The sequence below is a fragment of the Streptomyces sp. H27-D2 genome, from assembly GCF_035828615.1.
GTDB lineage: Bacteria > Actinomycetota > Actinomycetes > Streptomycetales > Streptomycetaceae > Streptomyces.
Genome location: NZ_JAYMZR010000062.1, coordinates 1 through 47,253 on the forward strand (window position 1 = coordinate 1; position 47,253 = coordinate 47,253).

At 67.0% G+C, this 47,253-nt stretch carries 54 protein-coding genes and 3 tRNA genes; 4 read left to right on the top strand and 53 right to left on the bottom strand.

All coding sequences use genetic code 11. The features are described 5' to 3' along the window. Positions 1-258: 258 nt before the first annotated feature. The 32 genes from truA to rpsJ all read right to left on the bottom strand — a co-directional run bounded on the left by truA (position 259) and on the right by rpsJ (position 18,586). Positions 259-1,110, bottom strand: a complete 852-nt coding sequence (gene truA / locus QMK28_RS22345; protein ID WP_326440759.1) for a tRNA pseudouridine(38-40) synthase TruA — start codon at positions 1,108-1,110, stop codon at positions 259-261. Between the two features lie 170 nt (positions 1,111-1,280). Further along, positions 1,281-1,793 (bottom strand): 50S ribosomal protein L17, encoded by a 513-nt coding sequence (gene rplQ / locus QMK28_RS22350; protein ID WP_326440761.1) that lies wholly within the window; start codon positions 1,791-1,793, stop codon positions 1,281-1,283. 93 nt (positions 1,794-1,886) lie between these two features. Further along, positions 1,887-2,909 carry a DNA-directed RNA polymerase subunit alpha gene (locus QMK28_RS22355; RefSeq protein WP_010473911.1) on the bottom strand — a complete coding sequence of 341 codons (1,023 nt, stop codon included), beginning with the start codon at positions 2,907-2,909 and terminating at the stop codon, positions 1,887-1,889. A gap of 120 nt (positions 2,910-3,029) precedes the next feature. Then, the gene (rpsD, locus tag QMK28_RS22360) at positions 3,030-3,656 is read right to left on the bottom strand and encodes a 30S ribosomal protein S4 (protein ID WP_326440765.1); all 627 of its coding nucleotides are present in this window, start codon (positions 3,654-3,656) and stop codon (positions 3,030-3,032) included. Between the two features lie 26 nt (positions 3,657-3,682). Next, a complete protein-coding gene (gene rpsK, locus QMK28_RS22365) occupies positions 3,683-4,087 on the bottom strand; it encodes a 30S ribosomal protein S11 (RefSeq protein WP_009715860.1) in 405 nt (134 codons plus the stop codon). 67 nt (positions 4,088-4,154) lie between these two features. After that, on the bottom strand, positions 4,155-4,535 hold the full coding sequence (gene rpsM, locus QMK28_RS22370; protein ID WP_326440768.1) for a 30S ribosomal protein S13: 381 nt from the start codon (positions 4,533-4,535) through the stop codon (positions 4,155-4,157). A 205-nt stretch (positions 4,536-4,740) separates the two neighbouring features. After that, positions 4,741-4,854, bottom strand: coding sequence for a 50S ribosomal protein L36 (gene rpmJ, locus QMK28_RS22375; protein WP_326440770.1), 114 nt, complete (start codon positions 4,852-4,854; stop codon positions 4,741-4,743). A 54-nt stretch (positions 4,855-4,908) separates the two neighbouring features. Further along, positions 4,909-5,130 (bottom strand): translation initiation factor IF-1, encoded by a 222-nt coding sequence (infA, locus tag QMK28_RS22380; RefSeq protein WP_014047798.1) that lies wholly within the window; start codon positions 5,128-5,130, stop codon positions 4,909-4,911. 131 nt (positions 5,131-5,261) lie between these two features. After that, the gene (gene map, locus QMK28_RS22385; RefSeq protein WP_326440774.1) at positions 5,262-6,098 is read right to left on the bottom strand and encodes a type I methionyl aminopeptidase; all 837 of its coding nucleotides are present in this window, start codon (positions 6,096-6,098) and stop codon (positions 5,262-5,264) included. 189 nt (positions 6,099-6,287) lie between these two features. After that, entirely contained in the window at positions 6,288-6,944 is a 657-nt protein-coding gene (locus QMK28_RS22390; protein WP_326440776.1) for an adenylate kinase, read from the bottom strand. Then, on the bottom strand, positions 6,944-8,257 hold the full coding sequence (gene secY, locus QMK28_RS22395; protein WP_326440778.1) for a preprotein translocase subunit SecY: 1,314 nt from the start codon (positions 8,255-8,257) through the stop codon (positions 6,944-6,946). The genes QMK28_RS22390 and secY overlap by 1 nt, the downstream gene beginning before the upstream one ends. 566 nt (positions 8,258-8,823) lie before the next feature. Then, positions 8,824-9,279 carry a 50S ribosomal protein L15 gene (gene rplO, locus QMK28_RS22400; protein WP_326440780.1) on the bottom strand — a complete coding sequence of 152 codons (456 nt, stop codon included), beginning with the start codon at positions 9,277-9,279 and terminating at the stop codon, positions 8,824-8,826. A gap of 1 nt (position 9,280) precedes the next feature. Continuing rightward, complete coding sequence (gene rpmD / locus QMK28_RS22405) at positions 9,281-9,463, bottom strand: 50S ribosomal protein L30 (RefSeq protein ID WP_326440782.1); 183 nt, start codon at positions 9,461-9,463, stop codon at positions 9,281-9,283. Then, positions 9,463-10,065: a 30S ribosomal protein S5 gene (gene rpsE / locus QMK28_RS22410; protein ID WP_326440784.1), complete on the bottom strand. Its 603-nt coding sequence runs from the start codon at positions 10,063-10,065 to the stop codon at positions 9,463-9,465. The genes rpmD and rpsE overlap by 1 nt, the downstream gene beginning before the upstream one ends. 47 nt (positions 10,066-10,112) lie before the next feature. Continuing rightward, a complete protein-coding gene (rplR, locus tag QMK28_RS22415; RefSeq protein ID WP_326440786.1) occupies positions 10,113-10,496 on the bottom strand; it encodes a 50S ribosomal protein L18 in 384 nt (127 codons plus the stop codon). 3 nt (positions 10,497-10,499) lie between these two features. Continuing rightward, positions 10,500-11,039 carry a 50S ribosomal protein L6 gene (gene rplF / locus QMK28_RS22420; protein WP_326440788.1) on the bottom strand — a complete coding sequence of 180 codons (540 nt, stop codon included), beginning with the start codon at positions 11,037-11,039 and terminating at the stop codon, positions 10,500-10,502. A 22-nt stretch (positions 11,040-11,061) separates the two neighbouring features. After that, the gene (gene rpsH / locus QMK28_RS22425; RefSeq protein WP_326440789.1) at positions 11,062-11,460 is read right to left on the bottom strand and encodes a 30S ribosomal protein S8; all 399 of its coding nucleotides are present in this window, start codon (positions 11,458-11,460) and stop codon (positions 11,062-11,064) included. A 273-nt stretch (positions 11,461-11,733) separates the two neighbouring features. Then, positions 11,734-11,919, bottom strand: a complete 186-nt coding sequence (locus QMK28_RS22430; RefSeq protein WP_003948630.1) for a type Z 30S ribosomal protein S14 — start codon at positions 11,917-11,919, stop codon at positions 11,734-11,736. Between the two features lie 2 nt (positions 11,920-11,921). Then, positions 11,922-12,479: a 50S ribosomal protein L5 gene (gene rplE, locus QMK28_RS22435; protein WP_326440792.1), complete on the bottom strand. Its 558-nt coding sequence runs from the start codon at positions 12,477-12,479 to the stop codon at positions 11,922-11,924. Further along, the gene (rplX, locus tag QMK28_RS22440) at positions 12,479-12,802 is read right to left on the bottom strand and encodes a 50S ribosomal protein L24 (RefSeq protein WP_326440794.1); all 324 of its coding nucleotides are present in this window, start codon (positions 12,800-12,802) and stop codon (positions 12,479-12,481) included. Before rplX ends, rplE begins: the two co-directional genes overlap by 1 nt. Before the next feature lie 3 nt (positions 12,803-12,805). After that, complete coding sequence (gene rplN / locus QMK28_RS22445) at positions 12,806-13,174, bottom strand: 50S ribosomal protein L14 (protein WP_030368406.1); 369 nt, start codon at positions 13,172-13,174, stop codon at positions 12,806-12,808. 91 nt (positions 13,175-13,265) lie between these two features. Then, on the bottom strand, positions 13,266-13,547 hold the full coding sequence (gene rpsQ, locus QMK28_RS22450; RefSeq protein ID WP_326440798.1) for a 30S ribosomal protein S17: 282 nt from the start codon (positions 13,545-13,547) through the stop codon (positions 13,266-13,268). Further along, positions 13,547-13,771, bottom strand: coding sequence for a 50S ribosomal protein L29 (rpmC, locus tag QMK28_RS22455; protein ID WP_326440800.1), 225 nt, complete (start codon positions 13,769-13,771; stop codon positions 13,547-13,549). The genes rpsQ and rpmC overlap by 1 nt, the downstream gene beginning before the upstream one ends. Next, complete coding sequence (gene rplP, locus QMK28_RS22460) at positions 13,771-14,190, bottom strand: 50S ribosomal protein L16 (RefSeq protein WP_326440802.1); 420 nt, start codon at positions 14,188-14,190, stop codon at positions 13,771-13,773. Before rplP ends, rpmC begins: the two co-directional genes overlap by 1 nt. Positions 14,191-14,195: 5 nt before the next feature. Next, positions 14,196-15,041 carry a 30S ribosomal protein S3 gene (rpsC, locus tag QMK28_RS22465; protein ID WP_326440804.1) on the bottom strand — a complete coding sequence of 282 codons (846 nt, stop codon included), beginning with the start codon at positions 15,039-15,041 and terminating at the stop codon, positions 14,196-14,198. Beyond that, positions 15,041-15,388 (bottom strand): 50S ribosomal protein L22, encoded by a 348-nt coding sequence (gene rplV / locus QMK28_RS22470; protein WP_326440861.1) that lies wholly within the window; start codon positions 15,386-15,388, stop codon positions 15,041-15,043. Before rplV ends, rpsC begins: the two co-directional genes overlap by 1 nt. A gap of 43 nt (positions 15,389-15,431) precedes the next feature. Next, positions 15,432-15,713 carry a 30S ribosomal protein S19 gene (gene rpsS, locus QMK28_RS22475; RefSeq protein WP_326440806.1) on the bottom strand — a complete coding sequence of 94 codons (282 nt, stop codon included), beginning with the start codon at positions 15,711-15,713 and terminating at the stop codon, positions 15,432-15,434. 12 nt (positions 15,714-15,725) lie between these two features. Next, positions 15,726-16,562, bottom strand: coding sequence for a 50S ribosomal protein L2 (gene rplB / locus QMK28_RS22480; protein ID WP_326440808.1), 837 nt, complete (start codon positions 16,560-16,562; stop codon positions 15,726-15,728). 39 nt (positions 16,563-16,601) lie between these two features. Continuing rightward, positions 16,602-16,934, bottom strand: a complete 333-nt coding sequence (gene rplW / locus QMK28_RS22485; protein ID WP_326440810.1) for a 50S ribosomal protein L23 — start codon at positions 16,932-16,934, stop codon at positions 16,602-16,604. After that, positions 16,934-17,611, bottom strand: coding sequence for a 50S ribosomal protein L4 (gene rplD / locus QMK28_RS22490; protein ID WP_326440812.1), 678 nt, complete (start codon positions 17,609-17,611; stop codon positions 16,934-16,936). Before rplD ends, rplW begins: the two co-directional genes overlap by 1 nt. A 7-nt stretch (positions 17,612-17,618) precedes the next feature. Next, positions 17,619-18,263 carry a 50S ribosomal protein L3 gene (gene rplC, locus QMK28_RS22495; RefSeq protein ID WP_326440814.1) on the bottom strand — a complete coding sequence of 215 codons (645 nt, stop codon included), beginning with the start codon at positions 18,261-18,263 and terminating at the stop codon, positions 17,619-17,621. A gap of 14 nt (positions 18,264-18,277) precedes the next feature. Next, a complete protein-coding gene (gene rpsJ, locus QMK28_RS22500) occupies positions 18,278-18,586 on the bottom strand; it encodes a 30S ribosomal protein S10 (RefSeq protein ID WP_014054162.1) in 309 nt (102 codons plus the stop codon). 563 nt (positions 18,587-19,149) lie between these two features. Here rpsJ and QMK28_RS22505 point away from each other — a divergent pair. Beyond that, positions 19,150-19,596: a hypothetical protein gene (locus tag QMK28_RS22505; protein ID WP_326440817.1), complete on the top strand. Its 447-nt coding sequence runs from the start codon at positions 19,150-19,152 to the stop codon at positions 19,594-19,596. A 37-nt stretch (positions 19,597-19,633) separates the two neighbouring features. Here the strand turns inward: QMK28_RS22505 and tuf are convergent, their stop codons facing one another. The 13 genes from tuf to QMK28_RS22570 all read right to left on the bottom strand — a co-directional run bounded on the left by tuf (position 19,634) and on the right by QMK28_RS22570 (position 37,492). Beyond that, positions 19,634-20,827: an elongation factor Tu gene (gene tuf, locus QMK28_RS22510; RefSeq protein WP_326440819.1), complete on the bottom strand. Its 1,194-nt coding sequence runs from the start codon at positions 20,825-20,827 to the stop codon at positions 19,634-19,636. A gap of 214 nt (positions 20,828-21,041) precedes the next feature. Next, positions 21,042-23,177: an elongation factor G gene (gene fusA / locus QMK28_RS22515; protein ID WP_326440821.1), complete on the bottom strand. Its 2,136-nt coding sequence runs from the start codon at positions 23,175-23,177 to the stop codon at positions 21,042-21,044. Between the two features lie 38 nt (positions 23,178-23,215). After that, positions 23,216-23,686 carry a 30S ribosomal protein S7 gene (gene rpsG / locus QMK28_RS22520; RefSeq protein WP_326440823.1) on the bottom strand — a complete coding sequence of 157 codons (471 nt, stop codon included), beginning with the start codon at positions 23,684-23,686 and terminating at the stop codon, positions 23,216-23,218. Next, positions 23,687-24,058 (bottom strand): 30S ribosomal protein S12, encoded by a 372-nt coding sequence (gene rpsL / locus QMK28_RS22525; protein ID WP_326440825.1) that lies wholly within the window; start codon positions 24,056-24,058, stop codon positions 23,687-23,689. It lies immediately after the preceding gene. A gap of 730 nt (positions 24,059-24,788) precedes the next feature. Further along, a complete protein-coding gene (locus QMK28_RS22530) occupies positions 24,789-28,688 on the bottom strand; it encodes a DNA-directed RNA polymerase subunit beta' (RefSeq protein ID WP_326440827.1) in 3,900 nt (1,299 codons plus the stop codon). A 168-nt stretch (positions 28,689-28,856) separates the two neighbouring features. Further along, positions 28,857-32,339 carry a DNA-directed RNA polymerase subunit beta gene (gene rpoB / locus QMK28_RS22535; protein ID WP_326440830.1) on the bottom strand — a complete coding sequence of 1,161 codons (3,483 nt, stop codon included), beginning with the start codon at positions 32,337-32,339 and terminating at the stop codon, positions 28,857-28,859. A gap of 565 nt (positions 32,340-32,904) precedes the next feature. Continuing rightward, entirely contained in the window at positions 32,905-33,282 is a 378-nt protein-coding gene (gene rplL / locus QMK28_RS22540) for a 50S ribosomal protein L7/L12 (RefSeq protein ID WP_326440832.1), read from the bottom strand. Positions 33,283-33,386: 104 nt separating this feature from the next. Beyond that, entirely contained in the window at positions 33,387-33,947 is a 561-nt protein-coding gene (gene rplJ, locus QMK28_RS22545; RefSeq protein WP_326440835.1) for a 50S ribosomal protein L10, read from the bottom strand. Between the two features lie 543 nt (positions 33,948-34,490). Then, positions 34,491-35,207 (bottom strand): 50S ribosomal protein L1, encoded by a 717-nt coding sequence (gene rplA / locus QMK28_RS22550; protein ID WP_326440837.1) that lies wholly within the window; start codon positions 35,205-35,207, stop codon positions 34,491-34,493. A 76-nt stretch (positions 35,208-35,283) separates the two neighbouring features. After that, positions 35,284-35,721, bottom strand: coding sequence for a 50S ribosomal protein L11 (rplK, locus tag QMK28_RS22555; protein ID WP_326440839.1), 438 nt, complete (start codon positions 35,719-35,721; stop codon positions 35,284-35,286). 186 nt (positions 35,722-35,907) lie between these two features. Further along, entirely contained in the window at positions 35,908-36,933 is a 1,026-nt protein-coding gene (nusG, locus tag QMK28_RS22560; protein ID WP_326440841.1) for a transcription termination/antitermination protein NusG, read from the bottom strand. Between the two features lie 76 nt (positions 36,934-37,009). Further along, positions 37,010-37,312: a preprotein translocase subunit SecE gene (secE, locus tag QMK28_RS22565; protein ID WP_326440843.1), complete on the bottom strand. Its 303-nt coding sequence runs from the start codon at positions 37,310-37,312 to the stop codon at positions 37,010-37,012. A gap of 107 nt (positions 37,313-37,419) precedes the next feature. Further along, a tRNA-Trp gene (locus QMK28_RS22570) sits at positions 37,420-37,492 on the bottom strand. A gap of 182 nt (positions 37,493-37,674) precedes the next feature. On the opposite strand from QMK28_RS22570, the gene QMK28_RS22575 reads away from it, so the two are divergent. Then, on the top strand, positions 37,675-38,913 hold the full coding sequence (locus QMK28_RS22575) for a pyridoxal phosphate-dependent aminotransferase (protein ID WP_326440845.1): 1,239 nt from the start codon (positions 37,675-37,677) through the stop codon (positions 38,911-38,913). Positions 38,914-39,136: 223 nt separating this feature from the next. Next, positions 39,137-40,264, top strand: coding sequence for an adenosine deaminase (locus QMK28_RS22580; RefSeq protein ID WP_326440847.1), 1,128 nt, complete (start codon positions 39,137-39,139; stop codon positions 40,262-40,264). Positions 40,265-40,331: 67 nt separating this feature from the next. Here QMK28_RS22580 and QMK28_RS22585 read toward each other — a convergent pair whose 3' ends face one another. From QMK28_RS22585 to QMK28_RS22620, 8 genes are all read right to left on the bottom strand, one after another. Further along, the gene (locus tag QMK28_RS22585; RefSeq protein WP_326440849.1) at positions 40,332-41,387 is read right to left on the bottom strand and encodes a UDP-N-acetylmuramate dehydrogenase; all 1,056 of its coding nucleotides are present in this window, start codon (positions 41,385-41,387) and stop codon (positions 40,332-40,334) included. Between the two features lie 297 nt (positions 41,388-41,684). After that, on the bottom strand, positions 41,685-43,118 hold the full coding sequence (locus QMK28_RS22590; protein WP_326440851.1) for a DHA2 family efflux MFS transporter permease subunit: 1,434 nt from the start codon (positions 43,116-43,118) through the stop codon (positions 41,685-41,687). A 245-nt stretch (positions 43,119-43,363) separates the two neighbouring features. After that, a complete protein-coding gene (locus QMK28_RS22595; RefSeq protein ID WP_326440853.1) occupies positions 43,364-43,921 on the bottom strand; it encodes a TetR/AcrR family transcriptional regulator in 558 nt (185 codons plus the stop codon). A 166-nt stretch (positions 43,922-44,087) separates the two neighbouring features. Beyond that, on the bottom strand, positions 44,088-44,522 hold the full coding sequence (locus tag QMK28_RS22600; protein WP_326440855.1) for a MaoC family dehydratase: 435 nt from the start codon (positions 44,520-44,522) through the stop codon (positions 44,088-44,090). Between the two features lies 1 nt (position 44,523). Next, a complete protein-coding gene (locus tag QMK28_RS22605) occupies positions 44,524-44,976 on the bottom strand; it encodes a MaoC family dehydratase N-terminal domain-containing protein (protein WP_326440857.1) in 453 nt (150 codons plus the stop codon). Between the two features lie 192 nt (positions 44,977-45,168). Further along, on the bottom strand, positions 45,169-45,333 hold the full coding sequence (rpmG, locus tag QMK28_RS22610) for a 50S ribosomal protein L33 (protein ID WP_004571794.1): 165 nt from the start codon (positions 45,331-45,333) through the stop codon (positions 45,169-45,171). 85 nt (positions 45,334-45,418) lie between these two features. Beyond that, positions 45,419-45,491: transfer RNA gene (locus QMK28_RS22615), tRNA-Met, on the bottom strand. 46 nt (positions 45,492-45,537) lie between these two features. Further along, positions 45,538-45,610: transfer RNA gene (locus QMK28_RS22620), tRNA-Thr, on the bottom strand. Between the two features lie 332 nt (positions 45,611-45,942). On the opposite strand from QMK28_RS22620, the gene QMK28_RS22625 reads away from it, so the two are divergent. Further along, positions 45,943-47,253, top strand: a 1,311-nt coding sequence (locus QMK28_RS22625; RefSeq protein WP_326440859.1) for an amidohydrolase family protein, incomplete at its 3' end; no start/stop codon positions are given.

The window sequence follows — 47,253 nt, forward strand, 5'->3', positions numbered from 1 at the left end:
TCCAGCGGCCGCTTGCGGGGCCTTGTTTCGCGCCTTCCGGCGTGATCACTACTTTAGCGGATTCCCCCGGCGACTCATAATCGAGTCATCCGAGTCAATCGATTTGCATTCCGGCATGCCGAAATACATCCCGATCAGGGGTCCTGCACAAATAGTGTGCCGCCGGTGCGGCGAGAGTGGCCGCCGCAGAACCTTGCGGGCTCTGTGGCAACTCGGTGAACACTACACGACAGGGCACCCCCGCGCGGCCCGCCCCCCTCAACAACATCCGCTGCCCGGCAGCGTCCGCACATTGCGGGCCTCGCGGCTGCGTGCGGCCAGCAACTCGTCGGCCGGGTACCCGACTTCCTCCAGTGTGAGGCCGTGCGGCTTCACCACGTTCACCGCCGAGTGGCGCACCCCGCCGGCCAGCACTTCGGCCGGGAAGCAGACCGGCCGCCGGCCGTCGCCGACCACCAGCATCGCGCCGACGAGCGCCCGCACCATGTTGTGGCAGAAGGCGTCGGCCCGCACGGTCGCGACGGCCAGGCCGTCCGGCGTCCGCTCCCAGTGCAGCTGCTGCAAGGTCCTGATGGTCGTCGCGCCCTCGCGCTTCTTGCAGTAGGCCGCGAAGTCGTGCTCGCCGAGCATCTTCTCGGCGGCCAGGTTCATCAGATCCACGTCCAACGGCCAGTCCGCCCACAGCACATGGCCCCGCAGCAGCGGGTCGACGCCGCCGGGGTTGTCGCACACCCGGTACGCGTAGCGCCGCCAGACCGCCGCGAAGCGCGCGTTGAACCCGGCGGGGGCCGGCGCGACCTTCCAGACGCGTACGTCCTTCGGCAGCCGCCCCGCGAGCCGCCGCATCAGCTTCTCCTGGTGCTCTGCCCACAGCTCCTCCGGCAGATCGACGTGCGCGACCTGCCCGCGCGCGTGCACCCCGGAGTCGGTGCGCCCCGCCACCGTGAGGGACGGCGCCGCCGGCAGCCGCAGCACCGTCTGTAGCGCGCTCTCCAACTCGCCCTGCACCGTGCGCTGTTCGCGCTGGCGCGCCCAGCCCGAGAAGTCCTTGCCGTCGTACGACAGGTCCAGCCGCAGCCGTACGGCGCCGGCCGCTACGTCGTCACTCACCAGAAATTCCTTTCCTGCTCATCCACACATCGCTCAGCAACACATCCGCACACATCCATACGCGTCAACGCCCACGGACATCAAACGCGAACGGGCCCGCCCCCAATTCAGGGAGCGGGCCCGTTCATATCAGCCGGCGCAAATCCAGCTGATGAAAGTCGTCAGACGCTTCAGGCGTCCTTGGACTCCTCGGCCGGGGCCTCGTCGGACTTGGCCTCAACGGCCTCGTCCTTCTTGAGGTCCGCGACGGCCTCGTCGCCGACAGCGTCCTTGGCGGAACGCTTGGTGGCGGCCTCGGCCTCGCCCACGGCGTTCTGCTTGACGGTCAGCGCCTCGACCAGCTCGATGACTGCCATCGGCGCGTTGTCGCCGCGACGGCCACCGATCTTGGTGATACGGGTGTAGCCACCGGGACGGTTCTCGTACCGCGGGCCGATCTCCGTGAAGAGCGTGTGCACGATGCTCTTGTCGGTGATGGACTGCAGCACCTGGCGACGGTTGTGAATGTCGCCCTTCTTCGCCTTGGTGATGAAACGCTCCGCGACCGGACGCAGACGACGCGCCTTCGCCTCGGTCGTGGTGATGCGGCCGTGCTCGAACAGCTGCTTGGCGAGGTTCGCCAGCAGGTGCCGCTCGTGCGCAGCGCTGCCGCCCAGACGGGCGCCCTTGGCGGGCTTCGGCATGTGTTTCTCCTTGTGTCTGCACCGGCCGTATCAGGTACCGGTGTCAGGTCAGTGGGGCGGTCGCCCCACCGAGGTTCAGGTGAGTCCGGGGACTCAGTACTGCTCGGTCTCCACGAAGCCGGCGTCCGCGTCGTCGTCGGCGCCGAAGGCGTCGGCGGCGGCGGTCGGGTCGAATCCAGGCGGGCTGTCCTTGAGCGCGAGGCCCATGCCGGCCAGCTTCGCCTTGACCTCGTCGATCGACTTCGCACCGAAGTTGCGGATGTCGAGCAGGTCGGCCTCGGAGCGGGCCACGAGCTCGCCCACCGAGTGGATGCCTTCGCGCTTGAGGCAGTTGTACGACCGAACGGTGAGCTCGAGCTCCTCGATCGGCAGCGCCAGATCGGCGGCCAGGGCGGCGTCCGTGGGGGACGGGCCCATGTCGATGCCTTCGGCGTCGATGTTGAGCTCGCGCGCCAGACCGAACAGCTCGACCAGGGTCTTACCGGCCGACGCCATGGCGTCACGGGGACGCATGGCCTGCTTGGTCTCGACGTCGACGATCAGCTTGTCGAAGTCGGTGCGCTGCTCGACACGGGTCGCCTCGACCTTGTACGTGACCTTGAGCACCGGGGAGTAGATGGAGTCGACCGGAATGCGGCCGATCTCCTGGCCCAGCTGCTTGTTCTGGACCGCGGAGACGTAGCCGCGACCGCGCTCGACGGTCAGCTCCATCTCCAGCTTGCCCTTGCCGTTCAGCGTGGCGAGGACCAGGTCCGGGTTGTGCACCTCGACACCGGCCGGCGGAGCGATGTCCGCGGCGGTGACCAGGCCCGGGCCCTGCTTGCGCAGGTACATCACGACGGGCTCGTCGTGCTCCGAGGAGACGACGAGCTGCTTGATGTTGAGGATGAGGTCGGTGACGTCTTCCTTGACGCCCGGCACGGTGGTGAACTCGTGCAGGACGCCGTCGATCCGGATGCTGGTGACAGCGGCACCGGGGATCGAGGAGAGAAGCGTGCGACGCAGAGAGTTGCCGAGGGTGTAGCCGAAGCCCGGCTCCAGCGGCTCGATGACGAACCTGGAGCGGTACTCGTCGACGACCTCTTCGGTCAGCGAGGGGCGCTGAGCGATCAGCATGGGGTTTCTCCTTCTGTCTTCGGCACCCACTATTTGATGCCGACAAAAACAAGGATACGGGCGACCGGGAGCAGATACCTAGCTGCTCGGGGTCGCCCGTTCCTCAGAGAGTCGAAGCTGCTACTTGGAGTAGAGCTCGACGATCAGCTGCTCTTGCACCTGGGTGTCGATGACCTGGCGCTCGGGCAGGGAGTGCACGAGAATCCGGAGCTTCGACGGGTTCGACTCGAGCCACGCGGGCACGGTCTTCTCGCCGGCCTCGGCACGAGCGACCACGAAGGGCGTCATCTCGCGCGAGGACTCGCGGACCTCGATGATGTCGTTCGCGGCGACGCGAGCCGACGGGATGTCCGTCTTGCGGCCGTTCACGGTGATGTGACCGTGGCAGACCAGCTGACGGGCGTGGTCACGGGACTTGGCGAAGCCGGCCCGGTAGACCACATTGTCGAGGCGGGTCTCGAGGATGCGGAGCAGGTTTTCGCCGGTCTTGCCGGACTTCCTGTTCGCCTCCACGAAGTAACCGCGGAACTGCTTCTCGAGCACGCCGTAGATGCGAGCGCACTTCTGCTTCTCGCGCTTCTGCAGCAGGAACTCGCTGTCCTTCGTGCGCCCGCGACCGTGCTCACCCGGGGGGTAAGGACGGATCTCAATCGGGCACTTTGCGCTTTCGCACTTGCTGCCCTTGAGGAACAGCTTCTGCTTCTCCCGACGGCATCGCTTGCAGTCGGCCCCGGTATAACGCGCCATAGTTCTGTGTCTCCTACTTCAGCTGGTCAGACGCGGCGGCGCTTGGGCGGGCGGCAGCCGTTGTGCGGCGTGGGGGTGACGTCCTGGATCGAACCCACTTCCAGGCCGGTGGCCTGGAGCGAGCGGATCGCGGTCTCACGGCCGGAGCCGGGACCCTTCACAAAGACGTCGACCTTGCGCATGCCGTGCTCCTGTGCGCGACGAGCGGCCGACTCAGCGGCCATCTGCGCGGCGAACGGGGTCGACTTGCGCGAGCCCTTGAAGCCGACATGGCCGGCCGAGGCCCAAGAGATCACATTGCCGGTCGGGTCAGTGATCGAGACGATGGTGTTGTTGAACGTGCTCTTGATGTGAGCGTGCCCGTGGGCAACGTTCTTCTTCTCCTTGCGGCGCACCTTCTTGGCGCCCGCCGTACGGCTCTTCGGAGGCATATGTGAAAACTCCTGTGGAGGTGGTCGGTCCTACTGCACGGACCGCTGTTCAGCGTCCGGAATAGGACTACTTCTTGCCCGGCTTCTTCTTGCCGGCGATCGCGCGACGCGGGCCCTTACGGGTGCGGGCGTTGGTGCTCGTGCGCTGGCCGTGGACGGGAAGTCCACGACGGTGACGCAGGCCCTGGTAGCAGCCGATCTCGACCTTGCGGCGAATGTCGGCCTGAATCTCGCGACGGAGGTCACCCTCGGTCTTGAGATTGGCGTCCACGTACTCGCGCAGCTTGATCAGGTCTTCTTCGGCCAGGTCACGAACACGGGTGTCCGGGTGGACACCGGTGCTCTTCAGGGCCTCCTGGGCACGGGTGCGACCGATGCCGAAGACGTAAGTGAGGGCAACCTCCACGCGCTTTTCGCGCGGGAGATCAACGCCGGAGAGGCGTGCCATTTGATGTGGCTCCAGGTGATTGTCGGAGGTCTACCGCAGCACCGTTCCCGGGTGTTCCCGTCCATTGGAGGGAGCTCGGGTCCCCGGCCTCCGGCCGGGGGTATCGTCCCCACGACGGTGATCACTCACCGCTGGGGGGTCGGGTTGCTGCGTATTTACGTTTTGCTCGGCGTCGCGCGAAAACTGCGGAAATGCCGGTCGTGCTTCAGCCCTGGCGCTGCTTGTGGCGCAGGTTGTCGCAGATGACCATGACCACGCCGTGACGGCGGATCACCTTGCACTTGTCGCAGATCTTCTTGACGCTCGGCTTGACCTTCATGGGAGGTTCTCCGGGTCAGGCCCACACCCCACCGAAGGGGGATGCCGGCAAGATCTACTTGTAGCGGTAGACGATCCGTCCGCGCGTAAGGTCGTAGGGAGACAGCTCCACTACGACCCGGTCGTCAGGAAGGATACGGATGTAGTGCATCCGCATCTTTCCGCTGATGTGCGCGAGGACCTTGTGACCGTTCTGGAGTTCTACCCGGAACATCGCGTTCGGGAGAGACTCGATCACGGTGCCCTCGATCTCGATGGCACCTTGCTTCTTGGCCACGCTTCGCCTTTCGAATCGGCTACCTGGATCGGCTCTCGACGTGCACGCAGGCAAGCGGGAGCCGACGCGTTAGTCTACGTCAGCCCACTGGGAAAGACGAATCCTGTAGGTGTGCCCACCTGCGAAGATCGTTAAGCTAGAGGGTCGGGCGCGATCTGTACGCCGTACTCGGCCAGTTTCGCCTTGCCGCCGTCCACCGCGGTCAGCACCAGCGGACCTTGTTCGGTCAGCGCGATGGAGTGCTCCCAGTGGCTGGACCAGGTGCCGTCGTTCGTCTTGACCGTCCAGTCGTCCTCGAGGACGTACGTCTTGGCGGTGCCCAGACTCACCATCGGCTCGATGGCGATGCAGAACCCCGGCACCAGCCTCGGCCCGCGGCCGCGCTTGCGGTCCACGTAGTTCAGCAGATGCGGGTCCATGTGCATCGCGCTGCCGATGCCGTGGCCGCCGTAGTCCTCGATGATCCCGTACTTACCGGTGGCAGGCCGGGGCTGGCGACGGATGTAGCCCTCGATCGCCTTCGAGATGTCGACGAGCCGGTTGCCCTGCTTGACCGCCGCGATGCCGGCCCACATGGACTCCTCGGTCACCCGGCTCAGCTCATGCAGCTCCGGAGCGTGACCGGTGCCGACGAAAGCCGTGAAAGCCGCGTCGCCGTGCCAGCCGTCGATGACCGCTCCGGCGTCGATCGAGATGACGTCGCCGTCCTTCAGCACGGTCACGGTGTCCGGGATGCCGTGCACCACGATGTCGTTGACCGAGGTGCAGATGCTCGCCGGGAAGCCGCCGTAGCCGAGAAAGTTCGACTTGGCGCCGTGCTCGGCGAGGACCTTGCGGGCCGCGTCGTCCAGATCCTTGGTGGTGGCCCCCGGGACGGCCACCGCGCGGGTGGCCTCGTGCACCTTCGCCACGACCAGCCCCGCCTCGCGCATCTTCGCGATCTGTTCCGGGGTCTTGAGCTCCACCATCAAATGCCTTCCGCGTTCTCGACTGCCTTACCTGGACAACAGTACGGCCGCGACGCCCATCGGACACCGCGGCCGTATTCGGGGTGCTGCACACCAGTACGGCCGCGGCGCCCATCGGACACCGCGGCCGTTACTTGAGGTACTGATCCTTGAGGTGCTGATACCCGAGGTGCCGAGTACCGTCCGCGCTCAGGCCGCCTTCGGCAGGATCGCGTCCATCGCCTTCCGGGTCACCTCGGCGACCTTGCCGAGCGCCGAGATCGTGACGACCAGGCCCTGGGCCTTGTAGTAGTCGACGATCGGCTCGGTGTCGCTGTGGTAGACCTCCAGGCGCTTGCGGACGGTGTCCTCACTGTCGTCCTCGCGTTGGTAGAGCTCGCCGCCGCAGGTGTCGCAGACACCCTCGGCCTTCGGCGGGCTGTAGATCACGTGGAAGGTGTGGCTGCTGTCCGTACGACACGTCCGCCGCCCGGCGATCCGCTTGACGACCTCTTCCTCGGGGACTTCGAGGTCGAGCACCGCGTTGAGCTTCTGGCCCTTCGACTGAAGGATCTCGTCGAGCACCTCGGCCTGCCGGAGGTTGCGCGGGAAGCCGTCCAGCAGGAAGCCGTCGGAGGTGTCCGGCTGTTCCATCCGGTCCTGTGCCATGCCGATGGTGACCTCGTCGGGCACCAGCCGGCCGGACTTCATGTACTCCTGCGCCTGCTGCCCGAGCGGAGTGCCCTGGCTGATGTTCGCGCGGAAGAGGTCGCCCGTGGAGATGTGCGGGATCGAGAGGTTCTCGGCTAGGTACGCGGCCTGCGTACCCTTGCCGGCGCCAGGCGGCCCGACGAGGACGATTCGCATCAGCGGAGGAACCCTTCGTAGTTGCGCTGCTGAAGCTGGCTCTCGATCTGCTTCACCGTTTCAAGACCGACACCCACGATGATCAGGATGCTGGTCCCGCCGAACGGGAAGTTCTGGTTGGCGCCGAAGCCCGCCAATGCGACGGTGGGCACCAGAGCGATCAGACCCAGGTAGAGCGATCCGGGCCACGTGATGCGGTTGAGCACGTAGCTCAGGTACTCCGCCGTGGGCCGACCTGCCCGGATACCCGGGACGAAGCCACCATACTTCTTCATGTTGTCGGCAACTTCTTCGGGGTTGAAGGAGATGGCGACGTAGAAGAAGGCGAAGAAAACGATCAGCAGGAAGTACGTGGCGATGTAAACCGGGTGGTCACCGGTGGTGAGGTTCTGGCTGACCCAGTTCGCCCAGCCGGCTTTCGAGCCGCTGAACTGGACGATCAGAGCCGGGATGTAGAGCAGCGAAGAGGCGAAGATCACGGGGATCACGCCCGCCTGGTTCACCTTCAGCGGGATGTACGTGGACGTACCGCCATAGGACCTGCGGCCGATCATGCGCTTCGCGTACTGCACCGGGATCCGGCGCTGCGCCTGCTCGACGAAGACGACCAGCGCGACCATCGCCAGGCCCACCGCGATGACCACGATGAACTCGACCCAGCCCTCCATGATCTTGCCCTGCTGCTTGATCGCCCAGAGCGCACCGGGGAAACCGGCCGCGATCGAGACGAACATCAGGATCGACATGCCGTTGCCGATGCCCTTGTCGGTGACCAGCTCGCCGAGCCACATCACCGCCGCGGTGCCCGCGGTCAGCGTGATCACCATCGTGGTCTGAGTGAAGATCGAATGGTTGGGCACGATCTGGTCGGCGACCGGGCAGTTCTGGAACAGCGCGCCGGTGCGCGCGGCCGCCACCACCCCTGTGCCCTGTAGTACGGCCAGCGCCACGGTCAGGTAGCGGGTGTACTGCGTGATCTTCGCCGTGCCGGACTGGCCCTCCTTCTTGAGGGCTTCGAGTCGCGGGATCACGACGGTCAGCAGCTGCAGGATGATGCTCGCCGTGATGTACGGCATGATCCCGAGCGCGAAGATCGTGACCTGCAGCAGCGCGCCGCCGCTGAACATGTTCACCAGGCCGAAGAGGCCGTTGTTGGCGTTGGCCGCCTTCATGCACGTATCGACGTTCGTGTAGCTGACTCCCGGTACCGGGACGTGCGCGCCGAGCCTGAAGAGCACGATGACGCCCAGCGTGAACAGCAGCTTTTTGCGCAGGTCGGGCGTCTTGAACGCTCGGGCGAACGCGGTGAGCACGGTGCCTCCTGCGCCCCTCACGCTTCTGCGCAGGGGGTGACGGGTCTTGAGGATCGATGGACACTAAGCAGCCAAAACCCGTGCGGGCACAGGCCGCACGGACATTAACAGTGCACGCCACCTTACCGGCGACCGCACCCCCCTTGGAACGACCGGCGAAGGTTGCCTGTGCCCACACGCCCGCTCAGATCCCAACGGGCCCTGCCGCAGGCCCTTTCGGCCGCCCAGGAGGGCCAGCCTATAGAGGGACACGCGCCGGTTGTAGAGGGCACACGACGGCCACGCGACAGTCCGTGACCGGCTGTGGCGGCCCGCAGCCGGGCCTGGAGGCCGTCAGGAGCCCCTGGAGGGACCGCAGATGCTCGCCGGAGCCGCTCGGGGCCCCGGGGCGGGCCCGCCGGGGCGCCCACCCGCCCTGCCGCCGCCGCGACCGAAACCGACGGGCGCCGAAACTGCTGGGCCGGCGAACGCGAAAAGAGCCGGAAGCCTCCCCAAAAGGGAAGCTTCCGGCTCCTTCGTACCGACATACCACCTGCTCGGATTTCTCCGGGCGGCGATGTCTCCGACTAGACGAGCTCGGTGACGGTCCCGCCGGCGGCGGTGATCTTCAGCTTGGCGGAGCCGGAGACGGCGTCAACCGAAACCTGCAGCGCCACGCCGATCTCGCCGGTGCCGAGCACCTTGACGAGCTTGTTCTTGCGCACCGCACCCTTGGCGACCAGGTCGTCAATCGTGACCTCTCCACCCGAGGGGTAGAGCGCGGTCAGCTTGTCCAGGTTCACGACCTGGAACTCGGTGCGGAACGGGTTCTTGAAGCCCTTGAGCTTCGGCAGGCGCATGTGGAGGGGCATCTGCCCGCCCTCGAAGCGCGCGGGAACCTGGTTACGAGCCTTGGTGCCCTTGGTGCCACGACCGGCGGTCTTACCCTTGGACGCCTCGCCACGGCCCACACGGGTCTTGGCGGTCTTGGCGCCTGGGGCGGGCCGGAGGTTGTGGACCTTCAGCGGGTTCTGCTCCGCCATATCAGTCGACCTCCTCTACCGTGACGAGATGCCGCACGGTCTGCACCATGCCGCGGAACTCGGGACGGTCCTCCTTGACGACTACGTCGTTCAGGCGCTTGAGCCCGAGCGAACGCAGGGTGTCGCGGTGGTTCTGCTTTGTACCGATGAACGACCGGGTCTGCGTGACCTTGAGGCGAGCCATTAGCGACCCACCCCGGCACGCGCCCGCAGCAGTGCTGCGGGGGCGACGTCTTCCAGCGGCAGACCACGACGAGCGGCGATCTCCTCGGGGCGCTGAAGCCCACGAAGAGCCGTCACCGTGGCGTGCACGATGTTGATCGGGTTCGACGAACCGAGCGACTTGCTCAGCACGTCGTGAATGCCGGCGCACTCCAGAACGGCGCGCACCGGGCCACCGGCGATCACGCCGGTACCGGGGGAAGCCGGCTTGAGCAGGACAACGCCTGCGGCCTTCTCGCCCTGGATCGGGTGCGGAATGGTGCCCTGGATACGCGGAACCTTGAAGAAGCTCTTCTTGGCCTCTTCAACGCCCTTGGCGATGGCCGCGGGAACTTCCTTGGCCTTGCCGTATCCGACACCTACGGTGCCGTCACCATCGCCCACCACGACGAGCGCGGTGAAGCTGAAACGACGGCCACCCTTGACAACCTTGGCGACGCGGTTGATCGCGACGACGCGCTCAACGTACGCGGTCTTCTCGGCAGCACCGCCACCGTCACGGCCCTTCCGGCCCGTCCGCTCGCCGCCACCGGCACCGCTTCCGCGGCGCTGGGGTCCAGCCATTGGATTTACCTCTCTCTGTTACGTCCGCTAGCTCCGGAACCGGGGCTTTAGAACTTCAGCCCGGCTTCGCGGGCGGCGTCCGCCAGAGCGGCAATGCGCCCGGCGTACTGGTTGCCACCGCGGTCGAAAACGACGGCCTCGATGCCGGCGGCCTTCGCACGTTCGGCGACAAGTGCGCCGACCTGCTGGGCCTGGGCGCTCTTGTCAGCGTCGCCGCCACGGATGGAGGTGTCGAGGGTCGACGCCGACGCGAGCGTGTGGCCCGCGATGTCGTCGATGACCTGCGCCACCATGTGACGGTTGGAACGCGTTACCACGAGGCGGGGACGCTCCGGCGTGCCGGAGATCCGCTTACGCACGCGAATGTGGCGCCGCTTGAGAGCGGCACCCCTGCGGGCGTCACCCTTCGCGATCTTCACACCATATGTCATGGCTTACTTACCAGCCTTTCCGACCTTGCGGCGGATGACTTCGCCGGCGTACTTGACACCCTTGGCCTTGTACGGGTCGGGCTTCCGCAGCTTGCGGATATTCGCGGCCACCTCGCCGACCTTCTGCTTGTCGATACCCTCGACACTCAGCTTGGTCGGAGACTCGACCTTGAAGGTGATGCCCTCCGGCGGCACGATCACAATGGGGTGGCTGTAGCCCAGGGCGAACTCCAGATTGGAGCCCTTCGCCTGGACGCGGTAACCGACACCACTGATCTCGAGTGCCTTGCTGTAGCCCGTGGTCACGCCGGTGATCATGTTCGCCACCAGCGTGCGGGACAGGCCGTGGAGGGCCTTGTTCTGACGCTCGTCGTTCGGGCGAGACACCTCGAGGATGCCGTCCTCGCCCTTTGCGACATCAATAGGCGCGGCAACAGTGTGGGAAAGGGAGCCCTTGGGACCCTTTACCGCGACCGTGCGGCCATCAATGGTGACGTCCACACCGGCGGGAACCTGGATGGGCAGCCGTCCAATTCGCGACATTGGCTATTCCTCCGTTCCCGAGTTACCAGACGTAGGCGAGGACTTCCCCACCCACGCCCTTCTTGGCAGCCTGCTGGCCGGTCAGGAGGCCCTGGGACGTGGAGATGATCGCCACGCCCAGGCCGCCGAGAACCTTCGGCAGGTTGGTGGACTTCGCGTAGACCCGCAGGCCCGGCTTGGAGATGCGCTTGATGCCGGCGATCGAACGCTCACGGTTCGGACCGAACTTCAGCTCAAGGGTGAGGTTCTTGCCGACTTCGGCGTCCTCAACCTTCCAGCCGGTGATGTAGCCCTCCTGCTGGAGGATCTCCGCAATGTGGGACTTGATCTTGCTATGCGGCATCGCGACGTCGTCGTGGTATGCCGAGTTCGCGTTTCGCAGACGCGTAAGCATGTCTGCGATCGGATCAGTCATGGTCATGAATTGGCCTTCGGCCTCTCTCGCCGGGGTTTCCTATATGCGCCATCCCTCTCCCCGATCAGAGTCGGGACGGGTGCGGTGCGGGGACCTACGGCGTAGTAAGACGGTTAGGGCGACGGACGCCCAACCCTCCAAGCCTACGGCACCATTGCTGGCGCGCGCGCCAGCGTCCTCGGAAGGACGCCGGCCGGGAGACCGGAGGGCGGGGCGACCGCCTACCAGATTCTTACCGAGAGCCCTGGAAGTCCCTGTCCCCCGAGGGGGAAGGGGTGCTTACCAGGAGCTCTTGGTCACGCCCGGGAGCTCGCCGCGGTGAGCCATCTCACGAAGGCACACACGGCAGAGGCCGAACTTGCGGTAAACGGAGTGCGGACGGCCGCAGCGCTGGCAGCGCGTGTAACCACGCACGCCGAACTTGGGCTTGCGGGCGGCCTTGGCAATAAGAGCCTTCTTCGCCACGGTCAGTTCTCCTTGAACGGGAAGCCGAGGTGACGAAGCAGGGCACGGCCCTCGTCGTCGTTGGAAGCCGTGGTGACCACGGTGATGTCCATGCCCCGGGCCCGGTCGATCTTGTCCTGGTCGATCTCGTGGAACATGACCTGCTCCGTGAGACCGAAGGTGTAGTTACCGCGGCCGTCGAACTGCTTCGGCGACAGACCACGGAAGTCGCGGATGCGGGGCAGCGCGAGCGACAGGGTCCGGTCCAGGAACTCCCACATGCGGTCACCGCGGAGGGTGACGTGGCAGCCGATGGGCTGCCCTTCGCGCAGCTTGAACTGCGCGATCGACTTGCGGGCCTTGGTGACGGACGGCTTCTGACCGGTGATCGTGGTGAGGTCCTTGATGGCGCCCTCGATCAACTTGGAGTCGCGGGCTGCGTCGCCCACACCCATGTTGACCACGATCTTGGTGAGACCGGGGATCTGCATGACGTTCTCGTAGGAGAACTCTTCACGCAGCTTGCCCGCGATCTCCTCGCGGTAGCGCGTCTTGAGACGCGGCGCAATGGTGGAAGTCATCAGATGTCCTCGCCGGTCCGCTTGGCAACGCGGATCTTGTTGCCTTCGTCGTCGAAGCGGTAAGCGACGCGCGTGACAACCTTGTTGCCGTCCTTCTCCACGACCAGCTGAACGTTGCTGACGTGAATCGGGGCCTCGGTCGTCACAATGCCGCCGGTCTTGGAACCACGGGCGGTCTGGCCGGCCTTGGTGTGCTTCTTGACCCGGTTGACACCCTCGACCAGAACACGGTCCTCAGTCGGGATGGCCTGAACGACCTTGCCCGTCTTGCCCTTGTCCTTGCCGGTGATGACCTGGACCAGGTCACCCTTCTTGATCTTCATCGGTTACAGCACCTCCGGCGCGAGCGAGACGATCTTCATGAACTTCTTCTCGCGCAGCTCTCGGCCCACCGGGCCGAAGATACGGGTGCCGCGGGGGTCGCCATCGTTCTTGAGAACAACTGCTGCGTTCTCGTCGAAACGAATGTACGAGCCATCGGGCCGCCGGCGCTCCTTCACGGTGCGCACGATGACAGCCTTGATGACATCGCCCTTCTTCACGTTGCCACCGGGGATCGCATCCTTGACGGTGGCCACGATGACGTCACCGATTCCCGCGTAGCGTCGACCGGAGCCACCGAGAACGCGGATGCACAGAATTTCCTTGGCACCCGTGTTGTCGGCGACACGCAGTCGCGACTCCTGCTGGATCACGTCTATCTCCTGATCGTCTGCCGGTTCCCGGTGGGGAGCTGACCGCCCTATATGGAGCGAGCAGGCTCCCCACCGAGCCTGACGGAACTACTTACTTGGCCTTCTCGAGGATCTCGACGATGCGCCAGCGCTTGCTCGCCGACAGCGGCCGCGTCTCCATGATGACGACACGGTCGCCGACGCCGGCAGCATTCTGCTCGTCGTGGGCCTTGAGCTTGTTCGTGCGGCGAATGACCTTGCCGTAGAGCGCGTGCTTGACACGGTCTTCGACAGCGACCACTACGGTCTTGTCCATCTTGTCGCTCACGACAAGGCCCTCACGGGTCTTGCGGAAGCCGCGCTCGTTGGTCTCAGTCACATTCTTCTCGCTCATCAGGCGCTCTCCACCGTCTCGATGCCCAGCTCGCGCTCGCGCATCAGGGTGTAGATCCGGGCGATGTCCTTGCGGACGACCTTGAGTCGGCCATGGTTCTCGAGCTGCCCGGTCGCCGCCTGGAAGCGGAGGTTGAACAGTTCTTCCTTGGCCTCGCGCAGCTTGGCGAGGAGTTCCTCGTCGCCCAGCTCACGCAAGTCGGTCGCCTTGGTACCGGCCGCCATCACGACTCACCTGCCTCGCGCCGGACAATCCGGCACTTCATCGGAAGCTTGTGGGCGGCGCGGGTAAGCGCCTCCTTAGCGACCTTCTCGTTCGGGTAGGACAGCTCGAACATCACCCGACCGGGCTTGACGTTCGCGATCCACCACTCGGGCGAACCCTTACCGGAACCCATGCGGGTCTCAGCAGGCTTCTTCGTGAGGGGGCGGTCCGGATAAATGTTGATCCAGACCTTTCCGCCACGCTTGATGTGGCGAGTGACCGCGATACGCGCCGACTCGATCTGACGGTTCGTCACGTAAGCCGGGGTAACCGCCTGGATGCCGTACTCGCCGAAAGCGAGCTCGGTTCCGCCCTTGGCCATACCCGACCGCTTCGGGTGGTGCTGCTTGCGGTGCTTGACCCTGCGAGGGATCAGCATGTCGGTCAGGCCTCCGTTCCGGTGGACTCGGCAGCCGGAGCGGCAGCGGCGGGAGCGTCGGCCTTGGGGGCCTCCGCACCGGGCTGCTGCTGCGGCTTACGGCCGCGACCGCCACGCTCGCCACCACGGGCGGCACCGCCACGGGCCGGGCGGTCGCTCGCGCCACCACCACGGGCCGGACGGTTGCCGGCACGGGCTGCGGCGTTCTCGGCGCGGACCTCGGCGATGTTCTTGACATCGCCCTTGTAGATCCAGACCTTCACACCGATGCGGCCGAAGGTGGTCTTGGCCTCGAAGAAGCCGTAGTCCACGTTCGCACGCAGGGTGTGCAGGGGCACACGGCCCTCGCGGTAGAACTCCGAGCGGGACATCTCGGCGCCGCCGAGGCGACCGCCGCACTGAATCTTGATGCCCTTGGCGCCGGCCTTCATCGTGCTCTGCATGCTCTTACGCATGGCACGACGGAAGGAGACACGCGAGGAGAGCTGCTCGGCGACGGCCTGGGCCACCAGCTGAGCGTCCACCTCGGGGTTCTTGACCTCGAGGATGTTGAGCTGAACCTGCTTGCCGGTCAGCTTCTCCAGCTCGCCGCGGATGCGGTCGGCCTCCGCACCGCGGCGGCCGATCACGATGCCCGGACGCGCGGTGTGGATGTCGACACGGACGCGGTCACGGGTGCGCTCGATCTCAACCTTCGAGATGCCGGCCCGCTCCATGCCCTTGGACATCATGCGACGAATGGCGACGTCTTCTTTGACGTAGTCCTTGTACAGCTTGTCGGCGTACCAACGGGACTTGAAGTCCGTGGTAATGCCGAGCCGGAACCCGTGGGGGTTAACCTTCTGGCCCATTACCGGGTTCCTTCCTTGCTGCTGACGACCACGGTGATGTGGCTGGTCCGCTTGCGGATCCGGTAGGCACGGCCCTGTGCACGCGGACGGAACCGCTTCAGGGTCGGGCCCTCGTCGACGTACGCCTCAGAAATGACGAGGCTGCCGGCGTCGGGGTGATCGTAGTTGTGCGCGGCATTGGCAATGGCACTGTCAAGCACCTTGCCGACCGGCACGCTCGCGGCCTGCGCGGCGAAACGCAGGACTGCCTGAGCATCCGTGGCGTCCATGCCACGGATAAGGTCCACCACGCGGCGGGCCTTCATGGGCGTGACGCGGATGTACCGCGCCTGGGCCCTGGCTTCCATGGTTGTCCCTTCGGTGTCTGTCATGGTCTTCACACTCCGCTGATCAGCGACGACGCGACTTGCGGTCGTCCTTCTCGTGGCCACGGAAGGTGCGGGTCGGCGCAAACTCGCCGAGCTTGTGACCGACCATCGACTCGGTGACGAACACCGGGACGTGCTTACGGCCGTCGTGCACCGCGATGGTGTGACCCAGCATGGCCGGGATGATCATCGAGCGCCGGGACCAGGTCTTGATGACGTTATGGGTACTGGCTTCGTTCTGGACGTCCACCTTCTTGATGAGGTGTCCGTCTACGAAGGGCCCCTTCTTAAGACTGCGCGGCATCTAAACCTGCTCCTAGCGCTTCTTGTTCGACTTGCGGCGGCGGATGATGTACTTGCTGCTTGCCTTCTTCGGCGAGCGAGTACGACCCTCCTTCTGACCCCACGGGGAGACCGGGTGGCGACCACCGGAGGTCTTACCCTCACCACCACCGTGCGGGTGGTCGACAGGGTTCATCGCGACACCGCGAACGGTCGGGCGAACGCCCTTCCAGCGCATACGGCCGGCCTTGCCCCAGTTGATGTTCGACTGCTCGGCGTTGCCGACCTCGCCAACAGTGGCGCGGCAGCGAACGTCGACCAGGCGGACTTCACCTGACGGCATACGAAGGGTGGCCATGGGGCCCTCCTTCGCCAGCAGCTGGACCGAAGCACCCGCGGAACGGGAGATCTTCGCGCCGCCGCCGGGACGCAGCTCGATTGCGTGGATGGTCGTACCCACCGGGATGTTGCGCAGCGGGAGGTTGTTGCCCGGCTTGATGTCGGCCGTGGGGCCGTTCTCAACCCGGTCGCCCTGGACCAGCTTGGCCGGGGCAAGGATGTAGCGCTTCTCGCCGTCTGCGTAGTGCAGCAGCGCGATGCGGGCGGTGCGGTTGGGGTCGTACTCAATGTGAGCGACCTTGGCCGGAACGCCATCCTTGTCGTGACGACGGAAGTCGATCACGCGATAGGCGCGCTTGTGGCCACCACCCTGGTGGCGAACGGTCACACGACCGGCGTTGTTACGGCCGCCCTTGCTGTGCAGAGGGCGGACCAGCGACTTCTCCGGCGTGGACCGCGTGATCTCGACAAAGTCGGCGACGCTGGAGCCACGACGGCCCGGGGTCGTCGGCTTGTACTTGCGGATACCCATTTCTCAGTCCTCGTCCGATTTCGGACGACTCGGACTCCGTTAGGAGACCTGGCCGCCGAAGATGTCGATTCGGTCGCCCTCAGCGAGGGTCACGATGGCGCGCTTGGTGTCCTTGCGCTTGCCGAAACCGGTCTTGGTGCGCTTGCGCTTACCTTGACGGTTGATCGTGTTGACCCCTGTGACCTTGACCGAGAAGACCGCTTCCACGGCCTGCTTGATCTGGGTCTTATTGGCGGTCGGGTCGACGATGAACGTGTACTTGTTCTCGTCGAGCAGCGCGTAGCTCTTCTCGGAGACCACCGGCTTGACCAGGATGTCACGGGGGTCCGTGTAGGTCTTGCTGATGGAAACCGGTGCGGTTACCGCGGTCATCAGGCTTCGCTCCCTTCGAGCTCAGCCTCGGAGGCGACAGCCTTGCCCGACGCGACCGTTCCGGCCACGAAGCGCTCGAAAGCGGCCTGCGTGAAGACCACGTCGTCAGAGACGAGCACGTCGTACGTGTTCAACTGGCCCGGCTCCAGGATGTGAACCTGGGGCAGGTTGCGTGCGGACAGCCACGCGGCCTCGTCACTGCGGTCGACGACCAGGAGCACGTGATTGCGCTCGCTGATCTTGCCCAGCAGGGACTTCGCGGCCTTGGTGGAGACTGTCGCGCCCTCGATCACGCCGGTGACGACGTGAATGCGGCTGTTGCGGGCCCGGTCCGAGAGGGCACCGCGCAGAGCGGCGACCTTCATCTTCTTCGGGGTCCGCTGCGAGTAGTCACGCGGCACTCGGCCGTGGACGACGCCACCGCCGACGAACTGCGGAGCGCGGGTCGAGCCCTGACGGGCGCGGCCGGTGCCCTTCTGGCGGTACGGCTTCTTGCCACCGCCGCGGACTTCGCCACGAGTCTTGGTCTTGTGCGTGCCCTGTCGGGCAGCGGCCAGCTGAGCGACAACGACCTGGTGGATCAGCGGAATGCTGACCTGTACGTCGAAGATCCCGGTGGGAAGCTCGACGGTCCCGGTCTTGTCACCTGCCGGCGAAAGGATGTCAATGGTGCTCATCGTTACCTCAGGCCCCCTTGGCCGCGGTACGGACCAGGACGAGGCCGCCGTTCGGACCAGGAACCGCTCCCTTGATGAGGAGCAGGCCCTTCTCCGCGTCAACGGCATGAACGGTCAGGTTCTGAGTGGTTACCCGCTCGTTGCCCATACGACCGGCCATCCGCATGCCCTTGAACACGCGGCCCGGGGTGGCACAGCCACCGATGGAGCCAGGCGAGCGGTGCTTGCGCTGGGTGCCGTGTCCGGCGCCGAGGCCCTTGAAGTTGTGACGCTTCATGACACCGGCGAAGCCCTTGCCCTTGCTCTTGCCGGTCACGTCGACCTTCACGCCGGACTCGAAAGTCGCGGCCGTGATCTCCTGGCCGAGCGTGTACTCGCTGGCGTCAGCGGTACGAAGCTCCACCAGGTGGCGACGGGGGGTGACATCGGCCTTCGCGAAGTGGCCCTTGAGGGGCTTGTTCACCTTGCGCGGGTCAATCACACCGAACGCGATCTGAACGGCTTCGTAGCCGTCAGTAGTGTTGGTGCGGACCTGCGTCACGACGCACGGACCTGCCTTGACAACTGTGACTGGGACGACACGGTTGTTCTCGTCCCAGACCTGGGTCATGCCGAGCTTCTCGCCCAGGACGCCCTTGATCTGCTTTGCCATCTTCTCCGCGCCTCTCAGAGCTTGATCTCGATGTCAACGCCGGCCGGAAGGTCCAGGCGCATCAACGAGTCAACGGTCTTGGGCGTCGGGTCGAGGATGTCGATCAGGCGCTTGTGTGTGCGCATCTCGAAATGCTCGCGCGCGTCCTTGTACTTGTGCGGCGACTTGATGACGCAGTACACGTTCTTCTCAGTGGGCAGCGGCACCGGGCCTGCGACCGACGCACCAGTGCGGGTCACCGTCTCGACGATCTTCTTCGCCGAGGAGTCGATGACCTCATGGTCGTAGGCCTTGAGCCGGATGCGGATCTTCTGTCCCGCCATGGCTACTTCGTAGTCCTGTCTCTCGTAACGCTCTGGACCTGGTGGACCGCGGCTCGTGCGAACCGCCGCCTCCTCCGACCCACGCGGTCGGGCGTGTCGCGCTCTCTCCCGAAACTTTCCGGAGGAGATTTCCCTGCGAAGGGGTGCGGCGACAAAACCGCGAACGTGCGGACTGCGATCACTCGCAGCTGGGGGAAGACACCCACCAGGAGCCTGGTGGAGCTCCGCGCTGAGCTTCCCGGAAGATTCCCGTACTTCCGCCCCCGCTCCCCTTGAGAGGAGAAACGCGGGACGACGAGTACTGCGGGACTAGCTTCCAGTCCTCCCGACGGGAGGCGCGCAGCATCGGCACTCAACCGAGCAACCTGGTCAGTGTGCCATATGGGGCGCAGTCCGCGCCAATCAGCCGGTGAGGGTACCCCACCGCACCACCCGTCACTGATTCGGCACCCGCACATCGCAACCGGAATGCCCCGCTCAAGGTCAATCTATCCGGAACGCAACATTTCGGAACGCAGTACGGGACGCCCCCGCCGCGCGTACGCGGACGGAGCGCCACCCCCTTGAGCGTCTCATCGGGCGCCGGGCCCGGCGCCCGGCCCGCCGCGGACGCCGACCCGAGCGGCCGGCTCACCGTCTTCGGGGTGCTGGGCCTGCGGGCCGTCCGCCGGCGGGAGACCACTCCCGGCAGCGGCTGCTGGGGGCCGCCGCACGACCTGGGCGGCGGCCCGCTCGCCCCGGCGCTCAGCGCGGTCCGGGACGACAGCGGCAGGCGGCTGCTGTTCGCGCTGCGCTTCTCGGCCCTCCAGGGACAGGCAGGCCCGAACACCCGCGAGATCACGCTGCTGGAGGAGCGCTCGCCGGACGGGCCGTTCGGCGGCCAGACGAGCCTGGGCAACCCCGAGGACGACGCCGACCGGGGCCGCGGGATCGGCGCGGCGAAAAGCCCGAGGGCCCCGCTCCACCGCGAACGGTGGGGCGAGGCCCTCGGGTTGGTGCGCATGCGGTGACGCAAACGCGATGGTGCGGTGCTCCGAGGAGCTCAGATCACTTGTTGATCTTGGTGACCTGGCCGGCGCCCACGGTCCGTCCACCCTCACGGATGGCGAACTTGAGGCCTTCCTCCATGGCGACGGGCTGAATCAGCTCGACCGTCATGACGGTGTTGTCGCCCGGCATGACCATCTCGGTGCCCTCGGGGAGGGTAACGACGCCGGTCACGTCCGTGGTACGGAAGTAGAACTGCGGGCGGTAGTTGTTGAAGAAGGGGGTGTGACGGCCACCCTCGTCCTTCGACAGGATGTAGGCCTGGGCCTCGAAGCTCGTGTGCGGCGTGACCGTACCCGGCTTGATGATGACCTGGCCGCGCTCGACGTCCTCGCGCTTGATGCCACGGAGGAGCAGACCGACGTTCTCGCCCGCCTGGCCCTCGTCGAGCAGCTTGCGGAACATCTCGATACCGGTGACCGTGGTGGTCGTCTTGGTCTCCTTGATGCCGACGATGTCGACAGTCTCGTTGACCTTGAGGATGCCACGCTCGATACGACCGGTGACGACGGTGCCACGACCGGTGATCGTGAAGACGTCCTCGATCGGCATGAGGAACGGCTTCTCGACGTCACGCGCCGGAGTCGGGATCGACTCGTCGACGGCGGCCATCAGGTCCAGGACCGACTGGCCCCAGACCTCGTCGCCCTCGAGCGCCTTGAGCGCCGACACCTTGATGACGGGAATGTCGTCACCCGGGTAGTCGTACTCAGTGAGCAGCTCGCGGACCTCGAGCTCGACGAGCTCCAGGATCTCCTCGTCGTCGACCATGTCGGCCTTGTTCAGCGCGACGACGACGGAAGGCACGCCTACCTGGCGGGCCAGGAGCACGTGCTCCTTGGTCTGCGGCATCGGACCGTCGGTCGCGGCGACCACGAGGATCGCACCGTCCATCTGGGCGGCACCGGTGATCATGTTCTTGATGTAGTCCGCGTGACCGGGGCAGTCGACGTGCGCGTAGTGACGCGTCTCCGTCTGGTACTCGACGTGCGCGATGGAGATGGTGATACCGCGCTGACGCTCTTCCGGCGCCTTGTCGATCTGGTCGAAGGCCGAAGCCTCGTTAAGGGTGGGGTACGCGTCGTGCAGCACCTTGGTAATCGCCGCGGTCAACGTCGTCTTACCGTGGTCAATGTGACCGATGGTGCCGATGTTGACGTGCGGCTTAGTCCGCTCGAACTTCGCCTTCGCCACTGGGGTCCTCCTGGGAGTGGTTCTGTACGCCTTGCTTCATCGGCGCCAGGTGATCTTTACCGGGTCGGTAAGGACCCCGAAGGGTCTTACGAGGTCAACCCGCGGATTAGGTGCCGGCCACCGGGGCACCCGCCGCACTCCTTACGGAACGCGAGGGTATGCCCCCGTGGCCTGCCGTCCAGCCTAAGGCCAGAGCGACGCTGCTGGAGCGCCGCTACTCGCCCTTGACCTTCGCGATGATCTCCTCGGCGACGTTCCGCGGAACCTCGGCGTAGGAGTCGAACTGCATGGAGTAGCTCGCGCGACCGGAGGTCTTGCTACGCAGGTCTCCCACGTAACCGAACATCTCCGACAGCGGGACCAGGGCGGTGACGACCCGGGCGCCGCTGCGCTCCTCCATGGACTGAATCTGTCCACGGCGGGAGTTGAGGTCGCCGATGACGTCGCCCATGTAGTCGTCGGGCGTGATGACCTCAACGGACATCATCGGCTCGAGCAGCACGGGGCTCGCCCTGCGCGCGCCTTCCTTGAACGCCTGCGAACCGGCGATCTTGAACGCCAGCTCCGAGGAGTCGACGTCGTGGTAGCCGCCGTCGAGCAGCGTCACGCGGACGCCGACCATCTCGTAGCCGGCCAGGATGCCGAACTTCATGGCTTCCTGCGCGCCCGCGTCCACCGAGGGGATGTACTCACGGGGGATGCGGCCACCGGTGACCTTGTTGACGAACTCGTACGAGGCGTCGCCGCCCGTAATCGGCTCGATCATGATCTGCACCTTGGCGAACTGGCCTGTGCCGCCAGTCTGCTTCTTGTGCGTGTAGTCGATCCGCTCGACGGTCTTGTTGATCGTCTCGCGGTAGGCGACCTGGGGCTTGCCGACGTTCGCCTCGACGCGGAACTCGCGCCTCATGCGGTCGACGAGCACCTCGAGGTGGAGCTCGCCCATACCACCGATGATGGTCTGGCCGGTCTCCTCGTCGGAGTAGACCTGGAACGAGGGGTCCTCGTCGCCGAGGCGCTGGATGGCGACAGCCAGCTTCTCCTGGTCACCCTTGGACTTGGGCTCGATGGCGACCTGAATGACCGGGGCCGGGAAGTCCATGGACTCCAGGATGACCGGCTGCTTCTCGTCGCACAGCGTCTCACCGGTGGTGGTCTGCTTCAGGCCCATGACGGCGATGATGTCGCCGGCGCCGACGCCCGGAATCTCTTCCCGCTTGTTCGCGTGCATGCGGTAGATCTTCCCGATGCGCTCCCGCTTGCCCTTGACCGAGTTCAGCACCGAAGTGCCGGTCTCGAGGCGGCCGGAGTACACCCGGACGTAGGTGAGCTTGCCGAGGTGCGGGTCGCTCGCGATCTTGAAAGCAAGACCGGAGAACGGCTCGTCCTCGGACGGCAGGCGCCTGACGACCTCTTCCGGGTCCTTGACGCTGTGGCCTTCGATGGCCTCGACGTCAAGGGGAGAGGGCAGGTAGCGCACGACCGCGTCGAGCAGGGGCTGAACGCCCTTGTTCTTGAACGCGGTGCCGCAGAACACCGGGGTGAAGGTGGGCTGACCCTTGTTCTCGGTGTGCGTCGACGCGATGGTGGCGCGGCGGATCGCGGCCATGAGCTGCTCCTGGTCGGGCTCCTGCCCCTCCAGATACAGCTCCATCATCTGGTCGTCGTGCTCAGCGATGGTCTCGAGCAGCTTGGCGCGCCACTCGTCGGCCGCCTCGGTGTGCGTGGCCGGGATGTCGACGACGTCGTACATCTCGCCCTTGGCAGCCTCGACGTTCCAGACCAGAGCCTTCATCGCCACGAGGTCGATGACGCCCTTGAAGTCGCCTTCGGCACCGATCGGCAGCTGCATGACCAGCGGCACCGCACCGAGGCGGTCGACGATCATGTCGACGCAACGGTGGAACTCGGCGCCGGTGCGGTCGAGCTTGTTGACGAAGCAGATACGCGGCACGCCGTAGCGGTCCGCCTGACGCCACACGGTCTCGGACTGCGGCTCGACACCGGCAACGCCGTCGAACACCGTGACGGCACCGTCGAGCACGCGGAGCGAACGCTCCACCTCGACCGTGAAGTCGACGTGGCCCGGGGTGTCGATGATGTTGATCGTGTGATCGACATCATTCAGCGGCCAGTGGCAGGTGGTCGCGGCCGACGTGATCGTGATGCCGCGCTCCTGCTCCTGCTCCATCCAGTCCATCGTGGCTGCGCCGTCGTGGACTTCACCGATCTTGTAGCTCACACCGGTGTAGAACAGAATCCGCTCGGTGGTCGTCGTCTTGCCCGCGTCGATGTGGGCCATGATCCCAATGTTGCGGACCTTGGCCAGGTCAAGCGAAGTGGTGGCCATAAGGCTCAGTCTTCTCTCGGTTTCGATGTGGGTAGTGACTACCAGCGGTAGTGCGCGAAGGCCTTGTTCGACTCGGCCATCTTGTGCGTGTCCTCGCGACGCTTGACGGAGGCGCCGAGACCGTTGCTGGCGTCCAGCAGCTCGTTCATCAGGCGCTCGGTCATGGTCTTCTCACGGCGGGCGCGGGAGTAACCCACGAGCCAGCGCAGCGCGAGAGTGGAGGAGCGACCGGGGCGGACCTCGATCGGCACCTGGTAGGTGGCGCCGCCGACGCGACGTGAGCGGACCTCAAGGGTCGGCTTCACGTTCTCGAGGGCACGCTTGAGCGTGATGACCGGGTCGGTGCCGGTCTTCTCGCGCACGCCTTCGAGGGCGCCGTAAACGATGCGCTCAGCGGTGGAGCGCTTGCCGTTCATCAAGACCTTGTTGATGAGCGACGTGACCAGAGGAGAAGCGTAGACCGGGTCAATGATGACCGGGCGCTTTGTTGCGGGGCCCTTACGAGGCATTTACTTCTCCTTCTTCGCGCCGTAGCGGCTACGGGCCTGCTTGCGGTTCTTGACGCCCTGGGTGTCAAGCGAGCCACGGATGATCTTGTAACGAACACCCGGCAGGTCCTTCACACGGCCACCGCGCACGAGCACGATCGAGTGCTCCTGAAGGTTGTGACCCTCGCCCGGAATGTAGGCGGTGACCTCGATACCACTGCTCAGCTTCACTCGCGCCACCTTGCGGAGCGCCGAGTTGGGCTTCTTCGGGGTGGTCGTGAAGACGCGCGTGCACGTGCCCCGACGCTGCGGAGACCCCGCCAAGGCGGGTGTCTTGTTCTTCTCGACCTTGTCCTGTCGGCCCTTTCGGACCAGCTGCTGGATCGTAGGCACCGTTTCTCCGGTTTCTGTTGTGCCGATAAAACTAACCTGGTACACCGCCGACCCACGCGGTCGGGCGTGTCGAATGCTGCAGACTCCGCCTGAGCGGGAAGGCGCAGAGTTCGATGTCTCGGACCGTTTGTCGGTCGGCCGGGCCCCCGTGCGGTCATCAAACACACGCAGGAGCCCAGGGACACCCCAGGCACAAGGTCAGAGCGTACCTACCGCATCAGCCGCGGTCAAAACAAATGCACATGCGAAGGACACGCCGGACTTCGCGACGCTCTGCCCACCGTAGTTGGCACAGCGTCCCTACGGAAGGAAGCACCGCTCCCCGAGCGGGCGCTCAGTGCTGTTCAAGCGCTGATCAACTGCTGAGCGACTGCTGAGCAAGTACTGATCATCGCACTCCAGAGGGGGTGCGGGCCGCCGCGCGGGCGGGCCGGCCGCTGCCCGGCCGGCGACCCGACCGCAGAACTCCGCGTCCCGCCGTGCGCCGCCGCCGGCCTCCCCGCCGGGCGTCGCGCGCCCTCGCGGCTCTTACGAGAGCGCTGGGCGTGCTTCCGCGGGCACTCCCGCGGCCTGCCCCGCCGGAGCCCGGAAAACGCGGGGCCCGGAAACGCGGAGCCCGGAAACGCGGAGCCCGGAAACGCGGAGCCCGGAAACGCCGCAGGGCGGCCACCCCCGATGAGGGGTGGCCGCCCTGCGGCTTCGCGAGCGGTCAGCTCACTGGTTGTTCAGCTCACTGGTTGTACGGACCGTAGTCGTAGTCCTCCAGCGGAACAGCCTGACCGGAGCCCGTCCCGAAGGGCGAGTAGTCGATGTCGTCGTAACCGACGGCCGAGTACATCGCTGCCTTCGCCTCTTCGGTCGGCTCCACCCGGATGTTGCGGTAGCGGGAGAGACCCGTACCCGCCGGGATGAGCTTGCCGATGATGACGTTCTCCTTGAGGCCGATCAGGGAGTCAGACTTGGCGTTGATCGCCGCGTCGGTCAGGACCCTGGTCGTCTCCTGGAAGGACGCCGCCGACAGCCACGACTCGGTGGCCAGCGACGCCTTGGTGATACCCATCAGCTGCGGACGGCCGGAGGCCGGGTGGCCGCCTTCCTGGACCACACGACGGTTCTCGCCCTCGAAGCGACCACGCTCGACGAGCTCGCCCGGCAGCAACTCAGCGTCGCCGGACTCGATGATCGTCACGCGGCGGAGCATCTGCCGGATGATGATCTCGATGTGCTTGTCGTGGATCGCCACGCCCTGGTTGTTGTAGACCTTCTGGACTTCGCCGACCAGGTGGATCTGCACGGCACGCTGGCCGAGGATCCGCAGCACGTCGTGCGGGTTGATGGCGCCCACGGTCAGCGACTGGCCGACCTCGACGTGGTCGCCCTCGCCCACCAGCAGACGGGTCCGCTTGGAGACGCCGAAGGCGGTCTCCTCGGAACCGTCGTCCGGGGTGACGACGAGCTTCTTGGTCTTCTCGGTCTCCTCGATGCGGATCCGGCCGGCCGCCTCGCTGATCGGGGCCACACCCTTGGGGGTACGGGCCTCGAAGAGCTCGACCACACGCGGCAGACCCAGCGTGATGTCGTCACCCGCCACACCACCGGTGTGGAAGGTACGCATCGTGAGCTGGGTGCCGGGCTCACCGATCGACTGGGCCGCGATGATGCCGACGGCCTCACCGATGTCGACCAGCTTGCCGGTGGCCAGCGAACGCCCGTAGCAGTAGGCGCAGGTGCCGACGGAGGACTCGCAGGTGAGCACCGAGCGGGTCTTGACCGCCTCGACGCCGTGCCGGACGAGCTGGTCGATGAGGACATCGCCCATGTCGACGTTGGCGGGCGCGATGACCTTGCCGTCGATGACGACGTCCTCGGCGAGCATGCGCGCGTAGACGCTGCTCTCGACGTTGTCCGTCTTACGAAGCACGCCGGAGGCGTCCTTCGTGGCGATGGCCAGCTTCAGGCCGCGCTCAGTGCCGCAGTCGAGCTCGCGGATGATCACGTCCTGCGAGACGTCCACCAGACGACGGGTGAGGTAACCCGAGTCGGCGGTACGCAGCGCGGTGTCCGCGAGGCCCTTACGGGCGCCGTGGGTGGAGATGAAGTACTCCAGCACGGTGAGACCTTCACGGAACGACGCCTTGATGGGTCGCGGGATGGTCTCGTTCTTCGCGTTCGACACCAGACCACGCATACCCGCGATCTGACGCATCTGCATCATGTTTCCGCGAGCACCGGAGTCGACCATCATGAAGATGGGGTTCGTCTTCGGGAAGTTCGCGTTCATCGCCTCGGAGACCTCGTTGGTCGCCTTGGTCCAGATGTTGATGAGCTCCTGCGTGCGCTCGTCCTTGGTGATCAGACCGCGCTCGTACTGCTTCTGGACCTTCTCGTCCTGGTCCTCGTAGCCCTTGACGATGGCCTTCTTGGCCTCGGGCACGACGATGTCGGAGACGGCCACGGTGACGCCCGAACGGGTCGCCCAGTGGAAGCCCGCCGCCTTCAGGTTGTCGAGCGTCGCCGCCACGATGACCTTCGGGTAGCGCTCGGCCAGGTCGTTGACGATCTCGGAGAGCTGCTTCTTGCCCACCGAGTAGTCGACGAACGGGTAGTCCTCGGGCAGCAGCTCATTGAAGAGCGCGCGGCCCAGGGTCGTCCGCTGGCGGAAGCTGTCGCCCTGCTGCCACTCCGGGTCGCCCTCGGCGACGACCGGGGGAACCCAGCCGCGCGGCGGAACGGTGCCGATCGGGAAGCGGATGTCGACCTTCGCCTGGAGCGAGAGCCCCTTGGCGTCGAACGCCATGATCGCCTCGGCGGTCGAGCCGAACGCCCGGCCCACACCGATGACCTTGCGCTCCGCCTCATCCGTCGTGAGGAAGAACAGGCCCAGCACCATGTCCTGGGTCGGCATGGTGACCGGCCGGCCGTCCGCCGGCTTCAGGATGTTGTTCGAGGACAGCATCAGGATGCGGGCCTCGGCCTGCGCCTCCGCCGAAAGCGGCAGGTGGACTGCCATCTGGTCGCCGTCGAAGTCCGCGTTGAACGCGGTGCAGACGAGCGGGTGGATCTGGATGGCCTTGCCCTCGACCAGCTGCGGCTCGAAGGCCTGGATGCCCAGGCGGTGCAGGGTCGGCGCACGGTTCAGCAGCACCGGGTGCTCCGCGATGACCTCTTCGAGGACGTCGTAGACCACGGTGCGGCCGCGCTCGACCATGCGCTTGGCCGACTTGATGTTCTGCGCGTGGTTCAGGTCCACCAGGCGCTTCATCACGAACGGCTTGAAGAGCTCCAGCGCCATGGCCTTCGGCAGACCGCACTGGTGCAGCTTGAGCTGCGGGCCGACGACGATGACCGAACGGGCCGAGTAGTCGACGCGCTTGCCGAGCAGGTTCTGACGGAAACGGCCCTGCTTGCCCTTGAGCATGTCGCTCAGGGACTTCAGCGGGCGGTTGCCGGGTCCGGTGACCGGGCGACCACGGCGGCCGTTGTCGAACAGTGCGTCGACGGCCTCCTGCAGCATCCGCTTCTCGTTGTTCACGATGATCTCGGGAGCACCGAGGTCAAGGAGACGCTTGAGGCGGTTGTTGCGGTTGATCACGCGGCGGTACAGGTCGTTCAGGTCGGAGGTCGCGAAGCGGCCACCGTCCAGCTGCACCATCGGACGCAGGTCCGGCGGGATGACCGGGACGCAGTCCAGGACCATGCCGGTCGGGCTGTTACGGGTCTGCAGGAACGCGGAGACGACCTTGAGCCGCTTGAGCGACCGGGTCTTCTTCTGGCCCTTGCCGGTGCGAATGATCTCGCGCAGGCGCTCGGCCTCCTGGGCCAGGTCGAACGACTCCAGGCGCTTCTGCAGAGCGGCCGCGCCCATGGCGCCCATGAAGTAGGTGCCGAAGCGGTCGCGCAGCTCGCGGTAGAGCAGCTCGTCGCCCTCCAGGTCCTGGACCTTGAGGTTCTTGAAGCGGGCCCAGACCTCGTCGAGACGGTCGATGGAGCGCTGTGCGCGGTCGCGCAACTGCTTCATCTCACGCTCGGCGCCTTCGCGCACCTTGCGGCGCACGTCGGCCTTGGCGCCCTCGGCCTCCAGCTCGGCGAGGTCGCCCTCGAGCTTCTTGGCACGGGCCTCGAGGTCGGAGTCACGCCGCTGCTCGATCTGCTGACGCTCGACGGAGACATGAGCCTCCAGCGAGGGCAGGTCGCGCGTACGGCGCTCCTCGTCCACCCACGTGATCATGTAGGCGGCGAAGTAGATGACCTTTTCGAGGTCCTTCGGCGCCAGGTCGAGCAGGTAGCCGAGGCGGGAGGGAACTCCCTTGAAGTACCAGATGTGGGTCACCGGAGCGGCGAGCTCGATGTGGCCCATCCGCTCACGGCGCACCTTGGCGCGAGTCACCTCGACGCCGCAGCGCTCACAGATGATGCCCTTGAAGCGGACACGCTTGTACTTGCCGCAGTAGCACTCCCAGTCCCGGGTAGGACCGAAGATCTTCTCGCAGAAGAGTCCGTCCTTTTCGGGCTTGAGCGTGCGGTAGTTGATGGTCTCCGGCTTCTTCACTTCGCCGTGCGACCAGGTCCGGATGTCGTCCGCGGTGGCGAGGCCGATCCGCAGCTCGTCGAAGAAGTTGACGTCGAGCACTTGTCGTCAATCCCTCTTTCGGGGGTCGAGTCTAAAACAATGGTCTGACGGTTCCCTTGCACTCCGGCTCTAGGGCCGGAGCAGGGACCCTCCTCGCCGAAGGCGGGCCAGGAGGGAGGGGTCCGGGGAGAGAGGCCGGGGAGCCTTTACGGCGCCCCGGCCAACCCGTCAGACCTCTTCGACGCTGCTCGGCTCACGCCGGGACAGGTCGATTCCGAGCTCTTCCGCTGCACGGAAGACGTCCTCATCGGTGTCTCGCATCTCGATGGACATGCCGTCCGAGGACAGCACCTCCACGTTGAGGCAGAGCGACTGCATTTCCTTGATGAGCACCTTGAAGGACTCAGGAATGCCGGGCTCGGGGATGTTCTCGCCCTTGACGATGGCCTCGTAGACCTTCACGCGGCCGGTCACGTCGTCGGACTTGATGGTCAGCAGCTCCTGGAGTGCGTACGCGGCGCCATAAGCCTCCAGCGCCCACACCTCCATCTCACCGAAGCGCTGTCCACCGAACTGAGCCTTACCACCCAGCGGCTGCTGGGTGATCATCGAGTACGGGCCGGTGGAACGAGCGTGCAGCTTGTCGTCCACCAGGTGGTGCAGCTTGAGGATGTACATGTAGCCGACCGAGACCGGCTCCGGGAACGGCTCGCCGGAGCGGCCGTCGTACATCAGCGCCTTGCCGTCGCCCTTGACCATGCGGTCGCCGTCGCGGTTCGGGATCGTGGACTCGAAGAGTCCGGTGATCTCGTCCTCGCGGGCACCGTCGAAGACCGGAGTCGCGACGTTGGTGCCGGCTGCGACGTCGTCCGCGCCGATGGTCTTCAGGCGCTTCATCCAGTCGGTGTCGCCATCGATCTTCCAGCCCTGGGAGGCGAGCCAGCCCAGGTGGATCTCCAGGACCTGTCCCGGGTTCATCCGGGACGGGACGCCCAGCGGGTTGAGGATGATGTCGACCGCGGTGCCGTCCTCAAGGAACGGCATGTCCTCGATGGGCAGGATCTTCGAGATGACGCCCTTGTTGCCGTGACGGCCGGCGAGCTTGTCACCATCGGTGATCTTGCGCTTCTGGGCCACGTAGACGCGGACCAGCTGGTTCACGCCCGGCGGCAGCTCGTCGCCCTCTTCACGGTCGAAGACGCGGACGCCGATGACCTTGCCGATCTCGCCGTGCGGAACCTTCAGCGAGGTGTCGCGCACCTCGCGCGCCTTCTCACCGAAGATCGCACGGAGCAGGCGCTCCTCCGGGGTCAGCTCGGTCTCGCCCTTGGGCGTGACCTTTCCGACCAGGATGTCGCCGGCCACGACCTCGGCACCGATACGGATGATGCCGCGCTCGTCGAGGTCCGCCAGGACCTCCTCGGAGACGTTCGGGATGTCCCGGGTGATCTCCTCCGGGCCGAGCTTCGTGTCACGGGCGTCGACCTCGTGCTCCTCGATGTGAATCGAGGAGAGGACGTCGTCCTGCACGAGACGCTGCGACAGGATGATCGCGTCTTCGTAGTTGTGGCCTTCCCACGGCATGAACGCCACGAGGAGGTTCTTGCCGAGGGCCATTTCGCCCTCTTCGGTCGAAGGACCGTCGGCGAGGACCTGGCCTGCGATGACGCGCTCGCCGTCGTCGACCACGACCTTCTGGTTGAAGGACGTGCCCTGGTTGGAGCGGTTGAACTTGGCCACGCGGTACGTGGTGTAGGTGCCGTCGTCGTTGGCGACCGTGATGTAGTCCGCGGAAACCTCCTGGACCACACCGTCCTTCTCGGCCGTGATGACGTCGCCGGCGTCGACCGCGCAGCGGTACTCCATGCCGGTGCCGACCAGCGGGGCCTCGCTCTTGATGAGCGGCACCGCCTGGCGCATCATGTTGGATCCCATGAGCGCGCGGTTGGCGTCGTCGTGCTCGAGGAAGGGGATCATGGCCGTCGCCGCCGACACCATCTGGCGCGGCGAGACGTCCATGTAGTCGACCTCGCCACCGGGGATGAGGTCGACCTCGCCACCACGGCGACGCACGAGCACTCGGCCCTCGGTGAAGGTGTTCTCGTCGTTCAGGGCCGCGTTCGCCTGGGCGATGAGGTAGCGGTCCTCCTCATCGGCTGTGAGGTAGTCCACCTCCTCGGTGACCTGGCCGTCGATGACCTTGCGGTACGGGGTCTCGATGAAGCCGAAGACGTTCACCCGGCCGTACGACGCGAGCGAGCCGATCAGGCCGATGTTCGGGCCTTCCGGGGTCTCGATCGGGCACATGCGGCCGTAGTGCGACGGGTGCACGTCACGGACGTCCAGGCCGGCCCGCTCACGCGAAAGACCACCCGGGCCGAGCGCCGACAGGCGGCGCTTGTGGGTCAGACCCGACAGCGGGTTGGTCTGGTCCATGAACTGGGACAGCTGGCTGGTGCCGAAGAACTCCTTGATGGAGGCGACGACAGGCCGGATGTTGATCAGGGTCTGCGGCGTGATCGCCTCGACGTCCTGGGTCGTCATCCGCTCGCGGACGACGCGCTCCATCCGGGCCAGGCCGGTGCGCACCTGGTTCTGGATGAGCTCGCCGACGTTGCGCAGACGACGGTTGCCGAAGTGGTCGATGTCGTCGGTCTCGACGACGATCGACCGGCCGCTGTCAGCGACCGTCTCGGTCTCTCCGGCGTGCAGCTTGACCAGGTACTTGATGGTCGCGAGCACGTCGTCGGTGGTGAGCACCCCGGCGTCGAGCGGCTGGTCGCCGCCGAGCTTCTTGTTCACCTTGTAGCGGCCGACCTTGGCGAGGTCGTAGCGCTTCGGGTTGAAGTAGAGGTTCTCGAGCAGCGTCTGCGCGGCCTCACGCGTCGGCGGCTCGCCCGGACGCAGCTTGCGGTAGATGTCGAGCAGCGCGTCGTCCTGGCCCTGGGTGTGGTCCTTTTCCAGGGTGGCGCGCATGGACTCGTACTCGCCGAACTCCTCGATGATCTGCTCGGTGGTCCACCCGAGAGCCTTGAGGAGAACGGTGACGGACTGCTTGCGCTTGCGGTCGATGCGGACACCGACCATGTCGCGCTTGTCGATCTCGAGCTCCAGCCAGGCACCGCGGGACGGGATGACCTTGGCCGAGAAGATGTCCTTGTCGGACGTCTTGTCGATGGAGCTGTCGAAGTAGACGCCCGGCGAGCGGACCAGCTGCGAGACGACGACACGCTCGGTGCCGTTGATGCAGAAGGTGCCCTTGTTCGTCATGAGCGGGAAATCGCCCATGAAGACCGTCTGGGACTTGATCTCGCCGGTCTCGTTGTTGGTGAACTCAGCAGTGACGAAGAGCGGAGCCGCGTACGTGAAGTCGCGGTCCTTGCACTCGTCAATGGAGTTCTTGGGCGGCTCGAAGCGGTGGTCGCGGAAGGTCAGTGACATCGACCCGGAGAAGTCCTCGATCGGAGAGATCTCCTCGAAGATCTCCTCCAGACCGGACTTCCTGGGGACGTCCTGACCACTTTCCAACGCGGCCTCTACGCGAGCCTTCCAGGCAGCATTGCCGAGCAGCCAATCGAAGCTCTCGGTCTGCAGCGCCAGGAGGTTCGGAACCTCGAGGGGCTCCTTGATCTTCGCAAAAGAGATGCGCAGCGGGGATGTGCTTGCGCTGTTGTTCGTATTGGCAGTCGAGGCGTTGCGCGAGGCGGCCAAGAGGGGGTCCTTCCGAGGGCTCGGACTCACTACGCGCGTACCGGTCCCGTTTCGAGCGCGCAGGTGGAAATCCCGGATCAGGGACTTTCATTCAGCAGTGCTCAAGTGCGGGCATGCCCCTGGTGACGGGCAGGAGGCAGCTAACAGGCAGCGCAAAGGGTCAGTGTAGCCACTAGGCACACTGATGTCCAGAGCAGGGTTTCGGAGACCGGCAGTGCCAATCTCTCCCTCCGGGAGGAGTCTCCCCCTCGTTGTTTCTCCAACGCTTGCGACCGCTCGCCGCAAGGCTTCCCGCTTCGCCCCGGATCCATGCCTCGGGCCGCGGATCCGTGTGACGACGCGTCCTGAGAATTGCGCGCCGCGTGCCGTTCGTCAAGGCCCCCCGGCCCCGACCGAGATCGTCACGGGGGGCTGTGGCGGGCAACGAAGATCACCATACCCGGCAGGGCCGACGAGGCAAGGCAACCGCTCCTGGAACGCCCAAGGGCGGTCACCCGGATGGGTGACCGCCCTTGAGTTGGATGAGCCGCAGGCTCTCCACGCGCCCCGGAGGGCGCGAGAGGGACTACTTGACCTCGACGGAGGCGCCGGCGCCCGCGAGGGACTCCTTGGCCTTCTCCGCGACGTCCTTCGCGACCTTCTCGAGGACCGGCTTCGGAGCGCCGTCCACGAGGTCCTTGGCTTCCTTCAGACCCAGCGAGGTGAGCTCACGCACGACCTTGATGACCTGGATCTTCTTCTCGCCGGCGCCGGTGAGGATGACGTCGAACTCGTCCTGCTCCTCGACGGCCTCGGCGGCAGCGGCGGCGGGGCCGGCCGCGGCGACCGGGGCGGCAGCCTCGACGTCGAACTTCTCTTCGAATGCCTTCACGAACTCGGAGAGCTCGATAAGGGTCATCTCACCGAAAACGTCGAGCAGCTCGTTGTTGCTGAGCTTCGCCATGTTGGCGGTCCTTCCACTAATTCGGCTGGTGCCGGGGGTTCATTACGGCGGGCGTACAGGCCCGCTGCGACCGTGGGCCGCGAGTGACTCAGGCGGGTGCCTGACTACTCGGCGGTCTCGGCCTCGACGGGAGCCGGAGTACCGGCACCGCCCTGCTCGTTCTTGCTGCGAAGCGCGTCCGCGGTGCGGACGAACTTCGTAAGCGGAGCCTGGAAGGTAGCCGCGGCCTTGACCATGGATGCCTTCATGCCGCCGGCCAGCTTGGCGAGCAGCACCTCACGGGGCTCGACGTCCGCAAGCTTCTTGAACTCATCGGCGGACAGTGCCTTACCGTCAAGGACACCGCCCTTGATGATGAGGTTGGGGTTGTCCTTGGCGAAGTCGCGCAGACCCTTCGCAGACGTCACCGGGTCACCGGAGACGAAGGCAACCGCCGTCGGACCTGTGAACAGGTCGTCGAGCGAGGTGATCCCGGCCTCGTTGGCCGCGATCTTGGTCAGCGTGTTCTTCACCACGGAGTACTGGGCGTCCTCACCGAGGGAACGACGCAGCTCCTTGAGCTGCGTCACGGTGAGACCCCGGTACTCGGTCAGCACAGCGGCTGTGGAGTTGCGGAACTTGTCCGTCAGCTCGGCAACCGCGGCAGCCTTGTCGGACCGTGCCATAAGCTCGGCCTCCTTCCGGGTGATGGTCCTCGACTGATCTCGCGATCAGTCATGTTCGCCGGACCGCCCGAATCGGGCACAAGGAAGAATGCTGCAAAAACGAAACGCCCCGGTGCGGGTGCACGGGGCGTGACTCGACCGTCCGGGCTCAGGAGCCCCACGGGAGTGTCAACCACATTCACCTGCACTGGGCCGCCCGCGATAAGCGGTTCCTTCGGCCACCGAAAACCCCGAAAGGCAAACGGTAACGACCAGCGGTCTTTGGCTACCTGAGCAGCGTACGCGAGCGGGCGGCGAGCAGGCAAATCGCCGCCTGGGGCGCGCCTGGGAGGCCGCGCGGGGCCGCGCGCGGGAAACCCTTTCAGCCGGGCCGCCCGCGCCCCGACGCCGGCTTCTCGTACCGGCTGCCGGCTGCTGCCCGCTGCCGTCAGGCGTCTCGTACCGCCCCCGACGCAAACACGGCGGGCCCCGCGCTTCCGAAGAAGTGCGGGGCCCGCCGTGGAGCTGCTCACGCAAACGCGCGGGCCGCCTGAATCACGCGATTCAGATGGCTTCGTCCTCGACGAGGAGGTTGCGGGTGCGGTTGGCGTCCAGCTGGATGCCGGGGCCCATCGTGGTGGAGAGGGTCGCGTGCTTGATGTAGCGACCCTTCGAGGCGGACGGCTTCAGACGAAGGATCTCGTCCAGCGCCGCGCCGTAGTTCTCGACCAGCTGCGTCTCATCGAACGACGACTTGCCGATGATGAAGTGCAGGTTCGAGTGCTTGTCGACGCGGAACTCGATCTTTCCGCCCTTGATCTCGGTCACGGCCTTGACCACGTCCGGCGTCACGGTGCCGGTCTTCGGGTTCGGCATCAGACCACGCGGACCGAGCACGCGGCCCAGGCGGCCGACCTTGCCCATGAGGTCCGGGGTGGCGACGACGGCGTCGAAGTCCAGGCGGCCCTTGGCGACCTCTTCGATCAGTTCGTCGGAGCCGACGATGTCGGCGCCCGCGGCTTCCGCGGCCGCTGCGCGGTCACCGGTCGCGAAGACCAGGACCCGGGCGGTCTTACCGGTGCCGTGCGGGAGGTTCACGGTGCCGCGGACCATCTGGTCGGCCTTGCGCGGGTCGACACCCAGACGCATGGCGACCTCGACGGTCGAGTCGAACTTGGTGGTGGAGGTGCCCTTGGCGATACGGACGGCCTCGAGCGGGGCGTACAGGCGCTCCGCCTCGATCTTGGCGTCCGCAGCGCGGAGGTTCTTGCTGCGCTTCACTGCTTCTCCTCAGTGTTGACGGGAGTTGTGGTGCGGACCAGCGCGTGGTCCTCCCACAGGAACTGCGAGGTGGCTGTCAGCCCTCGACCGTGACACCCATGGAACGGGCGGTGCCGGCGATGATCTTCTCGGCGGCGTCCAGGTCGTTGGCGTTCAGGTCAGGCATCTTGGTCGTGGCGATGTCACGGACCTGGTCACGGGTGATCTTCGCGACCTTGGTGGTGTGCGGCTCGCCAGAGCCCTTTTCCACACCCGCGGCCTTGAGGATCAGCTTCGCGGCCGGCGGCGTCTTGGTGACGAACGTGAAGGAACGGTCTTCGTAGACCGTGATCTCCACCGGCACGACCATGCCACGCTGCGACTCGGTCGCGACGTTGTAGGCCTTGCAGAACTCCATGATGTTGACGCCGTGCTGGCCCAGCGCGGGACCTACCGGCGGAGCCGGGTTGGCGGCGCCGGCGTTGATCTGGAGCTTGATCAGCCCCGTGACCTTCTTCTTCTTCTTGGGAGGCATTGCTCTCTCCGGGTCCTAGTGAGAGTGGTTCGCCGCCTGATTCCGGTCATCCGGATGGCGGCATACCGCACCACGATAACCGGTACCGCGGTGAGGCCTGAAACCGAGCAGGTCAGACGAGTCCCCCGCAAGCGGGAGGTACCCCCAGCGAAAGCCCATCTGACCTGGTCGGAAGTATGAAGTCGATCAGTTCTTCTGGATCTGCTCGAAGGAGAGCTCGACCGGAGTCTCGCGGCCGAAGATCTCGACGAGACCCTTGACCTTCTTCGAGTCGGCGTTGATCTCGTTGATCGTCGCCTGCAGCGTCGCGAACGGGCCGTCGGTGACGGTGACCGAGTCGCCGACCTCGAAGTCCAGCACCTGGACCTCGACCTTGCGGCCCTTGAGCGGCTCGCCGGACTCGGCTGCCGCCGCCTTGGCCGCGGCCTCCTCGGCCTCGGGGGCGAGCATCTTGACGATCTCGTCCAGGGTCAGCGGGTACGGGTCGTAGGCGTTGCCCACGAAGCCGGTGACGCCGGGGGTGTTGCGGACGACGCCCCACGACTCGTTCGTCAGGTCCATGCGCACCAGCACGTAGCCGGGGAGCTTGTTCTGCCGGACGGTGCGGCGGTCGCCGTTCTTGATCTGGACGACTTCTTCCTGCGGAACCTCGGCAGCGAAGATGAAGTCCTCGACGTTCAGCGAGACGGCACGCTGTTCGAGGTTGGTCTTCACGCGGTTCTCGTAACCCGCGTAGGTGTGGATGACGTACCACTCGCCGGGCAGGGCGCGGAGTTCCTCGCGGAGCGCGACGACGGGGTCGACTGCCTCCGGCGGCTCCTCGGCGGTGTCGTCGTCGGCCGCTTCGCCGTCTTCGCCCTCGGAAGCCTCATCGGCCTCGTCGGAGACGGCGTCGGCGGTCGCTTCGGCGGCGGGCTCGTCGTCCGTGGCGGTCGCGGTCGCGTCGTCCGGCGCGGCGGCGGCGTCCTCATCGACATCGACCTCGATCACGTCACCCTCGACGTTGACCGCGGCCTCTTCGGCGGGCTCGCCTGCGGCGGCGTCCTCGGTGGCGGGCTCGTCGAGGCCCTCGGCAGCATCAGCGCCGTCGGCGTCATCGACGATGTTCTGCGCGGTGTCATCGCCCGCTACCTCTGCCGAGGCTGTCTCGCCATCGTCGGGCTGTGCCGCCTCGACGGGCTCAACGGCGTCGTTCAGGTTCGGGTCAGACACGGTGGCTGCTTCTTCCTGGCTTCACTTCAATGGGTGGAACGCGCGAAGGGGCACCCTGAGGGCGCCCTCCGTACCATCAGCCGAAGACGTACTTGACGACTTGGCCGAATCCATAGTCAATCACGGTCACGAGCCCGATCATGATGACTACGAAGACGATCACCACAGAGGTGTACGTCGAAAGTTGGTTACGCGTAGGCCATACGACCTTACGCAGCTCCGCGACAATCTGGCGGTAGAAAAGACCGAGGCGCCCGAAAGGCCCCTTCTTTCCACGCTTGCCACCGCGGCGAGGCTTCTTCTCGGAATCGGAATCCGAGGTCTCGTTCGCGGGACGACCGCTCTCAGGCATGTCGATGGAGCCCAGGGCGTCCGTCACTCGTCCTCACCTGAATCCGGGTCGTGTCCGTGCCGCGCCCGGTTGAGCCGCACGGCGGTTCATTTCACTACCTACGCATGCACGCATCCGGTGAAAGACACGTGTAGCAGGGCCGGAGGGACTTGAACCCCCAACCGCTGGTTTTGGAGACCAGTGCTCTACCAATTGAGCTACGACCCTTTGTGGTTCCCCCAACGTACCGCATCCGTCCAGCTGCACCGAGTGCACATGGACGGCACCGCCGAAGAGGGCCAACGACGCATGAGTGTACGTGTTCCGTGGCCGGGCGTCGAACGGGTCACAGTCGCGCGCTGTGTCAAACCCCCGTGCAGGGCCTGTTGGTGGTCTGCGACGATGCAGGCATGACCGCTGCCACTCCTCCCGTCCAGTCCCCCACCGACCGTCGTGTCTCGGCTCGCATCGGTGCGATCTCCGAGTCCGCGACGCTCGCCGTCGACGCCAAGGCGAAGGCACTCAAGGCCGCCGGGCGTCCGGTGATCGGCTTCGGTGCGGGCGAGCCCGACTTCCCGACGCCCGACTACATCGTCGACGCCGCCGCCGAAGCGTGCCGCAACCCGAAGTACCACCGCTACACCCCGGCGGGCGGGCTCCCCGAGCTGAAGACCGCCATCGCGGCGAAGACGCTGCGCGACTCCGGCTACGCGGTCGAGCCCTCCCAGATCCTGGTGACCAACGGCGGCAAGCAGGCGATCTACGAAGCCTTCGCCACCATCCTGGACCCGGGCGACGAGGTCATCGTGCCGGCCCCGTACTGGACCACCTACCCGGAGTCGATCCGGCTCGCGGGCGGCGTGCCGGTCGACGTGGTCGCCGACGAGACGACCGGCTACCTGGTCTCCGTGGAGCAACTGGAAGCGGCCAGGACGGACCGGACCAAGGTCGTCCTCTTCGTCTCCCCGTCGAACCCGACCGGCGCGGTCTACCCGCGCGAGCAGGTCGAGGCGATCGGCCGCTGGGCCGCCGGGCACGGCCTCTGGGTGATGACGGACGAGATCTACGAGCACCTGGTCTACGGCGACGCCGAGTTCTCCTCGCTGCCCGTGGTCGTGCCGGAGCTGGCCGACAAGTGCATCGTGGTCAACGGCGTCGCCAAGACGTACGCGATGACCGGCTGGCGGGTGGGCTGGCTCATCGCCCCCAAGGACGTCGTCAAGGCCGCGACCAACCTCCAGTCGCACGCGACCTCGAATGTGTCCAACGTCGCCCAGGTGGCGGCCCTGGCGGCCGTCTCCGGCAACCTGGACGCGGTCGCGACGATGCGCGAGGCCTTCGACCGCCGCCGGCGCACGATCGTGCGGATGCTGAACGAGATCGACGGCGTCGAGTGCCCGGAGCCGGAGGGCGCGTTCTACGTGTACCCGTCGGTGAAGGGGCTGCTCGGCAAGGAGCTCCGCGGCAAGCGTCCGGCCGACTCCGTGGAGCTGGCCGCGCTGATCCTGGACGAGGTCGAGGTCGCGGTCGTCCCCGGCGAGGCCTTCGGCACCCCCGGCTACCTGCGGCTTTCCTACGCGCTGGGCGACGAGGACCTGATCGAGGGCGTCTCGCGGCTGCAGAAGCTGCTGGCCGAGGCTCGCGCGTGACGTCTTCGGGTTCCACTGCGTTCGATCGCGCTGCGTAGCGTCACATAGCGTTTCGGCGCATCGCTGAGTGCTTCGCTGAGTGCTTCAGCGCGTCGCACAGCGTTCGATACGGGCTCCCGGCTGCGGCCGGGGGCCCGTATCTGTATTCGGGTCCGCATCCGGGCGGGCGCTCGTTCAGGGAACCGACTACCAAAGGGGCGGGCCGGTACGGCAAGATCTTGGGATGTCGCAGTCTTCCGGTGAGCACCCCCCGCACCCCACGCACCCCCGTCAGCCCCCTCGTGACGTCCGCCTGCTGCCGAAGGCCCATCTGCATCTGCACTTCACCGGGTCGATGCGGCCCAGCACGCTGCTGGAGCTGGCCGACAAGTACGGCGTGCACCTGCCCGAGGCGCTGAGCAGCGCCGAGCCGGCCAAGCTGCGGGCGACCGACGAGCGCGGCTGGTTCCGTTTCCAGCGGCTGTACGACATCGCCCGGTCCTGCCTGCGCTCCCCCGAGGACATTCGGCGGCTGGTGCGCGAAGCCGCCGAGGAGGACGCCAGGGACGGTTCCGGCTGGCTGGAGATCCAGGTCGACCCGACCTCGTACGCGCCCCGGCTCGGTGGCCTGATCCCGACCATGGAGATCATCCTCGACGCGGTGCGCGAGGCGTCCAGGGAGACCGGGGTGGGGATGGCCGTGCTGGTCGCCGCGAACCGGATGAAGCACCCGCTCGACGCCCGCACGCTGGCCCGGCTCGCGGTACGCTACGCCGACCAGGGGGTGGTCGGCTTCGGGCTCTCCAACGACGAACGCCGGGGCTTCGCACGGGACTTCGACCGGGCCTTCGCCATCGCGCGGGAGGGCGGGCTGCTGGCCGCGCCGCACGGCGGCGAGCTCGCGGGGCCGAGCAGTGTGCGGGACTGCCTGGACGACCTGGACGCGGTCCGGATCGGCCACGGCGTACGGGCCGCCGAGGACCCCCGGCTGATGGCGAAGCTCGCCTCACGGGGGGTCACCTGCGAGGTCTGCCCGTCCTCGAATGTGGCCCTGGGCGTGTACGAGAAGCCGGAGGACGTGCCGCTGCGGACCCTCTGGGACGCCGGCGTGCCGATGGCGCTGGGGGCCGACGACCCGCTGCTGTTCGGGGCCCGGCTGGCCGCGCAGTACGAGCTGGTGCGCGAGTACCACGGCTTCTCGGACGAGGAGTTGGCTGAGCTGGCCCGCCAGTCGGTACGGGCGTCGGCCGCGCCGACGGGCATCCGGGAGACGCTCCTCGGCGGCATCGACGGCTGGCTGGGCGGCGGGGCGGCGGGTGCCGGTGGGACGGGCCTCGGCGGGATCGGCCTCGGCGGGATCAGCGGGGCCTAGGCCTCCCCGGCCTAGGCCTCACGGGCGTGTCCTCAGACGCGGGTGTCCTCAGAGACTGCGGTGCGTTTCAGAGGCTGACGCCGACCGTCACCGGTTCATTCACCAGGGTCACCCCGAACGCCGCGTGGACGCCGGTGACGACCTCCCGGGCCAGTGTCAGCAGGTCCTCGGTGGTGGCCGTGCCCCGGTTGGTGAGGGCGAGCGTGTGCTTGGTGGAGATGCGGGCCGGTCCTGTCCCGTAGCCCTTGGTGAAGCCGGCCTTGTCGATGAGCCAGGCCGCCGACGTCTTGAACCGGCCGTCCTCGGTGGGGAAGCCGGGGGGTGTGACGTCCGGGCCGAGGCGGTCCAGGGCGCGGGCGAGGAACGCCTCGTGCTCGGCCGGGGTGAGGATCGGGTTGGTGAAGAACGAGCCCGCCGACCAGGTGTCGTGGTCGTCCGGGTCCAGCACCATGCCCTTGCCCGCACGCAGCGCGAGGACGGTGTCCCGCGCGGTGGCGGCCGGCACCCGCTCACCCGCCCGGACGCCCAGGACGCGGGCCGTCTCCGGGTACTTGAGCGGGGCGGACAGCCCGCCCGCGTCCTCCAGCGCGAAGCGCACCCGCAGCACGACGAAGCGGTCGGGGTCCTGCTTGAACCGGCTGTGCCGGTAGGAGAAGCCACAGTCGGCGTTGGGGATGGTGACGGTCTCGCCGGTCCGGCGGTCGTAGGCGATGACCTCGGTGATCGTCGCGGAGACCTCCTGGCCGTACGCCCCGACGTTCTGGATCGGGGTCGCGCCGGCCGAGCCCGGGATACCGGCGAGGCACTCGATTCCGGCCAGACCCGCGTCGACGGTGCGGGCGACGGCGTCGGTCCACACTTCTCCGGCGGCCAGTTCGAGGCGCGTGCCGGTGAGGTCGAAGCCGCGGGTGGCGATGCGCAGGGCGGTGCCCTCGAAGCCCTTGTCGCTGATCACGAGGTTGCTGCCGCCGCCGATGATCAGCAGCGGGGTCCCGCCGTCGTCCGCCGCGCGGACCGCCTCGATCACCTCGTCGTCAGTGGTCGCCGTCACGAGGCGGGTCGCGGGGCCGCCGAGCCGGAAGGTGGTGAGCGGGGCGAGGGGGGCTTCCTGGAGTTCCTGCACGGGGTCCAGCGTACGAGGGCGCCGGGGCGCGGGCGGCACGGGGCGCGGGCGGCCCCGTAGCGGTCGCACCGCGTGCCGCGCCGGGGCGGGAGCGGCCGGCCACCCGCTGCGCCCGCTCGCGCCGGGCGGGGGCGGCCCCGTACGCGCTGCTGCGCCCTCCTGGACAGTGGGCCAGCTCCCCCGCACCCGCTCCGCTACGCGCCGAGCCCCTCCCGCCAGGGCGGGAGGGGCTCGGGCCTTCGATCGGCGGCTGGGCGGCCTGTGGGCCGGCCTTCGGCCAGGGGCGGCAACCGGCCGCTACGCAGACACCCGCGTCTTCGCCGGGGACTTCGTGGTCGAGATCCCCAGGTCCCCGCCCACAGTCCCGCCAGGCACCCGCGTCGCGCGCTGCCCGCCCGGGATCAGCAGGGCGGCGAGTGCGCCGAGGGCCACCGCCGACGCGCCGACCCACAGGGCCGGGGTCAGGCCGTCGGAGAAGTGCCGGGCGGACTCGTAGCCGCCCCGGGCGGAGAAGACGGAGGCGAGGATCGCGATGCCGAGCGCGCCGCCGACCTCGCGCAGGGCGTTGTTCGCGCCGGACGCGATGCCCTGTTCCTCGGTGCGGACGCTGCTCATGACCAGGTTGGCGGACGGGGCGAAGTACATCCCCATCCCGACGCCGCTGACGATCAGGGACGGGATCTGATCCCCGTACGAGACGTCGGGAGACACGGTGAGGGCGAACAGGGCCAGCCCGAGCGCCTGGAGCGCGAGGCCCCCGGCGACGATCAGCCGGCCGCCGATGCGGTCGGAGAGCGCTCCGGCGATCGGCGCGACGATCATCGGCATCGCGGTCCACGGCAGCATCCGCACGCCCGCTTCCATCGGGCTGTAGCCGCCGACGCCCTGGAGGAACTGGCTGATCAGGAAGATCGACCCGAACATGCCGAGGAACATCAGCAGACTCGCGACGTTGATCGCGGTGAAGGCCCGGCTGCGGAACAGCCGCATCGGCAGCATCGGGGCGGGGCTGCGGAGTTCGTACGCCACGAAGGCGACCAGCAGGGCGGCTCCGACGAGCAGCGAGGTCAGGATGGGGGCGCTGGTCCAGCCTTCGGCGTTGCCGCGGACCAGGGCGTAGACGATGCCGAACAGGCCGGCGCTGGCGAGCGCGGTGCCGGGCAGGTCCAGCCGGGAGTTGGCGCCCCGGCTCTCCTGAAGGCGGAGCAGGGCGAGCGGCAGCAGGACCAGGCCGATCGGCACATTCAGCCAGAAGATCCACTCCCAGGAGACATGCTCGGTGAGCGCGCCGCCGATGAGCGGCCCCGAGGCGATGGCGAGGCCGTTGACCGCGCCCCAGATCCCGAAGGCCATGCCGCGCCGCGCGGCCGGGACCGCCGCGGTGAGCAGGGTGAGGGTGAGCGGCATCATGATCGCCGCTCCCGCGCCCTGGACGGCTCGGGCGGCGATCAGCCCGTCGATGCCGGGGGCGAGGGCCGCCGCGGCGGAGGCGCCGGTGAAGATCACCAGGCCGGTGGCGAACAGCTTGCGACGGCCGAAGCGGTCGCCGAGCGCGGCGCCGAACATCAGGAGGACGGCGAAGGTGAGCGTGTAGGCGTTCACCGTCCATTCGAGGTCCTCGATGGCGCCGCCGAGGTCCTCACGGATCGAGGGCAGGGCGGTGGTGACGACCAGGTTGTCGAGCGCGGCCATGAAGCCCGCGCCGCTGGTGATGATGAGCGCCCAGATCATGGTGCTGCGGCGGTACGGCCGCGCGGCTTCGGCGGGGGGCGCCTGTCCTTTCCGGCCGGTCCGGGCTGCCTGGTCCGTCTGGTCCGGTCGGCCTGTCTGGTCTGTTGGGTCCGCCTGACGTTCTTGCCTTGCTCCCTGTTCCTGTTCCATGACTCCCCCTGATGATTAGTTATTGATGACTAACTCTTACGGGCAGAAATGTGCACGGCTCATCACCGCGTTTCGCTCTACCGGGCGACCCCGCGCTACCGGGGGACCCGCAGCTCAGACATGTCGAGCCCCGACCAGACGCGATGGCCCTCCGGGAAGCCCAGCGCCACCAGCACGTTGATCAGCATCCCGCAGGCCAGAAAGTCGGTGGTCTCCGCGGCGTCCCCGCCGAAGGCCAGCTTCGACTGGTCCCAGAGATCGGCCCAGCCGGCCCGGATCGCGGCGCCGAACTCCGAGTCCCCGGCGGCCTCGGCGGAAGCCACGGCGACGTACATCTGCATCTGCATCAGCAGCATGTCGCGGTCGTCGATGAGGCGCATATAAGCAGCGGCCATGGCCTCCATCGGCGACGCCTCCGGGCGCGCCTCCAACTCCTCGGCCATGGCCTTGCGGGTCTTCAGCAGGCAGCGCTCCGAGGCCGCGAGGAAGATCGCCTGCTTGCTGGGGAAGAGCCGGAAGAGATACGGCTGCGAGACGCCCACCCGGCGAGCGATCGCCTCGGTCGACGTTCCGTTGTAGCCGCCGCGGGCGAATTCGGTGATCGCCGCGCGGATGACGCTCTCGCGCCGCTCCTCTGCACTCATCCTTGCCATGCAAGCTAAGTTAGTGGCCAATCACTACCCTAGTCAAGGACGAAATCGCCCCCGGCGCGAAAGCCGGGGGCGACTCGGGACGGTTCGGCGCGCTGCGCCTGGCCCGCCCTGCCGTCGGGCAATGCCGTCAGACCTTGTCGTCAGGCCACGCCGTCAGACCTTGCCGTCAGGCCAGCCGGAGCACGGCGCGGGACATGCCCAGCACCTTCTGGCCGGCGTTCATCGCGACGAGGTCCACCCGGACCGTACGGGCGTCGTCGTCGAGCTTGGCGGCGACCTTGGCGCTGACCTCGATCAGCGCGCCCACGCCGTCGTTCGGGACCACGACGGGCTTGGTGAAGCGCACGCCGTACTCGACGACGGCTGCCGGATCGCCTGCCCAGTCGGTGACCACCCGGATCGCCTCGGCCATGGTGAACATGCCGTGCGCGATGACGTCGGGGAGGCCGACCTCCTTGGCGAACTTCTCGTTCCAGTGGATCGGGTTGAAGTCGCCGGAGGCACCCGCGTACCGCACGAGCGCGGCGCGGCTCACCGGGAAGGACTGCGCGGGCAGTTCGGTGCCGACCTCGACATCGTCGTAGCGGATCTTCGCTGCCATCTCAGCCCCCTTCGGCGGCACGGGCCACCAGCATCGTGTGCGCGGTCACCACGTGTTCGCCGTGCTCGTCGTGCACCTCGCCGCGGACCGTCAGGACGTCGTTCCCCGCGAGGGACTTGATCGAGTCGATGGTGGTGCTGACCGAGAGCCGGTCGCCCGCGCGAACGGGGCGGGAGTAGGCGAACTTCTGGTCGCCGTGCACGACCCGGCTGTAGTCCAGGCCGAGCTGCGGATCGTCGACGACCTGGCCGGCCGCCTTGAAGCTGATCGAGAAGACGAAGGTCGGCGGGGCGATCACATCGGGGTGACCGAGCGCCTTGGCGGCTTCGGGATCGGTGTACACCGGGTTGGAGTCGCCCACGGCCTCGGCGAACTCGCGGATCTTCTCCCGGCCCACTTCGTACGGCGCGGTGGGCGGGTAAGTCCGCCCGACGAAGGACTGGTCGAGCGCCATGGGCTCGCTACCTCCTGCAGCGTGATGACAGTAATACCGGAGTCGCCGGGAGAACCCGGCGACGACGGAAACCGTCGAAGCCCGGCACCCGACCGGGCCGGGAACCCAGGGTGACCGGGACGCCCGGCACATGCCGCGAGGCCGTACCCGAAAAACGGGTACGGCCTCGCAATACAAGCCTGTAGGAGCTACTTAGCGCGTTTCGCGGTGCGCGGTGTGCGCGTTGCAACGCGGGCAGTGCTTCTTCATCTCAAGACGGTCCGGGTCGTTACGCCGGTTCTTCTTGGTGATGTAGTTCCGCTCCTTGCACTCCACGCAGGCCAGCGTGATCTTCGGGCGGACGTCTGTGGCAGCCACGTGAGTGCTCCTTGACGGACGGGACGGATGAACGCATAAAAGAGTAGCCGATCGAAGGACCGAGCCCACAATCGGCTACTGTCAGTAGCGGTGACCGGACTTGAACCGGTGACACAGCGATTATGAGCCGCTTGCTCTACCGACTGAGCTACACCGCTTAGATGTGTGCCCGCCCCACCATACGGTGAAGCGCTTGCACATCAGAGCCCCAATGCGGAATCGAACCGCAGACCTTCTCCTTACCATGGAGACGCTCTACCGACTGAGCTATTGGGGCGAGCGAGGAAGACATTACACGGTCGACCGCCGAAGGTGAAATCCGTATCGGGCCTGGGCAACAGCGGTCCCAAAGACCACGCCGGTACGACTATTCAGCCCCTCCGCGCATCCTCCGCGAAGCGGACCGGAGTGCCCCCTAGGCTCGGCACGCACTGCGTGATCTTGACCACGCCGGCCTCCCCGCCGAGTACGGCTTCGCACCACTGAGCACCGCTTCATATGACTCAACGTGGCTTCACATGGCTTCACACCGTTTCGCCATGCTTCACAACGCCTCGCAATCCTTTGTCTCGCAACACTGTGTACCGCCTTCACCCACCGGGGAGCGCGATGCCCGACCACCAGGCGCAGCAGCCGAACGACCCCGACGAGAGCGCCCCGGCGGCGGCCCGTGGGAGCGCCGCCCTGGTGCTCACCGGCGCCCGGCTCGCCGACGGCCGGATCGTGGACGTACGGCTCAGCGCGGGCCGCATCGAAGCCGTCGGGACGCCGGGCAGCCTCGTCCCCGGCACTCGCGTGGACCTCAACGGCTACCTGCTGCTGCCCGCCCCTGCAGAGCCGCACGCGCACTCCGACACGGCCCTGACCGCCGACGCCGACGGTCCCGTCCCGTACGCCGTCGAGGACGTCCAGCGCCGGACCACGGAAGCCGCCCTGCTCCAGCTCGGCCACGGCGCGACGGCGCTGCGCAGCCATGTGCGGATCGGCGACGTGCAGGAACTGCGCTCGCTCGAAGCCGTGCTGCAGGCCCGGCGGGCGCTGCGCGGCCTGGTCGACGTGACGGCGGTGGCGGTGCCGCGGGTGCTCACCGGCGTGGCCGGGGCGGACGGGCTGGCGATGCTGCGGGACGCGGTGAAGATGGGCGCGGCGGTGGTCGGCGGCTGCCCCGACCTCGACCCCGACCCGATGGGCTACGCCGAGGCCGTCCTGAAGCTCGCGGCCGAACACGGCTGCCCCGTCGATCTGCACACGGACGGCGACGATCCGGCGCGGCTCGCCCGGCTCGCCGCCATGGCCGGCGGGCTGCGGCCGGGCGTCGTACTGGGTCCGTGCGCGGGCCTGGCGCGGCTGCCACGGGACGCGGCGGCCAGGGCCGCGGACCAGCTCGCCGCGGCGGGCATCACGGTCGTGTGCCTGCCGCAGGGCGATTGCGGCGCATTGGAGCAGCGGGGGGCGCGTGTCTCCCAGTGCGCGCCGGTGCGACTGCTGCGCGCGGCGGGGGTCCGGGTCGCCGCGGGCAGCGGGGCGCTGCGCGACGCGGCCAACCCAGTGGGCCGCGGCGACCCCCTGGAGGCCGCCTTCCTGCTCGCCTCGCGCGGCGAGACCGGCCCGGAGCAGGCGTACGAGGCGGTGAGCACCGGTGCCCGGATGGCGTTGGGGCTGCCCGAGGTGCGGGTGGAGGCCGGGTTTCCGGCGGAGCTGCTCGCGGTGCGCGGAGAGCGGATCGCGGGCGTGCTGTCGCTGCCGTACAGCCGGATCGTGGTGCACCGCGGCCGGGTGGTGTCGCGGACGAGCGCGGTGCGGGAGTACTGCGAGTCGGCGGCGACGGTCCCGCCGGCTCTGCCGCGACAGTCGTCGCGGACGGCGGGGGCGCGGGGGCATAGGCCGCGGGGGGACGGGCAGCGGGGTACGGGCCCCTGG

Bases quoted from the DNA above. Each gene is read 5' to 3' on its own strand.
- QMK28_RS22355 (WP_010473911.1), bottom strand. From the start codon at position 2,909: ATGCTGATCGCTCAGCGCCCCTCGCTGACCGAAGAGGTCGTCGACGAG.
- QMK28_RS22605 (WP_326440857.1), bottom strand. From the start codon at position 44,976: ATGGCGCTCGACCAGTCCTTCGTCGGGCGGACTTACCCGCCCACCGCG.
- rpsQ (WP_326440798.1), bottom strand. From the start codon at position 13,547: ATGAGCGAGAAGAATGTGACTGAGACCAACGAGCGCGGCTTCCGCAAG.
- rpsC (WP_326440804.1), bottom strand. From the start codon at position 15,041: ATGGGCCAGAAGGTTAACCCCCACGGGTTCCGGCTCGGCATTACCACG.
- rplJ (WP_326440835.1), bottom strand. From the start codon at position 33,947: ATGGCACGGTCCGACAAGGCTGCCGCGGTTGCCGAGCTGACGGACAAG.
- fusA (WP_326440821.1), bottom strand. From the start codon at position 23,177: ATGGCCACCACTTCGCTTGACCTGGCCAAGGTCCGCAACATTGGGATC.
- rpmJ (WP_326440770.1), bottom strand. From the start codon at position 4,854: ATGAAGGTCAAGCCGAGCGTCAAGAAGATCTGCGACAAGTGCAAGGTG.
- rplL (WP_326440832.1), bottom strand. From the start codon at position 33,282: ATGGCGAAGCTCAGCAACAACGAGCTGCTCGACGTTTTCGGTGAGATG.
- rplK (WP_326440839.1), bottom strand. From the start codon at position 35,721: ATGCCTCCCAAGAAGAAGAAGAAGGTCACGGGGCTGATCAAGCTCCAG.
- rplV (WP_326440861.1), bottom strand. From the start codon at position 15,388: ATGGAAGCCAGGGCCCAGGCGCGGTACATCCGCGTCACGCCCATGAAG.
- rpsH (WP_326440789.1), bottom strand. From the start codon at position 11,460: ATGACCATGACTGATCCGATCGCAGACATGCTTACGCGTCTGCGAAAC.
- QMK28_RS22580 (WP_326440847.1), top strand. From the start codon at position 39,137: ATGTCGCAGTCTTCCGGTGAGCACCCCCCGCACCCCACGCACCCCCGT.
- QMK28_RS22590 (WP_326440851.1), bottom strand. From the start codon at position 43,118: ATGATCTGGGCGCTCATCATCACCAGCGGCGCGGGCTTCATGGCCGCG.
- QMK28_RS22575 (WP_326440845.1), top strand. From the start codon at position 37,675: ATGACCGCTGCCACTCCTCCCGTCCAGTCCCCCACCGACCGTCGTGTC.
- rplE (WP_326440792.1), bottom strand. From the start codon at position 12,479: ATGACTTCCACCATTGCGCCGCGTCTCAAGACGCGCTACCGCGAGGAG.
- rpmC (WP_326440800.1), bottom strand. From the start codon at position 13,771: ATGGCGGCCGGTACCAAGGCGACCGACTTGCGTGAGCTGGGCGACGAG.
- rpsE (WP_326440784.1), bottom strand. From the start codon at position 10,065: ATGGCTGGACCCCAGCGCCGCGGAAGCGGTGCCGGTGGCGGCGAGCGG.
- rplD (WP_326440812.1), bottom strand. From the start codon at position 17,611: ATGAGCACCATTGACATCCTTTCGCCGGCAGGTGACAAGACCGGGACC.
- rpmD (WP_326440782.1), bottom strand. From the start codon at position 9,463: ATGGCTCGCCTCAAGGTCACGCAGACCCGGTCGTTCATCGGTACAAAG.
- rplW (WP_326440810.1), bottom strand. From the start codon at position 16,934: ATGACCGCGGTAACCGCACCGGTTTCCATCAGCAAGACCTACACGGAC.
- QMK28_RS22595 (WP_326440853.1), bottom strand. From the start codon at position 43,921: ATGGCAAGGATGAGTGCAGAGGAGCGGCGCGAGAGCGTCATCCGCGCG.
- QMK28_RS22600 (WP_326440855.1), bottom strand. From the start codon at position 44,522: ATGGCAGCGAAGATCCGCTACGACGATGTCGAGGTCGGCACCGAACTG.
- rplQ (WP_326440761.1), bottom strand. From the start codon at position 1,793: ATGCCGAAGCCCGCCAAGGGCGCCCGTCTGGGCGGCAGCGCTGCGCAC.
- rplO (WP_326440780.1), bottom strand. From the start codon at position 9,279: ATGGCGGAGCAGAACCCGCTGAAGGTCCACAACCTCCGGCCCGCCCCA.
- rpsS (WP_326440806.1), bottom strand. From the start codon at position 15,713: ATGCCGCGCAGTCTTAAGAAGGGGCCCTTCGTAGACGGACACCTCATC.
- rplC (WP_326440814.1), bottom strand. From the start codon at position 18,263: ATGGCAAAGCAGATCAAGGGCGTCCTGGGCGAGAAGCTCGGCATGACC.
- map (WP_326440774.1), bottom strand. From the start codon at position 6,098: ATGGTGGAGCTCAAGACCCCGGAACAGATCGCGAAGATGCGCGAGGCG.
- rpsK (WP_009715860.1), bottom strand. From the start codon at position 4,087: ATGCCTCCGAAGAGCCGTACGGCGGGCGCCAAGAAGGTGCGCCGCAAG.
- rpsM (WP_326440768.1), bottom strand. From the start codon at position 4,535: ATGGCACGCCTCTCCGGCGTTGATCTCCCGCGCGAAAAGCGCGTGGAG.
- rplP (WP_326440802.1), bottom strand. From the start codon at position 14,190: ATGCTGATCCCTCGCAGGGTCAAGCACCGCAAGCAGCACCACCCGAAG.
- rplF (WP_326440788.1), bottom strand. From the start codon at position 11,039: ATGTCGCGAATTGGACGGCTGCCCATCCAGGTTCCCGCCGGTGTGGAC.
- rpsD (WP_326440765.1), bottom strand. From the start codon at position 3,656: ATGGCGCGTTATACCGGGGCCGACTGCAAGCGATGCCGTCGGGAGAAG.
- rplB (WP_326440808.1), bottom strand. From the start codon at position 16,562: ATGGGTATCCGCAAGTACAAGCCGACGACCCCGGGCCGTCGTGGCTCC.
- rpsJ (WP_014054162.1), bottom strand. From the start codon at position 18,586: ATGGCGGGACAGAAGATCCGCATCCGGCTCAAGGCCTACGACCATGAG.
- rplX (WP_326440794.1), bottom strand. From the start codon at position 12,802: ATGAAGATCAAGAAGGGTGACCTGGTCCAGGTCATCACCGGCAAGGAC.
- rplR (WP_326440786.1), bottom strand. From the start codon at position 10,496: ATGACATATGGTGTGAAGATCGCGAAGGGTGACGCCCGCAGGGGTGCC.
- rpsG (WP_326440823.1), bottom strand. From the start codon at position 23,686: ATGCCTCGTAAGGGCCCCGCAACAAAGCGCCCGGTCATCATTGACCCG.
- QMK28_RS22390 (WP_326440776.1), bottom strand. From the start codon at position 6,944: ATGCGAATCGTCCTCGTCGGGCCGCCTGGCGCCGGCAAGGGTACGCAG.